At 68.8% G+C, this 55,337-nt stretch carries 61 protein-coding genes, 1 pseudogene and 1 riboswitch; of the genes and pseudogenes, 42 read left to right on the forward strand and 20 right to left on the reverse strand.

Going from position 1 to position 55,337, the window contains the following annotated elements:
- Positions 1-122 precede the first annotated feature (122 nt).
- The gene (locus DFQ14_RS13100; protein ID WP_114453565.1) at positions 123-986 is read left to right on the forward strand and encodes an AraC family transcriptional regulator; all 864 of its coding nucleotides are present in this window, start codon (positions 123-125) and stop codon (positions 984-986) included.
- Positions 987-1,178: 192 nt separating this feature from the next.
- Here DFQ14_RS13100 and DFQ14_RS13105 read toward each other — a convergent pair whose 3' ends face one another.
- From DFQ14_RS13105 to DFQ14_RS13125, 5 genes are all read right to left on the reverse strand, one after another.
- Complete coding sequence (locus tag DFQ14_RS13105; protein ID WP_114453715.1) at positions 1,179-1,826, reverse strand: SHOCT domain-containing protein; 648 nt, start codon at positions 1,824-1,826, stop codon at positions 1,179-1,181.
- Between the two features lie 38 nt (positions 1,827-1,864).
- Positions 1,865-2,494 carry a pyridoxamine 5'-phosphate oxidase family protein gene (locus DFQ14_RS13110; RefSeq protein ID WP_114453566.1) on the reverse strand — a complete coding sequence of 210 codons (630 nt, stop codon included), beginning with the start codon at positions 2,492-2,494 and terminating at the stop codon, positions 1,865-1,867.
- 280 nt (positions 2,495-2,774) lie between these two features.
- Positions 2,775-3,107 carry a hypothetical protein gene (locus DFQ14_RS13115; RefSeq protein WP_114453567.1) on the reverse strand — a complete coding sequence of 111 codons (333 nt, stop codon included), beginning with the start codon at positions 3,105-3,107 and terminating at the stop codon, positions 2,775-2,777.
- A complete protein-coding gene (locus DFQ14_RS13120; protein WP_114453568.1) occupies positions 3,091-3,330 on the reverse strand; it encodes a DUF397 domain-containing protein in 240 nt (79 codons plus the stop codon). The genes DFQ14_RS13115 and DFQ14_RS13120 overlap by 17 nt, the downstream gene beginning before the upstream one ends.
- Before the next feature lie 157 nt (positions 3,331-3,487).
- Positions 3,488-4,387: a helix-turn-helix domain-containing protein gene (locus tag DFQ14_RS13125; protein WP_114453569.1), complete on the reverse strand. Its 900-nt coding sequence runs from the start codon at positions 4,385-4,387 to the stop codon at positions 3,488-3,490.
- Between the two features lie 194 nt (positions 4,388-4,581).
- Here DFQ14_RS13125 and DFQ14_RS13130 point away from each other — a divergent pair, with 194 nt between their 5' ends.
- The 8 genes and pseudogenes from DFQ14_RS13130 to DFQ14_RS13165 all read left to right on the forward strand — a co-directional run bounded on the left by DFQ14_RS13130 (position 4,582) and on the right by DFQ14_RS13165 (position 12,103).
- On the forward strand, positions 4,582-5,421 hold the full coding sequence (locus tag DFQ14_RS13130; RefSeq protein WP_114453570.1) for an SAM-dependent methyltransferase: 840 nt from the start codon (positions 4,582-4,584) through the stop codon (positions 5,419-5,421).
- 151 nt (positions 5,422-5,572) lie between these two features.
- Positions 5,573-5,842, forward strand: a complete 270-nt coding sequence (locus tag DFQ14_RS13135; RefSeq protein ID WP_114453571.1) for a hypothetical protein — start codon at positions 5,573-5,575, stop codon at positions 5,840-5,842.
- A gap of 48 nt (positions 5,843-5,890) precedes the next feature.
- On the forward strand, positions 5,891-7,717 hold the full coding sequence (glmS, locus tag DFQ14_RS13140) for a glutamine--fructose-6-phosphate transaminase (isomerizing) (protein WP_114453572.1): 1,827 nt from the start codon (positions 5,891-5,893) through the stop codon (positions 7,715-7,717).
- Positions 7,718-7,739: 22 nt separating this feature from the next.
- A riboswitch (TPP riboswitch) is annotated at positions 7,740-7,849 on the forward strand.
- A 35-nt stretch (positions 7,850-7,884) separates the two neighbouring features.
- Positions 7,885-8,943: a thiamine ABC transporter substrate-binding protein gene (locus DFQ14_RS13145; RefSeq protein ID WP_246195528.1), complete on the forward strand. Its 1,059-nt coding sequence runs from the start codon at positions 7,885-7,887 to the stop codon at positions 8,941-8,943.
- Positions 8,944-8,945: 2 nt separating this feature from the next.
- Positions 8,946-10,643 carry an ABC transporter permease gene (locus DFQ14_RS13150; RefSeq protein ID WP_114453574.1) on the forward strand — a complete coding sequence of 566 codons (1,698 nt, stop codon included), beginning with the start codon at positions 8,946-8,948 and terminating at the stop codon, positions 10,641-10,643.
- A pseudogene (locus DFQ14_RS13155) lies at positions 10,643-11,344 on the forward strand (ABC transporter ATP-binding protein); the annotation flags it as partial. The gene DFQ14_RS13150 and the pseudogene DFQ14_RS13155, both read left to right, overlap by 1 nt.
- A gap of 220 nt (positions 11,345-11,564) precedes the next feature.
- Entirely contained in the window at positions 11,565-11,873 is a 309-nt protein-coding gene (locus tag DFQ14_RS13160) for a hypothetical protein (RefSeq protein ID WP_114453576.1), read from the forward strand.
- Positions 11,870-12,103, forward strand: a complete 234-nt coding sequence (locus DFQ14_RS13165) for a YlcI/YnfO family protein (protein ID WP_114453577.1) — start codon at positions 11,870-11,872, stop codon at positions 12,101-12,103. Before DFQ14_RS13160 ends, DFQ14_RS13165 begins: the two co-directional genes overlap by 4 nt.
- Positions 12,104-12,190: 87 nt before the next feature.
- Here the strand turns inward: DFQ14_RS13165 and DFQ14_RS13170 are convergent, their stop codons facing one another.
- From DFQ14_RS13170 to DFQ14_RS13185, 4 genes are all read right to left on the reverse strand, one after another.
- A complete protein-coding gene (locus DFQ14_RS13170; protein ID WP_114453578.1) occupies positions 12,191-12,751 on the reverse strand; it encodes a DinB family protein in 561 nt (186 codons plus the stop codon).
- A gap of 74 nt (positions 12,752-12,825) precedes the next feature.
- Positions 12,826-13,692, reverse strand: coding sequence for an ABC transporter permease (locus DFQ14_RS13175; protein WP_114453579.1), 867 nt, complete (start codon positions 13,690-13,692; stop codon positions 12,826-12,828).
- Positions 13,689-14,669, reverse strand: a complete 981-nt coding sequence (locus tag DFQ14_RS13180; RefSeq protein WP_114453580.1) for an ABC transporter ATP-binding protein — start codon at positions 14,667-14,669, stop codon at positions 13,689-13,691. Before DFQ14_RS13180 ends, DFQ14_RS13175 begins: the two co-directional genes overlap by 4 nt.
- Positions 14,669-15,763, reverse strand: a complete 1,095-nt coding sequence (locus tag DFQ14_RS13185) for a LolA family protein (RefSeq protein ID WP_114453581.1) — start codon at positions 15,761-15,763, stop codon at positions 14,669-14,671. Before DFQ14_RS13185 ends, DFQ14_RS13180 begins: the two co-directional genes overlap by 1 nt.
- 201 nt (positions 15,764-15,964) lie before the next feature.
- Between DFQ14_RS13185 and DFQ14_RS22560 the strand changes: the two genes are divergently transcribed.
- The 11 genes from DFQ14_RS22560 (at position 15,965) to dapC (ending at position 27,761) form a co-directional block, all read left to right on the forward strand.
- On the forward strand, positions 15,965-16,813 hold the full coding sequence (locus DFQ14_RS22560; protein WP_338072612.1) for an NUDIX domain-containing protein: 849 nt from the start codon (positions 15,965-15,967) through the stop codon (positions 16,811-16,813).
- A 132-nt stretch (positions 16,814-16,945) separates the two neighbouring features.
- On the forward strand, positions 16,946-17,269 hold the full coding sequence (locus DFQ14_RS13195; protein ID WP_114453582.1) for a YciI family protein: 324 nt from the start codon (positions 16,946-16,948) through the stop codon (positions 17,267-17,269).
- A 79-nt stretch (positions 17,270-17,348) separates the two neighbouring features.
- A complete protein-coding gene (locus DFQ14_RS13200) occupies positions 17,349-18,242 on the forward strand; it encodes a pentapeptide repeat-containing protein (protein ID WP_114453583.1) in 894 nt (297 codons plus the stop codon).
- Positions 18,243-18,735: 493 nt separating this feature from the next.
- Positions 18,736-20,643 (forward strand): translational GTPase TypA, encoded by a 1,908-nt coding sequence (typA, locus tag DFQ14_RS13205; protein ID WP_114453584.1) that lies wholly within the window; start codon positions 18,736-18,738, stop codon positions 20,641-20,643.
- Between the two features lie 224 nt (positions 20,644-20,867).
- Positions 20,868-22,616 carry an ABC transporter family substrate-binding protein gene (locus DFQ14_RS13210; protein ID WP_114453585.1) on the forward strand — a complete coding sequence of 583 codons (1,749 nt, stop codon included), beginning with the start codon at positions 20,868-20,870 and terminating at the stop codon, positions 22,614-22,616.
- A 7-nt stretch (positions 22,617-22,623) separates the two neighbouring features.
- Positions 22,624-23,817: a threonine synthase gene (locus DFQ14_RS13215; RefSeq protein ID WP_246195581.1), complete on the forward strand. Its 1,194-nt coding sequence runs from the start codon at positions 22,624-22,626 to the stop codon at positions 23,815-23,817.
- Between the two features lie 107 nt (positions 23,818-23,924).
- A complete protein-coding gene (gene mshB, locus DFQ14_RS13220; RefSeq protein WP_114453586.1) occupies positions 23,925-24,839 on the forward strand; it encodes an N-acetyl-1-D-myo-inositol-2-amino-2-deoxy-alpha-D-glucopyranoside deacetylase in 915 nt (304 codons plus the stop codon).
- Between the two features lie 2 nt (positions 24,840-24,841).
- Positions 24,842-25,240 (forward strand): hypothetical protein, encoded by a 399-nt coding sequence (locus DFQ14_RS13225; RefSeq protein ID WP_114453587.1) that lies wholly within the window; start codon positions 24,842-24,844, stop codon positions 25,238-25,240.
- Positions 25,241-25,268: 28 nt separating this feature from the next.
- The gene (locus DFQ14_RS13230; RefSeq protein ID WP_114453718.1) at positions 25,269-26,099 is read left to right on the forward strand and encodes a hypothetical protein; all 831 of its coding nucleotides are present in this window, start codon (positions 25,269-25,271) and stop codon (positions 26,097-26,099) included.
- Positions 26,100-26,313: 214 nt separating this feature from the next.
- Positions 26,314-26,634, forward strand: a complete 321-nt coding sequence (gene fdxA / locus DFQ14_RS13235; protein ID WP_114453588.1) for a ferredoxin — start codon at positions 26,314-26,316, stop codon at positions 26,632-26,634.
- Complete coding sequence (gene dapC / locus DFQ14_RS13240) at positions 26,631-27,761, forward strand: succinyldiaminopimelate transaminase (RefSeq protein WP_114453589.1); 1,131 nt, start codon at positions 26,631-26,633, stop codon at positions 27,759-27,761. The genes fdxA and dapC overlap by 4 nt, the downstream gene beginning before the upstream one ends.
- A gap of 82 nt (positions 27,762-27,843) precedes the next feature.
- Here the strand turns inward: dapC and dapD are convergent, their stop codons facing one another.
- Positions 27,844-28,824, reverse strand: coding sequence for a 2,3,4,5-tetrahydropyridine-2,6-dicarboxylate N-succinyltransferase (dapD, locus tag DFQ14_RS13245; RefSeq protein WP_114453590.1), 981 nt, complete (start codon positions 28,822-28,824; stop codon positions 27,844-27,846).
- Positions 28,825-28,983: 159 nt separating this feature from the next.
- Between dapD and dapE the strand changes: the two genes are divergently transcribed.
- Positions 28,984-30,060, forward strand: coding sequence for a succinyl-diaminopimelate desuccinylase (gene dapE / locus DFQ14_RS13250; protein ID WP_114453591.1), 1,077 nt, complete (start codon positions 28,984-28,986; stop codon positions 30,058-30,060).
- A gap of 1 nt (position 30,061) precedes the next feature.
- Here the strand turns inward: dapE and DFQ14_RS13255 are convergent, their stop codons facing one another.
- A complete protein-coding gene (locus DFQ14_RS13255; protein WP_114453592.1) occupies positions 30,062-30,991 on the reverse strand; it encodes a slipin family protein in 930 nt (309 codons plus the stop codon).
- 291 nt (positions 30,992-31,282) lie between these two features.
- On the opposite strand from DFQ14_RS13255, the gene DFQ14_RS13260 reads away from it, so the two are divergent.
- The 8 genes from DFQ14_RS13260 (at position 31,283) to DFQ14_RS13295 (ending at position 35,650) form a co-directional block, all read left to right on the forward strand.
- Positions 31,283-32,113: an LOG family protein gene (locus DFQ14_RS13260; protein ID WP_114453593.1), complete on the forward strand. Its 831-nt coding sequence runs from the start codon at positions 31,283-31,285 to the stop codon at positions 32,111-32,113.
- A 14-nt stretch (positions 32,114-32,127) separates the two neighbouring features.
- Positions 32,128-32,697, forward strand: coding sequence for an LOG family protein (locus DFQ14_RS13265; RefSeq protein WP_114453594.1), 570 nt, complete (start codon positions 32,128-32,130; stop codon positions 32,695-32,697).
- A gap of 59 nt (positions 32,698-32,756) precedes the next feature.
- On the forward strand, positions 32,757-33,005 hold the full coding sequence (locus tag DFQ14_RS13270) for a type II toxin-antitoxin system Phd/YefM family antitoxin (RefSeq protein ID WP_114453719.1): 249 nt from the start codon (positions 32,757-32,759) through the stop codon (positions 33,003-33,005).
- Complete coding sequence (locus DFQ14_RS13275) at positions 33,002-33,418, forward strand: type II toxin-antitoxin system VapC family toxin (protein ID WP_114453595.1); 417 nt, start codon at positions 33,002-33,004, stop codon at positions 33,416-33,418. The genes DFQ14_RS13270 and DFQ14_RS13275 overlap by 4 nt, the downstream gene beginning before the upstream one ends.
- A 240-nt stretch (positions 33,419-33,658) precedes the next feature.
- Positions 33,659-33,988 carry a PadR family transcriptional regulator gene (locus DFQ14_RS13280; RefSeq protein WP_114453596.1) on the forward strand — a complete coding sequence of 110 codons (330 nt, stop codon included), beginning with the start codon at positions 33,659-33,661 and terminating at the stop codon, positions 33,986-33,988.
- 262 nt (positions 33,989-34,250) lie between these two features.
- Positions 34,251-34,589: a DivIVA domain-containing protein gene (locus DFQ14_RS13285; RefSeq protein WP_114453597.1), complete on the forward strand. Its 339-nt coding sequence runs from the start codon at positions 34,251-34,253 to the stop codon at positions 34,587-34,589.
- A gap of 4 nt (positions 34,590-34,593) precedes the next feature.
- Positions 34,594-35,076 (forward strand): SRPBCC family protein, encoded by a 483-nt coding sequence (locus DFQ14_RS13290; protein WP_114453598.1) that lies wholly within the window; start codon positions 34,594-34,596, stop codon positions 35,074-35,076.
- Complete coding sequence (locus DFQ14_RS13295; protein WP_114453599.1) at positions 35,069-35,650, forward strand: DNA-3-methyladenine glycosylase I; 582 nt, start codon at positions 35,069-35,071, stop codon at positions 35,648-35,650. Before DFQ14_RS13290 ends, DFQ14_RS13295 begins: the two co-directional genes overlap by 8 nt.
- 154 nt (positions 35,651-35,804) lie before the next feature.
- Here the strand turns inward: DFQ14_RS13295 and DFQ14_RS13300 are convergent, their stop codons facing one another.
- Entirely contained in the window at positions 35,805-36,596 is a 792-nt protein-coding gene (locus DFQ14_RS13300; RefSeq protein WP_257233690.1) for an enoyl-CoA hydratase-related protein, read from the reverse strand.
- 485 nt (positions 36,597-37,081) lie between these two features.
- On the opposite strand from DFQ14_RS13300, the gene DFQ14_RS13305 reads away from it, so the two are divergent.
- The 3 genes from DFQ14_RS13305 (at position 37,082) to DFQ14_RS13315 (ending at position 40,169) form a co-directional block, all read left to right on the forward strand.
- Positions 37,082-37,249, forward strand: coding sequence for a DUF3117 domain-containing protein (locus DFQ14_RS13305; protein ID WP_114453600.1), 168 nt, complete (start codon positions 37,082-37,084; stop codon positions 37,247-37,249).
- Between the two features lie 153 nt (positions 37,250-37,402).
- The gene (locus DFQ14_RS13310; protein ID WP_246195527.1) at positions 37,403-38,986 is read left to right on the forward strand and encodes a leucyl aminopeptidase; all 1,584 of its coding nucleotides are present in this window, start codon (positions 37,403-37,405) and stop codon (positions 38,984-38,986) included.
- 10 nt (positions 38,987-38,996) lie between these two features.
- Positions 38,997-40,169, forward strand: coding sequence for an MFS transporter (locus DFQ14_RS13315; protein WP_246195526.1), 1,173 nt, complete (start codon positions 38,997-38,999; stop codon positions 40,167-40,169).
- Between the two features lie 146 nt (positions 40,170-40,315).
- On the opposite strand, the gene tatB is transcribed toward DFQ14_RS13315, so the two are convergent.
- The 4 genes from tatB to sigE form a co-directional block, all read right to left on the reverse strand.
- Complete coding sequence (tatB, locus tag DFQ14_RS13320) at positions 40,316-40,732, reverse strand: Sec-independent protein translocase protein TatB (RefSeq protein ID WP_114453602.1); 417 nt, start codon at positions 40,730-40,732, stop codon at positions 40,316-40,318.
- 107 nt (positions 40,733-40,839) lie between these two features.
- On the reverse strand, positions 40,840-42,312 hold the full coding sequence (locus DFQ14_RS13325; RefSeq protein ID WP_114453603.1) for a S1C family serine protease: 1,473 nt from the start codon (positions 42,310-42,312) through the stop codon (positions 40,840-40,842).
- Between the two features lie 167 nt (positions 42,313-42,479).
- The gene (locus DFQ14_RS13330) at positions 42,480-43,256 is read right to left on the reverse strand and encodes a zf-HC2 domain-containing protein (protein WP_114453604.1); all 777 of its coding nucleotides are present in this window, start codon (positions 43,254-43,256) and stop codon (positions 42,480-42,482) included.
- A complete protein-coding gene (gene sigE, locus DFQ14_RS13335; RefSeq protein ID WP_114453605.1) occupies positions 43,253-43,864 on the reverse strand; it encodes an RNA polymerase sigma factor SigE in 612 nt (203 codons plus the stop codon). Before sigE ends, DFQ14_RS13330 begins: the two co-directional genes overlap by 4 nt.
- 221 nt (positions 43,865-44,085) lie before the next feature.
- Here sigE and DFQ14_RS13340 point away from each other — a divergent pair, with 221 nt between their 5' ends.
- Positions 44,086-44,721, forward strand: coding sequence for an O-methyltransferase (locus DFQ14_RS13340; protein ID WP_246195525.1), 636 nt, complete (start codon positions 44,086-44,088; stop codon positions 44,719-44,721).
- Positions 44,722-44,770: 49 nt separating this feature from the next.
- On the opposite strand, the gene DFQ14_RS13345 is transcribed toward DFQ14_RS13340, so the two are convergent.
- Entirely contained in the window at positions 44,771-45,910 is a 1,140-nt protein-coding gene (locus tag DFQ14_RS13345; RefSeq protein ID WP_114453606.1) for an Mrp/NBP35 family ATP-binding protein, read from the reverse strand.
- Positions 45,911-46,168: 258 nt separating this feature from the next.
- Between DFQ14_RS13345 and mgtE the strand changes: the two genes are divergently transcribed.
- From mgtE to DFQ14_RS21880, 4 genes are all read left to right on the forward strand, one after another.
- On the forward strand, positions 46,169-47,500 hold the full coding sequence (gene mgtE / locus DFQ14_RS13350) for a magnesium transporter (protein WP_114453607.1): 1,332 nt from the start codon (positions 46,169-46,171) through the stop codon (positions 47,498-47,500).
- An 86-nt stretch (positions 47,501-47,586) separates the two neighbouring features.
- Positions 47,587-48,546, forward strand: a complete 960-nt coding sequence (locus DFQ14_RS13355; protein ID WP_114453608.1) for an HpcH/HpaI aldolase/citrate lyase family protein — start codon at positions 47,587-47,589, stop codon at positions 48,544-48,546.
- A 416-nt stretch (positions 48,547-48,962) separates the two neighbouring features.
- Positions 48,963-49,487, forward strand: a complete 525-nt coding sequence (locus DFQ14_RS13365; RefSeq protein WP_114453610.1) for a YflT domain-containing protein — start codon at positions 48,963-48,965, stop codon at positions 49,485-49,487.
- Positions 49,484-49,636, forward strand: coding sequence for a hypothetical protein (locus tag DFQ14_RS21880; protein WP_158546699.1), 153 nt, complete (start codon positions 49,484-49,486; stop codon positions 49,634-49,636). Before DFQ14_RS13365 ends, DFQ14_RS21880 begins: the two co-directional genes overlap by 4 nt.
- Before the next feature lie 362 nt (positions 49,637-49,998).
- Here DFQ14_RS21880 and DFQ14_RS13370 read toward each other — a convergent pair whose 3' ends face one another.
- Positions 49,999-50,238, reverse strand: coding sequence for an HC3 family zinc finger protein (locus tag DFQ14_RS13370; RefSeq protein WP_114453611.1), 240 nt, complete (start codon positions 50,236-50,238; stop codon positions 49,999-50,001).
- 141 nt (positions 50,239-50,379) lie between these two features.
- Between DFQ14_RS13370 and DFQ14_RS13375 the strand changes: the two genes are divergently transcribed.
- Both DFQ14_RS13375 and DFQ14_RS13380 read left to right on the forward strand, forming a co-directional pair.
- Entirely contained in the window at positions 50,380-51,231 is an 852-nt protein-coding gene (locus DFQ14_RS13375) for a helix-turn-helix domain-containing protein (protein ID WP_114453612.1), read from the forward strand.
- A complete protein-coding gene (locus DFQ14_RS13380; protein ID WP_114453613.1) occupies positions 51,228-51,431 on the forward strand; it encodes a DUF397 domain-containing protein in 204 nt (67 codons plus the stop codon). The genes DFQ14_RS13375 and DFQ14_RS13380 overlap by 4 nt, the downstream gene beginning before the upstream one ends.
- Positions 51,432-51,490: 59 nt before the next feature.
- Here the strand turns inward: DFQ14_RS13380 and DFQ14_RS13385 are convergent, their stop codons facing one another.
- Complete coding sequence (locus tag DFQ14_RS13385) at positions 51,491-52,000, reverse strand: MarR family winged helix-turn-helix transcriptional regulator (protein ID WP_420810168.1); 510 nt, start codon at positions 51,998-52,000, stop codon at positions 51,491-51,493.
- 221 nt (positions 52,001-52,221) lie between these two features.
- Between DFQ14_RS13385 and wrbA the strand changes: the two genes are divergently transcribed.
- The 3 genes from wrbA (at position 52,222) to DFQ14_RS13400 (ending at position 54,589) form a co-directional block, all read left to right on the forward strand.
- Positions 52,222-52,836 carry an NAD(P)H:quinone oxidoreductase gene (wrbA, locus tag DFQ14_RS13390; protein WP_114453614.1) on the forward strand — a complete coding sequence of 205 codons (615 nt, stop codon included), beginning with the start codon at positions 52,222-52,224 and terminating at the stop codon, positions 52,834-52,836.
- 146 nt (positions 52,837-52,982) lie between these two features.
- Positions 52,983-53,951, forward strand: a complete 969-nt coding sequence (locus DFQ14_RS13395) for a ring-cleaving dioxygenase (protein WP_114453615.1) — start codon at positions 52,983-52,985, stop codon at positions 53,949-53,951.
- Entirely contained in the window at positions 53,948-54,589 is a 642-nt protein-coding gene (locus DFQ14_RS13400) for an alpha/beta hydrolase (protein WP_114453616.1), read from the forward strand. The genes DFQ14_RS13395 and DFQ14_RS13400 overlap by 4 nt, the downstream gene beginning before the upstream one ends.
- A 39-nt stretch (positions 54,590-54,628) precedes the next feature.
- Here the strand turns inward: DFQ14_RS13400 and DFQ14_RS13405 are convergent, their stop codons facing one another.
- Positions 54,629-55,336 (reverse strand): CAP domain-containing protein, encoded by a 708-nt coding sequence (locus tag DFQ14_RS13405; RefSeq protein ID WP_246195524.1) that lies wholly within the window; start codon positions 55,334-55,336, stop codon positions 54,629-54,631.
- Position 55,337: the final 1 nt, after the last annotated feature.

A 55,337-nucleotide genomic window follows, 5' to 3' on the forward strand; every position in this document is an offset into this window, starting at 1 on the left:
GGTGTTCAGGTCTTTCGTCACACATCGATCATGAACACCCTCCACCTATCCCCGTGCCCGGCCCCTTCACGCGACCTTCACGGAATCAACCATCTAGCGTCGAGCGTGGGAAGGAGGCCACCATGTTCGACCGCCTCAACGAGGCCATGGAGCACATCGAACGCCACGTGACCGGCGAGATCGATGTGCGCGTGCTCGCCAGGATCGCGCAGACCTCGGAGTACCACTTCCGGCGGTTGTTCTCCGCCCTGGCGGGCATGCCCCTGTCGGAATACATCCGCAGGCGCCGGTTGACGCTGGCGGGAGGGCGCGTGCTCTCCGGTGAGCAGTCCCTGCTCGATATCGCCGTCACCTACGGGTACGGCTCGGGTGAGGCGTTCGCGCGGGCATTCCGATCCATGCACGGTGTCGGCCCGGCCGACGCGAGACGTTCCGGCATGGTCCTCCGCTCCCAACCACGGATGACATTTCACCTCACCATCGAAGGGAGCACACCGATGGACTACCGAATCGTCGACAAAGACGCCTTCCGCCTCCTCGGTCACAGCACCGTTGTTCCGATCGTCCACCTGGGCCCGAACAGCGCCATCGACGACTTCGTATCGGGGATCGGCGCCGACGAGCTGGCCCGCCTGGAAGCTCTCTCGGACCAGGAACCGCGCGGCATCGTCGCCGCCGTGGAGTCCCTCGACGCCTGCCGGGAAGAAGGTGCCCGGGTGCACTACCTGCACGGAGTCGTCTCCTCGGCGCCGACACCGCAGGGAGCGAGCGAATGGGACATGCCCGCGAGCACGTGGGCCGTGTTCGCCGGAGAGGGCAAGGCACCGGAAGCCATCCAGTACCTGTGGCGGGACGTCTTCACCCAGTGGTTTCCGTCCAATCCCTACCGCAGCGTGCCGGGGCCGGAGATCCTGCGAACCGAGCTTTCCGCGAACAGGGCCGAGATGTCCTACGAGCTCTGGATTCCCGTCGAGCACGTCGAGTAGGGCGGCCACATCGCAGGACAGAGCTGTGGCTCGCCATGGCACACGGAGTGTCATGGCGAGCCCTTCCCCGCTCCCCGGCACGGTATCGGCGAAGAGCGGTACAGCTGAGCCCTTCCGAAGGTCGGACCGTGTCGATGCGGGCTTCACCACTGCATCTGCCGGACACGGCGAAACCGGCTTGCCGGTGGGGCCCTACAGTCGGCGGAGCAGCTTCGCCTTCTGCGTCGCGAACTCCTCCTCGGTGAGCACACCGGTATCTCGGAGCTTGCCGAGACGTTCCAATCCGTCCAGCGGGTCCAACTCCGTTGACGAGTTCGAGCCGTGCTGTGCCGGTGAGGCAGGCCGTGCCGGAGCTTCGGGACCGGGCCGGTTCGGCTTCGGGGAATGCTTCCGCGCGCGGTTCAACTTCTTCCTGGCCGCGTCGACGAAGCGCCTCGCGTCGGTTTCGTTCACGTTCTCGATTTCGGTTCCCGCTTTCTTGCCGCGGGAGACGATTTCGATTTCGGACCGCTCACGGCCCTTGTCCTTCAGATGAACGCCCTCGACCTGGTCGAAGGGGAAATCCTCCGACCTGGAATCGACCCACCCCTCGTAGACGTACAGGATCCGCCGGTCGGTCAGCGCGAGCACTCCGAAACCGCCTCCGTACAAGCCGATCGCGAGTTCCCCGACAGCCTCGTCGGCGTACAGGTACTTGGGCAGCCGGCGGATGTCCCGCTTGCCGCCGAACACGTTTTTCAGACGCGCGGCGGCCTGGGCCAATCCCGGATGTGCCGGATACTTCTCCTCGCCCACCGGCCCTCCCGGAGCTCTCGCCGTCGACGCCGTCAGCGTAGCCATTCGCTCCGAAGATGTGTGCGGCCTCGTGGAGACGTTACTCAGCCGTAAAGGCGCTTGGTGTACTCGGGGCCGTAGTAGCGTTCCAGTTCTTCCAGGCTGTCGTCGGGACGGTCGAGGGCCTTGGCGATCCGTGCGCGCGAGGGGAGTGCTTCGGGATTCCACGTTTCCGGCTTCCACAGCGCCGATCGCAGGAATGCCTTGGCGCAGTGGTGGAAGATCTGCTCGATGTCCACGACGAGGGCGACGGGAGGCCGGTGGCCCTGGACGGTCATCTCGTCGAAGAACGGCGCATCGCGCACCAGGCGGGCGCGGCCGTTGATGCGCAGCGTGTCACCACGACCGGGCACCATGTGGAGCAAACCGACATGGGGATTCGCCAGCACGTTGCGGAATCCGTCGGCCCGCCGGTTGCCGGGGCGGTCCGGAAGCGCGATCGTGGTGTCGTCGAGCACGAGAGTGAAGCCGGCTGGATCTCCCTTCGGGGAGACGTCGCACCGGCCTGCCGCATCCGCCGTGGCGACCAGGCAGAACGGCGACTCCGCCAGCCACTGCCTGTCGAGCTCGTGCAAGGCCGTCCGTTCCTTGGCGACGGTCGACGGGCGGGGTGAGCCCACCAGTTCCCGCAGCTCCTCCTCGGAGGTCACCTCGAACAGCTCCGCGGCGTTCATCAGCGTGCCCTTCTCCAGCGGGGGCCGGCACGTTGATCGGTCACCGGCCGGGCTGGTCACTCGTGATCAGCGATCCGCACCGTATCAGCATCAGCGATGCCGGTGTGCCGAATCATCCGCACGGCTCGGCAGGATCTGCAGCAGCACCAGTGGGCCGAGAAGCAGCGCGGCGGTGAGGAACCACGGCATCAGCACGATCGAATCGTTCATACTCACACCATCGGACGCCACGGGGATTCCGTTGAGGGTCGATGCGTCCCCGTTTCGAGGGACAGCGTGGTTACGTCCCGCTCGGCGTGATCAGAGAGCCGGGGGTGCGGTCGTCGGGCAGATCGAGCAGGTCGTCGATCACCTCGCACACGGAGCCGGTGGACTGCCACGACACTCTGGTCGGGGCCAGGATGTTCTCCTCGTCGCCGGGCATCCTGGTGGCCACGACATCGTTTTCGTCCTGCAGCCGGATCACGTCGATGACGTTGTCGTGGGCGCGGACGCCGATGACGGCCAGGATCTCGCCCTGCTCGTCACGGGGATGCATGAACTGGAAACCGCGCGCGGCGAGCCGGCGCAGCCGCTCGTCCGTGGCGGAGGTGGTGTCAGTGGAGGACGTCATCGAACTCACCGTCCTTGGCGCCGGCCAGGAAAGCGGACATCTCGGCGCGGGTGTAGATCAGCGCGGGACCGTCGGGATGGCGCGAGTTGCGCATCGCGATCTCGTCGTCGCCGAGGGAGGCGATCTCCACGCAGTTGCCGATTGCGCCGCTGCGAGTGCTCTTCCGCCACACGGCCCCGGCGAGTTGTGACGCCGGTGCGCTGCTACGAACCTCGTTCGCCATGGGTCCCCTTCCGACCATCTGCCTGAGTGCATCTGCATGTGCATTTGATCGTGCGCATGAATGTAACACAAGTAACAGCAAATGCACGTGCAGATGCACGGAATGAACCCATCAGTGGGACAGCGTCGACCGGTGGTCGCCCGGGGACGGTGCTCGTCTAGAGCTCGGCCCGCATCTTGCTGAGCACCTGTCGGGTGTTGTCGGGAGTCTCCGCGTCCACCGCCAGCCGGTCCAGCACCCTGCCGTACAGCTCGACCTCCTCCAGCTTCTCCAGATAGAGGGCACCGGAGAGGTGTTCGATGTAGACCAGGTCCGGCAGTTCGGGTTCGGCGAACCGCAACATGCTGAACGCGCCCTCGGCCGCGTAGCCGCTGAGCCGGTACGGCACGACCTGAAGCGTGACATGGGGGAGCTTGGTGATCTCCAGCAGATGATCGATCTGAGCCCGCATGACCCGATTTCCCCCGATCGGGCGGTGCAGCACCGATTCGTCGATCACCGCCCACAGGCGGGGCGCATCCGGACGGGAAAGCAGCTTCTGCCGCTGCATGCGCAGGGTCACGCGGCGCTCGACGTCCTCATCGGCGAACTCCGGGCGGCCGTGGCTGGCGACCGCCCGCGCGTAGTCCTGCGTTTGCATCAGACCGGGAACGAACTGCAGCTCGTAGGTCTGAATCCGCGAGACCGACTCCTCCAGGCCGACGTAGTCCTGGAACCACTCGGGCATCAGGTCGGTGTAGCGGTGCCACCAGCCGGGTTCGTTGGAGCGCTGGACCATGTCGAGGAACCTCTCGCGCTCACCGGCGTCGGTCACCCCGTACATGGTGAGCAGGTCGCTGACGTCGCGCTCCTTGAAGCTCACCCGACCGAGTTCGAGGCGGCTGATCTTCGACCCCGACGCCCGGATGGAGTACCCGGCGTCGGCGCGGGAGATCTCCGCGGCCTCGCGCAACCGGCGCAACTGGGCGCCGAGCACGATGCGCCGGGCGGTCGGGCCACCGCTGTGCGCGGCGGCGCGGCCGTCGCAGACCGAGTCGGAGGGACCGTCCGTGGCCATTGCCGTTCCTCTCGTGCGTGGTGCTCTCGCGGGGCCCGCACCGTGCTGATCCGGCACCGGGCCGGGGCCGTTCTCGTGGCCTACCGCGGTAGTCCACGATGGAAATTCACGATCGCATTTACCGTTCGCACCCGGATCTCTACGCTGAGTGCGTCGTGATCGATACCCGTACCTTAACGCCTTGAGAGGCCCCGATGCCCGCCAGCAACTCTCCGACCGAAGACGCAGTCCCTTTCCACATCGACACCACCAAGCCGAGTATCGCCCGGGCCTACGATGCGGCTCTCAATGGCAAGGACAACTACGAGGTCGATCGCGAGGTCCTGCGCCAACTCAACGAGGTTTCCCCTGAAGTCAAGCAGATAGCATGGGACAACCGGGACTTCCTGATCCGGGCGGTCCGCTTCCTCGCCGGTCAGGCGGGGATCACGCAGTTCCTCGACTGCGGGTCGGGACTGCCGACGGCCGAGAACACGCACCAGGTGGCACAGCGGATCCAGCCGGATGCGCGCGTGGTCTACGTCGACAACGATCCCGTGGTGCTCGCGCACGGCCGGGCGCTGCTGGAGGAGAACGACCAGACCCACTTCATGGCGGCCGACATCTTCGAACCCCGCCAGATCCTCGACGACGAGATCGTGCGCAAGCATCTCGACTTCGCGGAACCGATCGCCCTGCTTCAGGTCGCTACGATGCACCACTGCACCGATGGTGAACGCAACCCGAGCGACATCATGCGCGAGTACGTCGATGCCCTGCCGTCTGGGTCCTATGTGGCTTTCACACACTTCTTCGACCCCGAGGTCCCCGAGCACAGCGAGTTGGCTCGTGGTGTGGAGAACATTCTCATGAACAGTCCGATGGGAATCGGCTTGTTCCGCACCCGCGCCGAGATCGAGGCGATGCTGCCCGGCCTCGACCTCGTCGATCCCGGCCTGGTGCTGTGTGCCGACTGGTGGCCGGACGGCCCGCGGATCAAGCCGCTCGATCAGGTCTCGCACTGCATCGTCGGTGCGGTGGGCCGCAAGCCCTGACCTCACCGCAAGCCCTGACCTCGCTCGGGGTCCTACGAAGCGAAGGCCCGCACTCTCGACACCCTCGGTGAAGACCACTACCGGCCGGCTCCTGCCCGATATCGGGCAGGAATATTGCCTTCGAACGAGGCCGCTGCCAGTCTTCGAAGCCATGAACCAGTGGGTCCCGGCCGAGTTGGTCCGCCACGTGGCCGAGTCCACCGGACTGCCACCGTCCACTGCGGCCCGCGTCGCCGCCGACGTCATCGCGTACTTCCACGAGACCACCGAGCAGTACGTGCGGCGCAGGCACACCGAGCTGCAGCGGCGCGGTCACAAGAACGCCGAGGTGTGGACGGTGATCATCGCGGAGCTCGCGCAACGCCCGGTTGCTCCGCCGGAGCTGTCCGAGCGTCGCCTCCGGCGCATCGTCTACGGCTGAGCTGAGCGGCAAGGGCTGAGCGGCAAGGGCTGAGCGGAAAGGTATGCCATGTGCGGAATCGTCGGCTATGTCGGCAGCCGGGAAAGCACCCCGATCCTCATCGAGGGTTTGCACCGATTGGAGTATCGAGGCTACGACTCGGCCGGATTGGCAGTAGCCCGGCGAGGCCGCCTGCGGGTGACCAAAACCGCCGGATGTGTGCAGGACCTGCGGGACCGACTCGGTAAGGGCACCACGGGGACGATCGGTCTCGCGCACACGAGGTGGGCCACACACGGTGAGCCGAGCGATCTCAATGCTCACCCTCATGTGGACGCAGGCGGACACATCGCCGTCGTGCACAACGGGGTCCTCGAGAACGCGGAACCACTGCGGAACAGGCTGCTCGCCGAGGGTGTGCGGTTCGCTTCGGACACCGACACCGAAATCCTGGCGCATCTGATCGCTGCGGCGGTGGAGGCCGGGAGCGAATCACTGGAGGATGCGGTCCGCGCCGTTCTGCACCGGGTCGAGGGCACCTACGGGTTGCTCGTGCTCGATGCCCGCAACCCGCGGGAACTGGTGGTGGCCCGCAACGGGAGTCCGATCGTGCTCGGCATCGGCGACGGCGAGATGTTCGCCGCCTCCGATGTGGCCGCCCTGGTACGGCACACCAAGCATGTGATCCACCTGGATGACGGTGAGCTCGCCACCATCAGCGCCGACGCCTACCGGACCAGCACCATGCAGGCCGACCGCACGGACAAGACCCCGGCGGCCGTCGACCTGGTCGACGAGGACTACCAGCTGAACGGCTTCTCCGACTTCATGCGCAAGGAGATCCACGACCAGCCACGGGCCGGCCGGCGTGTACTGCGCGGGCGACTCGACGAGCGGTTCGCCACGGCACGCCTCGACGGTCTCGGCCTGGATGCTCGACAGCTGCGTGCTGTCCGGCGAGTCAAGTTCCTCGGCTGCGGGTCGGCCTACTACGCGGGGCAGCTCGGCGCCAACCTCGTCGAGGAACTGGCCCGGTTGCCCGCCGACGCCGAGCCGGCCTCGGAGTTCCGCTACCGCAATCCCGTCATCGACGAGGACACGCTCTACGTCGCCGTCAGTCAGTCCGGCGAAACTCTGGACACGCTCGCGGCCGTCCAGGAGCTCAAGCGCAAGGGTGGTCAGGTGGTCGGCCTGGTCAACGCGGTCGGCAGTGCCATCGCCAGGGAGTGTGGCAGCGGGGTCTTCCTCCATGCGGGACCGGAGGTGTCCGTGGCCTCGACCAAGGCCGTCATGAACATGTCTCTGTCCTTCGCGCTGCTGGCGTTGCTGCTCGGCCGGGTACGCGACCTGTCGATGGCGCACGGCCGGCGGCTCGTGACCGCTCTCGCGGCGATCCCCGACCGAATCACGGATGTCCTCGCGGACGAAAAACAGGTGATCGCCGCCGCCGAGCGCTATGCGAACACCGAGCACATGTTCTTCGTGGGACGGGTCCGTGGCTGGCCGGTCGCTCGTGAAGGGGCGCAGAAACTCAAGGAGATCTCCTACGTCCACGCCGAAGCCTACGAGGCGGCCGAGCTCAAGCACGGGCCGCTGGCGCTGATCGATCACACCATGCCCTCGGTGGTGATCGTCCCCGACGACGAGTTGCTCGCCAAGAACATCGGCACGATCGAGCAGATCAGGGCCAGGGGAGGCCCGGTCATCGCGATCACGAACGCGGACCTGCCGGACGGTCTCGCCGAGACGGTGATCCGGCTGCCGCGCGGCGAGCCGGAACTCGACCCGATCCTGTTCACGATCCCGCTCCAGCTGTTCGCGTACCACCTGGCCACCACTCTGGGCCGGAATGTCGACAAGCCTCGCAATCTGGCCAAGAGCGTGACCGTCGAATGAACGGTCGGTGGTGCATTACACTCGTCCTCGCCACGGGAGTCCAGTGCGCTGGGCTGAGAGGAGGGCGCAGCAGCCCTCGACCGTCCACCTGAACCGGATCATGCCGGCGCAGGGAGGCGATGCGATCAGCTCGGTGGCGCACGCGTGGCGTGACCTCGGGAGGATCGTTGAACCGTTTCCTGCGCCGCTCGGCACGGATCGCGAGTGCGGCCGCCGTAACCGTGCTCACCGCCGGCTGCTCCTTCATCGGAGCACAGGGCGACGAGCAGAACAAGCGCACGGTCACCCTGGTGACCCACGCCTCGTTCGCGGTCGCCGACAAGACGCTGGCGAACTTCGAGCGCCGTTCCGCGATCGACGTGACGATCCGGCGCCACGGCGACGCGGGCGAGCTGACCAACAAACTGGTTCTGACCAAGGCCAACCCGATCGGCGACGTCGCCTACGGCGTCGACTCGACGTTCGCCTCGCGGGCGCTGGGCGAGGGCGTTTTCGTGCCCTACCGCCCCGAGGGGGCCGACAGGATCCCGCAGCGCTACTCGATCGAGGGAAGCAACCGGCTGACCGCCATCGACGTCGGCGACGTGTGCGTCAACATCGACACCCGGTGGTTCGCCGAGCACGGGATACCCGCGCCGACGAACCTGCGGGACCTGACCGACCCGCGCTACCGCGGACTGTTCGCCGTTCCGAGCCCGGCGACCTCCTCTCCGGGGTTGGCGTTCCTGCTCAACACCATCGTCACGTTCGGCGAGCCCGGCTGGAAGGAGTACTGGCGCGGCTTGCTCGCCAACGACGTCCGGATCTCGTCCGGCTGGCAGCAGGCGTACAACCAGGACTTCTCCGGCTCTTCCGGGCAGGGTCCGCGCCCGATCGTGCTGTCCTATGCCTCCTCGCCCGCCGCCGAAGTGGGACCGGACGGATCCTCGCGTACCCGGGCGCTGCTGAACACCTGTTACCGGCAGGTCGAGTACGCCGGAGTGCTCAAGGGAGCGGATCATCCCGATGCGGCGCGCCGGGTGATGGATTTCCTGGTTTCGCAGCGGTTCCAGGCGCAGGTCTCCGAGCAGATGTACGTCTATCCCGCGGTGCGGACAGTGGCGCTGCCGGAGAGCTGGCAGCAGGTGGCTCCCCGGCCGCAGCGACCGGCCGGGATGGCCCCCGATCGGGTCGAGCAGAACCGGCAGCGCTGGGTGCAGCAGTGGCGCGCCCTGGCTCACGGGTGAGAATGGCGATCTTCGGCAGAGCCGTTCCCTCGTCGGCAGACACTCCCCGTCCCGGGGAGCCGAGAAACCGGTGGGCGGGAAAACGGCGAACCGCACGGTGGGGCCGCAGCGCCGCGACGGTCGCCGCCGCGACCATCGTGCTGGGCTTTCTGGGACTGTTCTTCGCCTGGCCGGTTGCCGCGATCATCGGCCTCGGCCTCGGCGGCGGTGTGTCGGAGACCCTCACCAATGTCCGAACCTGGGACCTCGTCGCCTTCACCCTGGGTCAGGCCGCCGCCTCCACCGCTCTGGCGCTGGTGGCCGGTATGCCGCTGGCCTACGTGCTGGCACGGGTGGCTGTGCCCGGCAAGGCGCTGCTGCGTGCCGTGATCACGGTCCCGTTCGTGCTGCCCACACTCGTGGTGGGCATGGCGTTCCGGACGCTGCTGGGTACCGGCGACGGCGGCAGCACGTCCGCTCTGTTCGGAATCGTGCTGGCCAACGCGTTCTTCAACGTCTCGGTGGTGGCCCGGACGGTGGGCGGATTGTGGACACACCTCGATCGCCGCACCGAGGACGCCGCCCGATCGTTGGGAGCCTGCGGCCTGCGAGTGTTCACCGCGGTGACCCTGCCCGCGCTGCGGCCCGCCCTGGGATCGGCCGTGGCGGTGGTGTTCCTGTTCTGCTCCACCAGCTTCGGTGTCGTACTCGTCCTCGGTGGTGGCACGTACCGGACGCTGGAGACCGAGATCTACCTGCGCACCGTGCGACTGCTCGATCTGTCCGGCGCGGCGGCGCTGTCGTTGCTGCAGCTCGCGGCGGTGGTGGCTGCGCTGGTGATCGCCGCGGTGGCGCGGCGGCGCCGGGAGACGGCGCTGCAGCTGCGCAGCGCCGACGACACCGCGCGGCGACCTCGGGGAGCGGAATGGTTCGTGGTGAGTGCCGCCGGAATGGTCGTGCTGGGACTGCTGGTCCCGATCGCGGGGCTGCTCATCCGCTCGGTGTCCACCCGTGACGGGTGGAGCCTGGCGGGCTATCGGGCCCTGTCGGGAACCGGGAGCGGGGCGGTGCTGGAGGTGTCCGGCTGGGAGGCGGCCTGGAACTCCCTGCGCACGGCGGCCGATGCGACGTGGATGTCGTTGCTGCTGGGTTTGCTGGCCATCGCCGTGCTGGTCGGTATCCGGCGGCGTGCTGCCGCGGAGGTGGTGGACGCGGCCCTCATGCTGCCTCTGGGGGTCTCGGCGGTGACGGTCGGGTTCGGATACCTGGTCACCCTGCAGTTCCTGCCCGGTGACGTGCGGACCTCGCCGTTGCTGGTGCCGTTCGCCCAGGCCCTGGTCGTGACCCCGCTGGTCGTGCGCATGGTGCTGCCGGTGGTGCGCGCGATCGACGACCGGCTCCGCCAGGCCGCGGCGACGCTCGGCGCGAGCCCGTGGCGGGTCCGGTGGGAGATCGATGTCCCGCTGGCCGCCCGTTCCGTGCTGGCTGCCGCCGGATTCGGATTCGTGGTCGCGCTCGGTGAGTTCGGCGCCACCAGCTTCCTGGCCAGGCCCGAGGCACCGACCCTGCCGGTGGCGATCGCCCGGCTGCTGGCGCGCCCCGGGGAGTTGAACCTTCAGATGGCCTACGCGGCCTGTGCCCTGTTGATGCTGGTCACCGCGCTTGCCGTGCTCGCCGTCGAACGCCTGCGGGTGCGGACCGAGACGGTAGGGGAGTTCTAGTGGGGCTACAAGTGCGCGGTCTGTCCGTCCGGTTCGGGCAGACCACGGCCGTGTCCGGTGTGGATTTCTCGGTTGCCGACGGCGAGGTGCTCGGCTTGCTGGGGCCGTCCGGCTGCGGCAAGTCGACGCTGCTGCGTGCGATCGCGGGGCTGGAGCGACCGCAGGCGGGCACGATCACCTGGAACGGTGCCGACCTCGATCGTGTTCCGGTGCACCGGCGCGGGTTCGGCATGGTCTTCCAGGACGGCCAGCTGTTTCCCCACCGGGATGTGGCGGGCAATGTCGAATTCGCCCTGCGCATGCAGGGGATGGGACGGGCTCGTCGCACCGGGCGGGTCGCCGAGCTGCTGGACCTCGTGGGACTCGCCGGGCAGCAGCGGCGGCGGGTGACGCACCTGTCCGGCGGTGAAGCACAGCGCGTCGCGCTGGCCCGGGCGTTGGCGGCCGATCCCCGCCTGCTGTTGCTGGACGAGCCGCTTACGGCACTGGACCGGATGCTGCGCGAGCAGCTCGTGGTGGAGCTGGCCGAGTGGCTGGCCGGGCAGAGCACCACCGCGATCGTGGTGACCCACGACCACGAGGAGGCGTTCACCCTGGCCGATCGGGTGGCGGTGATGGCACGTGGGCAGGTGCTGCAGGTCGACACCCCCGAACGGCTCCGGCAGTGCCCCGCCGACGACGAGGTCGCGGCTTTTCTCGGACACAAGGCGGGGTCGAGGAGATCCGGCTGAGCCCACTCCGGACGGCCCCGCTCACCGCCGGGGCCGGGAGCGGCATCGTGCGGGGATGGGTGTACCGGCACACCATGTGCGCCTGGCCGTCACGGCCGCAGACCCCGGAAGTCGGGCGCGTGGAGGTCGGGCGTAAAGCCTTTCCCAGGCATCAGCTGACTTCTGTATCCGTTCGTAATACACTTTAAGAGTGGCAGGTGAGCGATTCAACCCGGATCTTCTGGACGACGAGGACCCTTTTGAAATCGACTCGCAGGCCGTGCACCTGTTCAAGCATCCACATCTTGGACTCGAAGATGTTGACGACGTGTGGTTCAGCGACCCGCTGTTTTACCCGGCCAAGCCCCCGGCGCATTGGTTGATGTGTGGCGAGGTCTCAGGTCGGGTGCTGGTGGTTCCGCTGGCGCCTGCCCGTACCGGCGATCCTCGTCGGTGCCGTCCTATCGGTTGCTACGAGGCCACTTCGGGTCTCGCATCCCAGTACCGGAGGGATCGATGAACACACCCATGACACCAGAGCAGGAATACGACTACTACGCCCAACCCGAGAATCAGACACCACAAGGCCCGGCGCGCCGTCGGCGCCCGTCACGGCTCACCGCGCTGGTCCCCGTCCGATTCCCTCCTGAACTATTGGAGGAAGTCCGCCGAGCTGCCGATGCCGATGACCGTTCGTTGTCGGCTTGGATCCGCCGTGCGGTCGAACACGAGCTGCGCGACTCGGCCTGATACCAACGGTTGACACAGGCACTGTTGAGGAATACTGCCATGCGCGCGGCAAGGCGCGGTTTCGACGTCAAGGAGCCGTGCCGTCGGTCAGGAGGGATGCGTCTCGCCCAGCGATGCCTCCGCGGCTTGCATCAGGGAAGGAGCGTTCGCTCCGTCCAGCGACTCGCGGATGATGTCGGCGTGTCCGGCATGCCGTGCGGTTTCCTCGATCAGGTGGAACAGCACCCACCGTGCCGACCACTGGTCGGAGCCGGGCACGGGTGGCGCGTCCGGGGGGAGCGGCAGTGGTGCCCCGAGATCGGCGACCTCGTGCACGATCGACTCGGTCTCCGCGTCCACCGACGCGTACTCCTCGAGCAGGTTCGCCGTGCTCTCCCCCTCGCCGAGCCGGAAATCGGCGCCCGGATCCCGCATCGGCCACAGCTCGGGCAGCTCGCGCCGGCCGATCATGACGACCACCCACCGCCGCTCCGTGCGCATGGCGTGTTTGATCAGCGTCGCCAGGCTCAGGGAACTCGCGGCCGGGGTGCTGGTCGCCTGCTCCTCGGTGAGGCCGTGCACGGCGACGCGCAGCGCGTGGCGTTGCTTGTCCAGGTACGCGAGCAAGGCATCGCGCTCGTCGGTGACGGGCCGGACCAGTAGAGGCATGGCGGGGCTCCTCCCTCGGACTTTCCTTCCGTGTGCCGACGGCACGAGGGGAGTGTGACACCGCCCACCGACACTCAGATGTCCCTGGTGGTCATGCGGGCGATGGTGGCCGAGATACCGATCAGGACGTAGCACCCCGCCCGCCACAGGCCGGTGAGCAGGTTTTCCGCGAGTATCGGATCGCGGAGCACGTCCACGACCGACGACCACCCGGTGGTGATGAGCACCGGCTGCAACCACTCCAGAGCCGGGATCGCGCCCAGCACCCCGAACACGATCAGCGACCCCAGAATCACGGCGAGCACGACCAGCGGATGCTCGGTCGTGGACGAGATCGCCAGGGCGACCGCGCCGACGGCGAGCATCTGGATCGCACTCCAGCCCGCCGCGAGCGCCACCCGCCCGAGAGCCTCCCCGAGCGGGAGAGTGGTGCCGGACAGGGTCACCAACCCGTCGCCACCGAAGGCCACCAACCCGGTGATGGTGCCGCTGACGACGATCACGGCGACGGCGAGCACCGTCATTGCCAGCACACCGAACGCCTTGACCCACACCAGCCGGACTCGCCCGACCGGTGCGAGCAGCAGTCCGCGCAGCGTGCCGTGTGACGACTCCCCGGCCAACGCATCGGCGGCGACCATCGCGGCGATCAGCGGCAGCAGCAGGTTCTGGGCCAGCACCAGCGTGGCGACCGGAAGCATCAGCCCGTTGCCCGCCACCGAAGACAGCACGGGCGGCCCGTGGCCGGGAGGTGGGCTGCCCCCGAGCACGATGGCGGTGCCGATCAGCACCGGCAAGGCGGCCACCAGCAGCAGGGCCAGCAGGTTGCGGGGGCGCCGCAGCACCCAGCGCAGCTCGGCCGACAGGACCCGCACGAGCGGTGCCGCACTCCGGTGGGGCGGCGAGGATGCCCGCTCGGCTTCTGCCGGCGTCGTGGTCACGACTCCTCCTCGGTCAGTCGGGCGAAGATGTCCTCGAGCCCGGCCCGGCCGCGGCGTGCCTCGTGCACCCCGACGCCGGCCCGCACCAGCGTGGCGATCACGTCCGGTGCCTCCACGTCGGTGAGCTCCACGCGCAGGTTCTCACCCTCCTGCCGGGTGGTGATGCCGTTGTCGCGAAGCGCCGCCATCCCGGCCGAGTTGTCCGAGACGGACACGGAGAGGCTCGTCCCACCGGATTCCAGCAGTGAGGTGAGCTCTCCCTGGGTGAGCAGGGAACCGCGCTGCAACACCGCCACGTGCGTGCAGGTCGCCTCGACCTCCGCCAGCAGGTGGGAGGAGAGCAGGACGGTCGTCCCGGCGGCGTGGAGATCGGCGATGATGCGGCGGATCTCCCGCGTGCCCGCCGGGTCCAGCCCGTTGGTCGGTTCGTCCAGCACGACCAGGTCGCGCGGGGTCAACAGCGCCGCTGCCAGACCCAGCCGTTGCTTCATCCCGAGCGAGTAACCCCGGTATCCGCGGCGGGCGGCACCGGTGAGCCCGACCCGCTCCAGCGCCTCCTCGACGGCACCGCGCCTGGCCGCGCCCGCCAGCTCCGGTTCCACGGCCGCGCAGCGCAGCAGGTTCTCCCGGCCGGACAGGAACGGGTGAAAGCCCGGCCCCTCCACCAGGGCACCGACTCGCGGCAAGGCACGGCCCGCGTGTTCCGGCATGGCGTGCCCGAGCAGTTCGGCCGATCCCGAGGTGGGCTGGGTCAGGCCCAGCAACATCCGGATCGTGGTCGTCTTGCCGGAGCCGTTCGGTCCGAGCACGCCGAGCACGGCGCCGCGCGGCACATCGAGGTCGACATCGGCGACCGCCGTGGTGCGGCCGTAGGTCTTGCGGAGTCCGCGAGTGCGGGCGGCGAGCGCACCGTCGTCCTCCGGCGCGGAGGCGGTATCGGCGGTTCCCCGCTCGGAGAGGTCGGCAGTGCCGGCCATCACCGGCCTCGCAGAGCCTCGGTCAGTACCGGCTGGGGGACGGCGCCGGCGGCGAGGCGCCCGTCTGAGGTCAGCAACGCCGAGCCTGCCCCGGTGCTGATGAACCAGCCCTCGCCCCAGGGGCCACTGACCCGCTGTCCTGCCTGCTCGGCGGCCTCACGCAGACCGGGGAGCCGCTCTTCGGAATCCTGCCCGGACTCCCGTCCCTGCAGGGTCTGCTGCGGAACCCGGGTCACCAGGACGCTGTCCCAGCCCTCACCGACCGTGCGGACCTGCGGGTGCGTGCCCGATTCGGTGTCCCGGCGATCGTGCTTGTCGGCCTGCTGCACCTGCGCCCCGGCCGGCGGGGAGAACCGGAACAGTTCCGCGTCCTGCGGCGCTGTCTCCAGTTTCGAGAAGCCCACCCTCAGCGCAGGGTCCTCGGAGTTCTCGGTGCTCACGACCACCCGCAGCGGCAGGCGTTTCTCGGCTCCCACCGCGATGCGCACCTCACGCAGCACGGTGCGCTCGGTGGGTTTGGGGGTCAGTACCAGTTCGTAGGCGTCCCTCCCGGCTACGCCGGCCGTTCCGTCCACGGAGATCCTGCTGCTCTGCCGCAGCGTGTCGATCATGCGTTGCGCGGTGGCCACCGGATCCTCGGGTTCCTCGTGCGGGGAGGAAGCGGAACCTTCCTGCCCGGCGGATTCCTGCCGGGCCTCCGCCCGGTACTTGGTCACGGTGCGTTCGGAGGCGTTCCACTTCCACACGGTGGTGCCGTCGTCGACCACCGTTGTCCCCCCGCCCTCGGAAGGCAGGGAGATGCGGTGGCGGCCCTGGCCGTCGGCCCAGAGCCGTACCGTGCTCGAGCCGTTCGACAGGAGCTCTCCCGAGCTTTCCGTGCTCGGGATCGCGGGAATCCCGAGGTTGTTGTTCACCCGGACCGTTCCGGCCATGGCCGGGGGCTGCGCCGTCATGACCGAGGCCACCAGCTTCTCCGGTGCGATCGCGGGCAGGTCCGGGTCCTCCGCGCCTGCGGGCAGGGTCAGTGCCGTGAGCCCCAGAACACCTGCCGTGGCTCCGGCGATCGCCGTGGCAGCGACGCTGTTGCGCCTCATGTGATCCTCCGCTGTTGTGCGTCTCGGGCCGGATCGTCTCCGAGTGTGCTCCCGACGCTACCGGAACGACGGGCCGGTGTTTCGGCCTTCGGGGAACAAGGTGAAGGCCACCACGGCCGCATCCGGTCACCAGGCCCGGCCTGTCACGGGAAGCGGACGAGGTTCCCCGCCCGTATCCCGTCGGTGGCAGGATGGATACCCGTGTCGGTGTTGCGCGATACGGAATGGATCGATGCTCCGGTGGCCACGGTCGCGGCCGCGCTCCGGCACGCCCGCACCGCGGAGCGGGGGCTCGGCGCTTCGAGGATGGTGCGCGGGCACGCTGCTGCCGGTGTCGGTGAACTGTTCGTGCCCGGAGACGAGATCACGTTCCGGCTACCGCCCACGAGGCTCTCCGTGGGACTGCGGACGCGGCTGGAGCGTGCGGACGCGCAGGCACTGAGTTCGGTCCTGGTGCGGGGGCCGCTGCGGCAACTCCGGCACGAATCGACACTCACCGAGGTGGACCGCGGTACGCTGCTCACCGAGTCGCTGCAGTGGACCGCTCCGCTCGGAGCGCTCGGTCGCCTCATCGGCACCGCACTCCTCCGGCGGTGGATACTGCGCCTGCTTGCCCGGCGCATCGACACGGTGCGTGCTCTCGCGCAGGAATGGGCCACGAGACCGGTCGTCGTCGGCACCGCGATCGTGCGGCGAGGCCGATTGCTCGCGCAGCAACGGCACTATCCGGCGAAGCATGCGGGCCGGTGGGAGTTGCCGGGAGGCCGCGTCGAGCCCGGGGAGTCCGAACGCGATGCCGTGGTCCGGGAATGCAAGGAGGAACTGGGGATGGATGTCGTGCCGACCGGCCGGATCGGCACGGACGTCCCGCTCGACGGCGGGATGCTCCTGCGCCTGTACACCGCCGAGCCGACCCCGTCGTCCCCGGAACCGAGGGCCGTGGAACATCGCGCGGTGCGGTGGGTCGACACCTCCGAGATGACCGGGCTGGACTGGCTGGAAACCGACCGCCTGCTGGTGCATTCGCTGCGGTCGCTGCTGCGCGAGTGACCCGCGGTCCGAACCGGCCCGGCCGGAATCCGAGAGGCTCCGCAAATGGCAGAGGGAACGGGAAGCGTCGCTTCGCGGATCGACGTTGTGTGGTTCTCGTCACAACTGGGGGTGTGGCGCTAGGCTGAAAGAATGTACGTGGTACTGCAGCACTACACGGCACCCTTGGCCGATGTCGATGCGTTGCTGGCGGACCACTCCGAGTGGATCTCCCACCATTACGACTCCGGTGACTTCATCGCCGCCGGGCGCCGCCATCCCCGCACCGGCGGAGTCATCATCGCGCGTGCCATGTCGCGCGGCAGGCTCGACGCGATCCTGGCCACCGACCCGCTCGCGGTGCACCGAGTGGCCAGGTCGGACGTGATCGAGTTCCAGGCACTGAAGACGATCCCGGAACTGGCGTACTACGCCGATCACCTGGAACCCTCCGGGAGCGGTTCCTCGGCGGAGTAGCTTTCGCGCCCCGATAAGGTGTGGTTTTCGGCCTTGCACGACGCTGGGCCGTGGACCACATGTCGACGGGGAGCCGCCGATGTCCGACCGAACCGACGATCCGGCGCACCTTGTCGGCGAGCGTCCCGACTTGCGGGCCGACTGCGGTCGCTGCGCCGGGCTGTGTTGCGTTGCACCGGCCTTTACGGCCTCGGCCGATTTCGCCATGGACAAGCCTGCAGGACAACCGTGTCGGAATCTGCTCGCGGACTTCCGCTGCAGTATCCACGACAGTCTCCGTGAACGCGGTTTTGCGGGGTGCGCCGTGTTCGACTGCTTCGGTGCCGGTCAACAGGTCACCCAGGTGACCTTCGGTGGACGGGACTGGCGAGAGAGCCCGGAGATCGCGACATCGATGTTCACGGTGTTCGCGGTGATGCGGCAGCTCCGGGAGCTGCTCTGGCATCTGACCGAGGCGAGGACGCTTCTGCCTGCCTGCCCGCTGTCCGACGAGCTCGACCGCGCCCGAGAACGGACCGAACGTCTTACCGGCGCCGACCCCGACGAACTCGCTGCCTTCGACGCCACAGCGTATCGGCAGGAGATCGGCCCGCTGTTGACCCGGGTCAGCGAGGTGGTGCGCGCCGAGGTTCGTGATTCCGCGCCCGATCGCAAGGGTGCCGACTTGATCGAGGCGAACCTGCAGGGAGCGGACCTGCGCGGCACCGGCTTACGCGGTGCCTACCTTCTCGGTGCCGACCTCCGGGGTGCGAACCTGTGCAAGGCCGATCTTCTCGGGGCCGATCTGCGGGTCGCCGACCTGCGCGGGGCGTTTCTCGCCGAGAGCATCTTCCTCACCCAACCCCAGCTCGACGCGGCCAACGGTGACGCGGCGACGACCATCCCGTCGTCGTTGACCCGCCCCCGGCACTGGTCCGCTTCGGTCACGCCCGCCGGTTCGGCCACCGCCCGACGCCGGCGTCGCCGCCGCTAACGGATCCACAGCGGCGGCCGAGGCGAAGCCGCAGCCGACTTCCTCGGCCGGCACCGTCAACGCGGCGGAGCTCGGACGCTTTCGTGCGTGGCGGTTTCGGTGCCGATGATCCGGTCGCCACCGGAGGCCGTTTCTCCGGTGTTCGGGGGCGTACGCAACGTGACAGGTCGATGTTGTGCTGAACACGTGCCTGCGGGAGTCGCGTGCCTCGTGCACTAGAATGGGTGGTGCCGCGTGTCGATACCGCCCACCAGGTCGAATCCGTCGGTCCCATCCCGGTCGGCCTGAAGCAGCAGGGCTCAACAGCGGTGGGTCCGGCAACAGCAGGCCCGACAAGAAGTAGGGTGCCGCGCCCCACGTGAACCGCCACGGAGTCGGGGCAGCGGCATCAGCTCCGTAGCGGCGGCCGCAACGAAGCCGCAGCCGATCTCGTCGATCGGCACCGTCGCCTCGCAGCTTGCCACGACATCCATACGACAGCAGGAGTATTCGCGTGCCCGCCATCAGCGTCGCCCCGAACCAGCGCACCCGTACGGACCTGCGCAATGTCGCGATCGTCGCGCACGTCGACCACGGCAAGACCACCCTGGTGGATGCCATGCTCCAGCAGTCGGGGGCCTTCTCCGAGCGCGCCGACCCCGTCGACCGGGTCATGGACTCCAATGACCTGGAGCGGGAAAAGGGCATCACCATCCTGTCGAAGAACACCGCGATCCGGCGGATGACCCCGGACGGCCCGGTCACCATCAACGTGGTCGACACCCCGGGCCACGCCGACTTCGGTGGTGAGGTCGAGCGTGGGCTGTCCATGGTCGACGGCGTGGTGCTGCTGGTCGACGCCAGCGAGGGACCGCTGCCGCAGACGCGTTTCGTGCTGCGCAAGACCCTCGCGGCCGGGCTGCCGGTGATCCTGGTGGTGAACAAGGTGGACCGGCCGGACGCCCGCGTGGCCGAGGTCGTCGAAGAGGTCCACGATCTGCTGCTCGACCTGGCCGCCGACGTCGGCGCGGACGAGTCCGCGCTCGACATCCCCATCGTCTACGCCTCGGCACGCGCAGGCCGGGCGAGCCTGACCGCTCCGGAGCAGGGAGAGCTGCCTGCCGACGGCGACATGACCGCCATGTTCGACACCCTCCTGGAGCACGTGCCCGCGCCGGTCGGTGACTGGGAAGCGCCGCTGCAGGCACTGGTGACCAACCTCGACGCCTCCTCGTACCTCGGCCGCATCGCCCTGTGCCGGATCTACTCCGGCAAGCTGCGCAAGGGACAGACCGTCGGCTGGTGCCGCGAGGACGGGTCGGTCGAGAAGGTGCGGTTGAGCGAGCTGTTCGTCACCGAAAACCTCGATCGGGTGCCCGCCGAGGAGGCCTCGGCGGGAGACATCGTGGCGATCGCGGGCATTCCCGACATCACCATCGGCGACACTCTCGCCGATCCCGAGAATCCGGAACCGCTGCCTCGGATCACCGTCGACGCCCCGGCGATCTCCATGACCATCGGGACGAACACCTCGCCGCACGCCGGCCGCAACGGCGGCACCAAGGTGACCGCGCGACTGGTCAAGAACCGGCTGGACAGCGAGCTGATCGGCAACGTCAGCATGCGGGTCGTGCCCACCGAGCGCCCGGACACCTGGGAGGTGCAGGGGCGTGGTGAGCTGGCCCTGGCCGTGCTGGTGGAGACCATGCGCCGCGAGGGCTTCGAGATCACCGCGGGCAAGCCGCAGGTGGTCACCAAAACCATCGACGGCAAGCTGTGCGAGCCGTTCGAGCGACTGAGCCTCGATGTGCCCGAGGAACATCTCGGCGGGGTCACCCAGCTGCTGGCCGCCCGCAAGGGACGTATGGAGACGATGGACGGCCACGGCACCGGCCGGATCAAGCTGGAATACATCATCCCGGCGCGCGGACTGATCGGTTTCCGCACCGACTTCCTCACCGAGACGCGCGGTGGCGGCATCGCCAACCACGTCTTCGAGGGCTACTTCGGCTGGGCAGGTGAGCTGCGCACGCGCGGCAGCGGATCATTGGTGGCCGACCGCTCCGGCCCGGTGACCACGTATGCGCTGCTGCAGCTGGCCGACCGCGGCACCTTCTTCGTCGAGCCGGGCGCCGAGGTCTACGAGGGCATGGTCGTCGGGGAAACCCAGCGGCACGAGGACCTCGACGTCAACGTGACCAAGGAGAAGAAGCTCACGAACATGCGCTCCGCCGCCGGTGAGGAGCTGGAGCGGCTGGCCCGCCCGCGCACCTTGGGGTTGGAGGAAGCGCTGGAGTTCTGCTCCGCCGACGAGTGTGTCGAGGTCGGCCCTTCTGTGGTCCGGGTGCGCAAGATGACTCTCGACGGCAACCAGCGCGCTCGCGAGCGTTCCCGCGCCAAGGCTCGCGACAACCAGGCGTGAGACCGCTTTTCGTCCGCACGTCCGTGGCGGGTGGCGGCACGGCCGATCGGTTCCTGAGCATCGAGACTTCCGGATGCGCACCCCCGCGCGCTCTCGCGTGGCGGCACGCGCAACCATGAGGGGGTGGAAACCGTTGCTCGCAGGGGGACCGGATTCCGGCGCTGCCGTGCCGCCCCGTGGACGGCAGGTCGGCCTGTGATGTCGCAAGGGGAGGTTCGCCCAGCGTGTACCAGCGTCGGTGCCACCCGTTCGCCGCGGTATTCCTGCTGCTGCTGACACTGAGCGTGGCAGCGGGGTGCACGAGCGCACCCCCGCCCCCGCTGGTGGAGACGACCGCGCCGCCCCCCTCGACGAGCGTGCCGCCGAAACCACCGAAGCCGCGGGTGGTCGTGGCCGCTGTCGGGGACCTGCGGGACGGCTTCAACCCGCATGCGCTGTCCGATGTGTCCCCGGCGACGGCGGCGCTGTCCAACCTGATGCTGCCCTCGGTGTTCGAACCGGGGCCGAACGGGAAACCGCGGCTCAACACCACTCTCATGGAATCCGCCGAGGTGGTGGACGAGGCAGAGAAGTTCACCGTTCGCTACCGGATCCGTACCGAGGCGGACTGGTCGGACGGCGCTCCGATCGCGGCCGAGGATTTCGTCTACCTCTGGCAGCAGATGCGTTCGAGGCCCGGCGTGGTCAACCCGGCCGGGTACCGGCTGATCACCGATGTCGCCTCTCGGCAGGGCGGCAAGACCGTCGAGGTGACCTTCTCCGAGCCGTACCCCGGTTGGAAGACCCTTTTCGACGATCTGCTGCCCGCGCACCTGGTCAAGGACGCGCCCGGGGGGTGGGCCGATGCACTCGACAAGGGATACCCCGCCTCCGGTGGCCCGTTCGCGATCCGGCAGGTCGATCTGGATCGCGGTGAGATCATCCTGATGCGCAACGAGGGGTACTTCGGGCCGCCCGCCGCCTCCGAACGAATCGTGTTGCGCACCGGTAACCAGCAGAAACAGGTCTCGGCGCTGCGCAGCGGAGACAGCGATGTGGCCCTGCTCGACGCGGACACGGCCACGATGGAGGCCCTGCGCGGGCTCGGTGACTCGGTGCGGATCGAGACCGTGCCGCGGCCGGCTACCACGCAGCTGCTGTTGCGTCCCAACACCGAGCAACTGGCCGATCCCCGGGTGCGCAAGGCGATCCTGGCGGCACTGGACCGGCAAGCACTGATCGAGGCCGGAACCGGCGGTGGGCCCGCCGGGCGGATGCAGGCTCGGGCCCAGGTGCTCGCGCCGTCCGAACCGGGATACACGCCGACCGAGCCGCCCCGGGCCGTTGCGAAGAAACCCCGGCCCGGGCGGGTCGACAAGCTGCTCAGCGAGGCGGGTTTCCGGCGTAGTGGTGACACCTGGATGCGGGACGGGCGCCCGCTGGATCTCGTCATCGCCGCGCAGTTCCGCGACGAGGAATACGTCCGGATCGCCGAGGCAGCCGCCGAGCAGCTCCGCGAGCAGGGAATCCGGGCACGGGTGATCACACCGACCGGCGATGAGCTGTTCACCACGATGCTGTCGAGCAATCCCCGGGCGGGCAAGCCCGGCGCGGCCGCCGATGTCGACATGGCGGTGGTACCGAGACCCGCGGGGGGTGAGCCGGCCTCCATGATGGCGTCCCGGTGGGGATGTCCCCGCGTGGACGCGAGCAGCGAGCAAGCGTTGCCGTACAACATGGCGGGTTTCTGCGATCGATTGCTCCAGCCGACGATCGAGGCGGCACTGACCGGGCGGATGACGTTCGAGCGGGCATCCGCCCGGGTGGAGCCGGTGCTGTGGTCGCAGGCGGTGGCGCTGCCGTTGTACCAGCAGGCGCAGGTGCTGGCGGTACGCAGCGAGATCAAGGGCGTCGGACCGGGGCACGGTTTCGCGGGCCCGTTCTCCTCGGCGGGCAAGTGGGTCGGAACTCCCGGAGAGACCTACGACTGGTGAGGTGAGCATGGCGCAGGCGGTGTTGCGCGGACTGCGATGCGTGCGCTGCGGTGAGCGTGCCCCGTTGCGTTACGACACCTCGGGATGCCCGGCCTGCCGCGAGCAGGGCGTTCCTTCGGCGCTGCTGGCCGACTACGACCTGAGTGACGTGGATGGTTCGGCGCTGTGGGACGAGTGGGCACGGCGGAGGCCGGCCCTGTGGTCACACCGCGAGCTGCTGCCGGTCGATGCGGACAAGGCGATCAGTCTCGCGGAAGGTGGCACACCGCTGGTGGAACTACCCGAACGCGTGACCGGCGCCGCGAACCGGACACTGGTCAAGGACGAGCGCCGCAACCCGACCGGCAGCTTCAAGGATCGCTTCTACAGCATCGCCGTGTCCTGGGCGGCAGCGTCCGGGGCGAGCACCGTGGCGGTCGCCTCCAGCGGCAACGCGGGCGTGTCGGTCGCCGCCTACGCGGCTGCGGCGGGTCTGGACTGCGTGGTCGTCACCACCGAGACGATCGAGCGGACCTGGCGAGGACGGATCGAACGCCACGGTGCTCGACCGGTGTTCGCACGCGATGCCGCCGACCGCTGGCGCATCCTGCGGGAACGGGCGGCAGAGCAGGACTGGACGGTGCTGACCAACACCTCCGCGACCCCGGTGAGCAGCCTGTGGGCCGGCATCGACGGCTACAAGACGATGGCCTACGAGATCGTGCGCGATCTCGGCGATGTCCCCGAGGTGGTGACCGTGCCCGTCTCCCGGGGTGACGGGCTCGCCGGGATGTGGGCCGGTTTCCGCGAGCTCCACGAGCTCGGGATCGTCGAGCGGCTCCCCCGTATGGTCGCGGCCGAGCGTTACCCGTCCCTGTCGCGCGCCCTGGCCGCGGGCGCCGACCTGCCCCCCGAGGAGGAGGCCGACCTGCGCAGCATCGCCACCTCCATCGGCGATCCCCGGGCCACGGTGATGTCGCTGCGGGTCCTGCGGGAATCCGGAGGGGCGGCGGTGCCGTGCGGAGACGAGGACCTGCAGGCGGCGGTCCGCAGGCTCGGGAGCGCGGGCGTCGGTGCCGAACCGAGTTCCGCGGCGGGCCTGGTGGCGATCGACGAGCTGCGCCGACGCGAGTGGCTCCGGCCCGACGATCGCGTCGTCACGCTGGTGACATCCCGGGCGGCGAACCAGCCGAGTACGCTCCCGGATCCTGCACGGCACTGATCGAGGCGTCCGAAGGGTTTCTCGTCGCCGATGTTCTCGCCGCCTGCAGCGGGTGCCTTCACGTGACCGTTGATCCGGCCCAGGGCTGCTCGGATTACGCTGGACCGGTGACGTTGACGGCTCCACCGCGGTTACTGCTGGTACACGCACACCCCGATGACGAAGCGCTGTGGACGGGCGGGACGATCGCCCGCCATGCCGCCCACGGCGTGCAGGTGACGGTGGTGACCTGCACCCTCGGCGAGGAAGGCGAGGTCATTCCCGAGCACCTGCGCGGGCTCGCTTCCGACCGGGCCGACCAGCTCGGCGGTTACCGTCTCGGTGAGCTGCGATCCGCCTGCTCGGCCCTGGGCGTGGCCGAGCACCGCTTCTTGGGCGGGCTCGGGCGATGGCGCGACTCCGGGATGGTGTGGCAGGAACCGGGCAGGGCAGCGGGCACGGTCCCCGACGCCCACCCGCGTGCCCTCGTCAACGGTGACTTCCCGGAGCAGTGCGAGGCACTGGAAACCGTGCTGCGGGAGGTGAAACCGCAGGTGGTCGTCACCTACGCCGCCGACGGCGGTTACGGCCATCCCGACCACATCCGCGCACACGACGTGACCATGGCCGCCACCGCGAAGGTGCCCGACGTGCAGCGCGTGTTCCATGTGGTGCCGTCGCGAGAAGCGATCCGCACCGGCCTGGAGCGGTTGTCCCGGGCCGAGGGGATGCCGTTCCGGCTGCCACAGCTGGCCGAGCTGCCCCATGTCGATGATGCGTCGATCACCACGACCGTCGACATCGGCGAGCATCTTCCCGCCAAAATCGGCGGACTGCGTGCTCATGGCACACAGGTGCGGGTGTGGCTCGACCAGTGGGACAGTGGCGCCGGGATCGCCGGATACGCCCTGTCCAACGACGTCGCCCAGCCCGTGGTGCCCACGGAGCACTACGTGCTGGCACGGGGAGAGCAGCAGGGCGCCTCGACCGGCCTCTTCGGGGGCTTGGGAGGCGACGAGACCGGCCCGGCGGACGGGCGCTGACGATGCCCGATGAGGTGAGACTCGACCGGGTGGTGCTCGGCGCGTTGTTGCTCGATGCCGTGCTGTTGGCGATGCTCGAGCTGTTGTTCCTGCCCTCCTACCTCGGTGGCGTGCCGTTCCCCATCACCGCGGCGGTGGCTGCGGTGACCACACCGCTGCTGGTCTCGGAGGCCGGTCGGCTGTCTCCCCGTCGAGGTGTGGCCGCCGCACCACTGATCGTGTGGTTCGGGACGGTGTTCGTCTTCGGGCTCTTCGGGCCGGGCGGGGACGTGCTGCTCCTCGCCGGTGACTGGCGCACGTACCTGTTCCTCGCCGGCGGTGCGCTCCCCGGCGCGTTGATGCTCGGGATCGTGCAGGCACGCCAGGGTGCCGGGGCTTCGGGACGCCGCGACACCGGGTGAGGGCCGGACACGGGACGAGGTGGACGCAGTGGCCGAGATACTGACCGACGAGCGGGTTGCCGCGGCGCTGCGGCCGTTCGTGCGCGCTGCCGTCCCCGTTCTGCAGATCCTGCGGGAAGCCGATCCGCTACGGTTGCGCCGCCGGTTCCGCGGCGAGCCGAAGAGTGCCACGGAGCTCTCCGGCGAGCAGCCGACGGGTGGTGGGGGCACCGGTGAGCGTGCCGGCCTGGACACGCTGATGAGCCGGCTCGATTCGATGCGGCTGCCCGGCAGTTCCGCCTGGGACGCGATGACCCTCGATCAGCGCTGTGACTGGTGGGCCAAGCGGGTCGGCCGGTTTCTCGCTCTCCTGGCAGGCCTGCCGAACTTCGGCGGTGTGATCACCTCGCGGCTGCCGATCCGCAATGCCCTCGGAACCCTGGGGCAGTCACTGGTGCTGTCGGCGATCGCGGCCGAGCACGGGGTGGACGACCGGGCTCATCAGGTCCGCATGATCGCCAAGGTCGTCCTCGATCGTGACCTTCCGCGCGCTGTCGCGGAGGGAGCGGACGGGGGTACGCGGCACCGGGACGACGAGCGCACCGCCGAGCTCACCGAGGAGCTGGAGGAGTCCCGCCGCCGGTACGGACGGCCGAGAACCCGTGCCGTGGCGAGCACGGTGTGGCGAATGGCACGCCTGCTGTGGGAGATCGATTCCGAACTCGACAAGCGGCCGCAGGGGCGCTTGCATCACGAGGCTCTCGGTTCGCTGCCCGTCGTCGGTGTGGTGGGCGGTTACCTGGGAGAACGTTCGGCGCTGCGCCGGGTGGCACGGCGCGGGGCGAGGTGGATCCGCCGGAATCCGCCTCCACACACGTGAGGGTGTGCGCACCCACGTCGGCGGCATCACGCGTTTCCTCCCCCCGTGTTCCGAAGTAGGGTCGCGGGAGTACCCGGCTACGGGAGTTCCAGCCGGGAACCACGCGAAGTGGGAGCCACTTACGTATCCGGGTGGGTAACGAGGGATACTGTCAGCAGCCGCGCCAGGCAGACTTGCGCGCGGATGAAGGAACGTTTCTAGCAGGAGAGCAACCGTGACCTACGTGATCGCCGAGCCCTGCGTCGACGTGCTCGACAAGGGATGCATCGAGGAATGCCCTGTCGACTGCATCTACGAGGGCGGGCGGATGCTCTACATCCACCCCGATGAGTGCGTCGACTGCGGTGCCTGCGAGCCGGTTTGCCCGGTCGAGGCCATCTACTACGAGGACGACGTGCCGGAGGAGTGGGCTGCTTACACGCAGGCCAATGTGGATTTCTTCGACGACCTCGGCTCGCCCGGCGGAGCTGCCAAGGTGGGGCGGATCAACAAGGACGTCGAGCCCGTCACCAGTCTGCCTCCGCAGGGCGAATGAGTGTCGCCGAGTACCCGGGCGGTACGGGGCCGTCCGGGAGGCGCGGCCCCGACCTGCCGGAGTTCCCGTGGGACTCCCTGAGGGAGTACGCGTCGGTGGCACGGGCGCATGCCGGAGGTGTCGTCGACCTTTCCGTCGGTACACCGGTCGACCCCGTGCCGCCGGTCCTGCAGAGCGCGCTGTCCTCCGCGGCCAACTCTCCGGGGTATCCCGCGACGCACGGCACGGAGCAGCTCCGCGGAGCTGCGGTGGAGGCACTGCATCGCCGCCACGGTATTCGGGACCTTCCCGCCGAGGCGGTGTTGCCGACGGTCGGCTCGAAGGAACTCGTGGCCTGGTTGCCGACACTGCTCGGAATCCAGCCGGGCCAACTCGTGGCGATCCCCGACCTGGCTTACCCGACCTACGAGGTCGGTGCCCGGCTCGCGGGAGCCGATGTCGTCCGGCTCGCTCCCGGTCAGCGTCCCCCCGACGGGACCGCGCTGGTGTGGTTGAACTCCCCGTCGAACCCGACCGGCCGCGTCCTGGATTCCGAGCAGCTCGCCGCAGCGGTGCGCGCGGCTCGGGAGGTCGGCGCTGTCGTGGCCTCCGACGAGTGCTACCTGGAGCTGGGCTGGGAGTCCGAACCCGTCTCCGTGCTGCATCCGTCCGTGTGTGGCGGGTCCTTCGACGGTCTGCTCGCGGTGCACTCGCTGTCGAAGTCGGCGAACTTCGCCGGGTACCGCGCGGGCCTCGTCACCGGGGATCCCGGGATCGTGCGCGAGCTGCTGGCGCTGCGCAAGCACGCCGGGATGATCGTCCCGCGCCCGGTCCAGGAGGCGATGACCGCAGCGTTCCGCGACGACGACCACGTGCGTGTGCAGCGAGACCTGTATGCCGCTCGCCGGGCGGTGCTGTGGCCGCAGCTGGAACAGGCGGGGTTCACGATCGAGCATTCGCGGGGCGGTCTCTACCTGTGGGCCTCCCGCGGTGAGGACGCATGGCAGACCGTGGACTGGCTGGCCCGCCGCGGAATCCTCGTCGCCCCCGGCACCTTCTACGGGCCGGGCGGCAGCGCGCACGTGCGCATCGCGCTCACCGCTTCCGACGAGCGGATCGACGCCGCCGCGAAGCGTCTGGCGGACTGACGTTTCGGCGGGTGCCCTGCGGCCGGGATGGGCCGGACGCAAGAGCACCCGCCGAAACGCGCGTGGTCGGACTGCGAACCGCTCAGTCGTTGGCGTGCAGCGCGGCGTTGAGTTCGACCTTGCCGCCGGTGCGCGGCATGGCCTCGACAGCGCCTGTGCCGGAGTTGCGGCGCAGCAGCAGGCCGTCGTTGCCGGAGAGCTCGGCGGCCTTGACCACGGTGCCGTCGGGCAGCGTGACCTTGGTGCCCGCGGTGACGTACAGCCCTGCCTCCACGACGCAGTCGTCACCGAGGGAGATCCCCACGCCGCCGTTGGAGCCGATCAGGCAGCGCTCACCCACCGAGATGACTTCCTTGCCACCTCCGGAGAGGGTTCCCATGATCGAGGCGCCGCCGCCGATGTCGGATCCGTCTCCGATGACGACCCCGGCCGAGATGCGCCCCTCGACCATCGAGGCTCCCAGGGTCCCCGCGTTGAAGTTGACGAACCCCTCGTGCATGACGGTGGTTCCGCCGGCGAGGTGAGCACCGAGGCGGGCCCGGTCGGCATCGCCGATACGTACCCCGGAAGGGATCACGTAGTCGACCATCCGGGGGAACTTGTCGATGCTGTAGACGGTCACCGCACCCCGTGCCCGGAGCCGCAGGCGGGTCGCCTCGAAACCCTCCACGGGACAGGGCCCGTGATTGGTCCACACCACGTTGGACAGCAGGCCGAAAATCCCTTCGAGATTCTGGCCGTGCGGGCGCACCATCCGGTGCGACAGCAGGTGCAAGCGCAGGTAGACGTCGTGCGTGTCGGCCGGCGCGTCGGACAGGCGAGCCACGCCGGTGCGCACCGCGACCACGTCGACACCGCGGGCGTCGTCCCTGCCGAGCAGGTCGGCGCCGGCGGAACCGAGAGTCTCGGAGGCCTCCTGCGGGGTAAGCCGGGTACTGCCGACCTGGCCGGGCTCACCCAGCTTGACGATGGGAAACCAGGTGTCCAGCACGGTGCCGTCGTCGGTGACGGTGGCCAGGCCCACGCCGTGGGCACCCGTGGACTGCGGATCGGGAGTGCTCATGAGGCAAACGGTAATCGGCGCAGGGCTGCAGGCAGGTGCAGGGGTGGTGCGAGGTGCTGTTGCCGGGGAAGCCGCCCTCCGGAGGAGGGATGGGCCCGCCCGTGTCTGCTGCGACCACGCGCTCTCGTGTCCGGCGGCTTGTCGGTAGGGTACGCAACCGTGACCGCGCGTTTGGATCTCACCGCCGACCCTGTCGAGTTGACTGCCGCGCTGGTGGACATTCCCAGCGTTTCCGAGGCGGAGGCCGACCTCGCCGATTCGGTGGAGCAGGCCCTGCGCAGGCAGGCTCCGCATCTGGAGGTGGTGCGCAACGGCGACGCGGTGCTGGCACGCACCAACCTGGGGCGTGGCTCGCGTGTCGTGCTCGCCGGGCACCTGGACACCGTGCCGATCAACGACAACCTCCCGCTGCGCCGTACCGGCTCCGGCGACGACGAGGTGCTGCACGGCTGCGGCACGGTGGACATGAAGGGCGGCGACGCGGTGATGCTGCACGTCGCAGCGGCATTGACCGAGCCACGTCACGACCTGACCTTCGTGTTCTACGACTGTGAGGAGATCGCCGCCGAACGCAACGGGCTCAACCGCATCGAGCGGGAACTGCCCGACTGGCTGGCGGGCGATCTGGCCGTGGTGGGCGAGCCGTCGAATGCCTCGATCGAGGCGGGCTGCCAGGGCACCCTCCGGGTCGAGGTGCGCACGCGGGGGCGCCGCGCGCACACGGCCCGCGCGTGGATGGGCGACAACGCCATCCACGCGGCCGAGCCGGTGCTGCGGCGGCTCACCGAGTACACGCCCCGGCAGCCCGAGATCGACGGGCTGCGGTTCCACGAGGGGCTGCAGGCGGTGCGCGTGGAAGGCGGTGTCGCGGGCAACGTCGTTCCGGACTCCTGCGTGGTGACGGTCAATCACCGGTTCGCCCCGGACACCTCGCTCGCCGAGGCCGAGACACACGTGCGGGAGGTGTTCGACGGGTTCGACGTCACCGTCGTGGACGCCTCCCAGGGCGCGCTGCCGGGGCTGAGCGAGCCCGCCACGGCCGAGCTGGTGCGCGCCGCCGGGGGCGACCCGGTGGCCAAGCTGGGCTGGACCGATGTGGCCCGCTTCGCCGCGCGGGGGCTGCCCGCGGTGAACTTCGGCCCCGGCTCGCCGACTCTGGCGCACACCCGGGAGGAGAACGTCGCGACCGGTGACATCCGGCACTGTGCGGATGTGCTGCGGCGCTTCCTCGGTTGAGTCAAGCCGTCCCGTGCACGGTCGCCGAGGGCGGCACCACCGGATCGAGGGGAGCGCCGGTGTGGAGGGGGTTTCCGGCTTCCTCTCCGTCCGTGCGGTGCCCGCCCGCATCGGGGGATGGCCGTGCCTGCTGCTCCCGGTCTTCCTGCTGCCCGCTGCGGGTACTCCCGTTCCGGGCGGGCACGTTCTGGTCGACGAAGCGCAGCAGTTCGACGGGGAACGGCAGCACCAGGGTGGAATTCCGCTCCGCGGCAACCTCCACCACGGTTTCCAGCAGTCGCAGTTGCAGGGCGGCCGGAGTGTCGGCCATGACGCCTGCCGCCTCGGACAGTTTCTGCGACGCCTGGAATTCGCCGTCGGCGGAGATGATGCGTGAGCGCCGTTCCCGTTCCGCCTCGGCCTGCCGGGCGATCGAGCGCTTCATCGTCTCCGGCAGCGAGACGTCCTTGATCTCCACCCGGTCGATGTGCACGCCCCAGTTCAGGGCCGGGCTGTCGATCATGACCTCCAGGCCCTGGTTGAGCTTTTCCCGGTCCGACAGCAGGTCGTCGAGATCGCTCTTTCCGATGATGGAGCGCAGCGAGGACTGCGCGACCTGTCCCATGGCGAACAGGTAGTCCTCGACGTTGATCACGGCACGGGCGGGGTCGACCACGTTGAAGTAGACGACGGCGTCGACGCGCACGGTCACGTTGTCCCGGGTGATGCCTTCCTGCGCGGGCACCGGCATCGTGACGATCTGCATGGTGACTTTGCGGAGGTGGTCGATGCCGGGGACGATCATCGTCAGTCCCGGACCCCGCACGTGCTGCTGGAGGCGGCCGAATCGCAGGACGACTCCACGCTCATACTGCTTGATGACCTTCACGCTCGCGGCGAGGGCGAGCACACCGAGAACGAGAACCACGATCAGTACGTTGATGAGGATCATGTCGGCCTCCGGGCCGAGGGTTGTCCGACGACCGGTCGCCGACTGCAAGCCACTGCGTGGACCGTGGCGTGGACGCATGCGATCCGCGGGGTGGGCCCTGCCGTGATTGTCGGCAACACCCGATCTTTTCTCGTATGGTACGCCGCAAACGCCCCGAGTGAAGTCCTTTCGGCCGGTATTGTCGCCACCTCGACGTTCGGATGGGAGGCTGGTCGACTCGTCGACGGCTGGGCACCGCGCTGAGGCGGGCGGCTCATTGCGGGTTCACCCGGGCTGCCTACGCTCACCAGCATGACGATCGAAGGTCCCGGGGATCACCTGTACGGCACGGAGACCGACAGCGACGAGGAAGTCGGCGGTGCCGTGAGCGGCGGTGACCATCCGAACGAGAAGCGGCGCGGACCGGTGGTCCTGCGCCGGTCACGACTGCAGGAACCGAGCACGACCGACCAGCGACTGCTCGATTCGCGCGGGCCCTCCGACTGGGTGCACACCGATCCGTGGCGGGTGCTGCGCATCCAGGCGGAGTTCGTCGAGGGATTCGGCGCGTTGGCCGAAGTGCCCCGCGCGACCACGGTGTTCGGTTCCGCGCGCACCCCGCGGGAGCATCCCGAGTACCAGGCGGGTCTGGAACTGGGGGCGGCGCTGGCCGGGATCGGCTGTGCCGCGATCACCGGTGGTGGCCCGGGTACGATGGAAGCGGTCAATCGAGGCGCATCCGAGGCGGGGGGCCTGTCGATCGGACTGGGTATCGAACTGCCGTTCGAGCAGGGGCTCAATCCCTGGGTCGATCTCGGCGTCAACTTTCGCTACTTCTTCACGCGCAAGACGATGTTCGTCAAGTACGCGCAGGCGTTCGTGTGCTTGCCGGGCGGCTTCGGGACCATGGACGAGCTGTTCGAGTCGCTCACCCTCGTGCAGACCAAGAAGGTCACGAAGTTCCCCGTGGTGATGTTCGGGCGTTCCTACTGGCAGGGCCTGTACGACTGGATCCGGGACACGATGCACGGCTCGGGCAAGATCGGGGACAAGGACCTGGCGCTGCTGCATCTGACCGACGATGTGGAGGACGCCGTGCGCGTCGTGGAGGAGGCATATCAGGCATGGGAGGACACACACTGAGCAGTCGAGAGGCAATGGGCCCGGACGCGGTGAATCCGGATTCCGAGCAACAGGTTTCGGTCTGCGTCTACTGCGCGTCGCGTCCCGTCGACGAGCGCTACATTCACCTGGCCGCCGAGGTCGGTACGGGTATCGCCAAGCGAGGCTGGACACTGGTCTCCGGCGGTGGTCGGGTGTCGATGATGGGGGAGGTCGCCCGGTCGGCCCGGTCCGGTGGTGCGCGCACGGTGGGAGTCATGCCCCGCCAACTCGTCGCTCGCGAGGTCGCCGACACCGAAGCGGACGAGCTGCTGGTCGTGGACACCATGCGCGAGCGCAAGGGTCTGATGGACGCCCATGCCACGGCATTCCTGGCGCTGCCCGGAGGGATCGGAACCTGCGAGGAGCTGTTCGAGGTGTGGACCTCGCGCTACATCGGCATGCACGGCAAACCGGTGGTGGTGCTCGATCCGGACGGTCACTACCGGCAGCTGCTGGACTGGGTGCGCCGGATGGTCGGCAGCGGGTTCGCTTCCCAGGGCAGCCTCGATGCGCTGACCGTGGTCACCGATGTCGAGGAGGCCCTCGACGCCTGCGCGGGATGAGCTTGCCGGTTCGACCTATTTCTGTCTAGACTGTCTAGATGTAGCCGGAGGAGATGATGATGCACTGGCAGGTTCAGGAAGCCAAGCAGCGCTTCAGTGAAGTACTCCGCTGTGCTCGAGGCAGTGGAGCCCAGTTCGTCAGTCGTCACGGCGAGGATGTCGCCGTCGTTCTCGACATAGCGGAGTACCGGCGGCTCAGCGGTGACGACTTCAAGAGTTTTCTGAGGTCGGGCCCTTGCTTCGACGATCTGGAAATCACCCGCTCTGCTGAGTTGCCGAGGGATATCGACCACCTGACTGAGACATGAGCTATCTTCTCGACACCAATGTCGTTTCCGAGTTGCGTCGGCGGTCACCGGATCCCGCTGTGCTGTCCTGGCTCGAATCGGTGGCGGCCGATCAGCTCTACCTGAGCGTGCTCACGGTGGGTGAGATCAGTCAGGGGATCGCTCGATTGCAGCGCCGTGATCCTTCGCAGGCCGCACAGTTGCAGCACTGGCTGAGTGAACTCAGGTCCTTCTACCACGATCGGATCGTGCCGATCACTGCCGAAGTCGCCGATCGATGGGGGCGACTCGGCGCTCCCGACCCGGTTCCCGTGGTGGATGGGCTGTTGGCTGCTACTGCGATGGTGCACGGTTGGACCCTGGTAACCCGCAATGTTGCCGATGTGCGCAAGATCGACGTGGCAGTGCTGAATCCGTTCGAACCGGCCGGGTGAGAAAGGGTTCCGGAGGAACACAAGGCAAAGATCATCCCATCGAGGGTCGGTGTGCCGGATCTTCCGGATGCGGTTGCGCGCGCAGTGGCGATGATCCCTCGTCCGTGGGGATCCGAGCGTCGATCGTGCCCCCGAAAGGATCAGTGATGCAGCGCACACTGATTGCGCACCGAATGAGGCCCCGAGGTCCTTGCGAGACGGCCGTGACAGTGACTGCCGCTACCCGTAGAGTCGCTACCCGTGAAAGCTGACGCCCTGCGAGGTCACCTGGACGGGCTGCTGCTGGCCACCCTCGATGGCAGGCAGCTCCACGGCTACGCGATCATCGAGGCGCTGCAGCAACGCAGCGGTGGTGCCGTCGACCTGCCCACCGGCACCGTCTACCCGGCATTGCGCCGACTGGAGCGAGCAGGCTATGTGCGCAGCGAATGGAGCACCGTCGGAGGGCGCCAGCGGCGCACCTACCGCCTGACGGAGTCCGGTGCGGGCACTCTCGATGCCGAACGGCGTGCCTGGCGGGAGTTCACCACCGCGATCGGCGGCGTGCTCGGCGTGGCCGCCGCAGTCTGAGTGCCTGTCTTTGATTTGGCTCTTTCGCTCGGGTGATCAGCCTGGGCAGGGTGACCCGCTCCGGCGTTTCAGGCGGATGCATTGCAAGGCAGTAGGCCACGTGGCGTAGGTGGCTACTCGATGTGGCCTGCAACGCCGCAAGGCGCCGCCTGAGACGGCGGTTCAGCAACCACCTGACCAAGTTCCAAGATGGGCTCTGAGCAACGCCCGGAGCGCCGCGGTGGTATCCGTACCCCCGACGGTCCGTGCCAGGATCTGACACGTGGCTAGTGCGCTGATCTACCTCGTCGTCATACTCGCGGTGGCCGCGGTGGTCTACCTGCTCGCCTCCCTGGTCTTCGGCCGCGGTGAGGAACTGGAGCCGTTGCCGCCGGGAGCGACCCCGACACGGCTGCCTGCCTCGGACATCGAGGGTGCCGATGTGCGCGCGCTGCGGTTCCAGCAGGTCTTTCGCGGGTACAAGGCTTCCGAGGTGGACTGGGCCCTGAACCGGTTGGCCGGAGAGCTGGACGAGCTGCGCGGCAGGGTCGCGATTCTCGAACGCCAGCTGGACGCGGCGGACGAACAGCACCTGCGACCACCCGCCGACGGAAAGGACTGACGACATGGGCACTGCCGAGGTGCGGCGGAGCGTACAGGTCCCGGAAGCGGCCGAGGTGGTGTGGGCCGCCGCGACCGACTGGCCCGGACAGAGCGAGTGGATGTTCGGCACCGAGGTGCATGTGATCCGCGGTCACGGTGCGGGCCCGGGGTCGGAGCTGGCCGCATTCACCGGGCTCGGCGGCATCGGTTTCCTGGACAGGATGGAGATCACCGAATGGGAACCGCCGCTGCGCTGCGTCGTTCGCCACACCGGTCCCCTGGTGCGCGGGACGGGGGGTTTCCGGGTCGTGCGCAGTACCGAGGCCGGCTCCACCTTCCTGTGGTGGGAGCGGTTCGAGTTGCCCACGGTCGGTTCCCTTGCCTGGCCGCTGGTGCGCCCCGGTTTCGAATGGGGCCTGCAGAAGTCGCTGGAGCGGTTCGCGGCCGTGTGCTCCCGATACCGACACGGCCACCACGGCAGTGCGGAGGACCACGGTGGTGAGTGACGCCGACCGCGTCGTGCTCGGTACCGACGGCCGGGCGCGATGCCCTTGGGGATCGGGACCTGCCGACTACAGCACGTACCACGACACCGAGTGGGGCGTGCCGTTGCGTGGCGAGCAGGAGCTGTTCGAACGGATCAGCCTGGAGTCGTTCCAGTCCGGGCTGTCCTGGCTGACGATCCTGCGCAAGCGGGAAGCATTCCGGCAGGCCTTCGCCGGATTCGATCCCGGCCGGGTGGCGGGCTTCGGCGATGAGGACCGCGAGCGGCTCCTGTCCGATGCCACGATCGTGCGCAACCGCGCCAAGATCGACGCGACGATCCGCAATGCCCGGGCGCTGCTCGAACTGGATCGGTCACTGGACGAGTTGCTCTGGTCGTTCGCCCCGGACGCCGGCAACCGGAAGCGGCCGGTGACGATCGCCGACGTGCCCGCCACGACACCGGAGTCGGAAGCCATGGCCAAGGAGCTCAAGCGCCGAGGATTCGTCTTCGTGGGGCCCACGACCTGCTACGCGCTGATGCAGGCCACCGGCATGGTCGATGACCACCTCACCGACTGCTGGCGCGCGGAGTAAGGGCTCGCGCGATGGGCTTGCGCCGTGGTGCGGTGCCGGAGACTCGGACCCACCGATGGGCGGCGGTGCCGGACGCTCGGGGGGAAGGCGAGCGGCATGCACCGCTTGCTCGGAGGTCGGCACGATCGCGGCGGGTGCTTGCGCACCCGCCGCGTCACCGGCCGGTGAACTCGGGGGTGCGCTTGTCGATGAAGGCGGAGACCGCTTCCCGGTGGTCGGCAGTGTTTCCCGCTTCGGCCTGTGCCCCCGCTTCGACGGCAAGCGTCTCGTCGAGCCCTTCGGCCGCCGCGGCCAGCATCGTCTCCTTGATCCGTGCGTATGCGCTCGTGGGACCGGTCGCCATGCGCGTGGCCAGCTCGGTGGCGGCGCCGGCGGCTTCCCCGGCGGGCACGACACGGTTGACCATACCGATGCGCAGGGCTTCGTCGGCGGCCACCGGCTCGGCCAGCAACAGCATCTCCATCGCACGGCCATACCCGATCAACCGGGGAAGCGTCCACGACGCGCCGGAGTCCGTGGACAGGCCGACATTGGCGAAAGCCATCAGGAACTTCGCATCCTCCGAAGCCACCCGCAGGTCGCAGGCATAGGACAGCGATGCTCCGGCTCCGGCCGCGGTGCCGTTGACCGCGGCGATCGTCGGTTTGGGCATGGTGGTGACAGCACGGATGAGCGGGTTGTAGTGCTCCTCCACCGTCCGAAGCGGGGCGGGGTCACCGGACTCCAGCTGGGCGACGTGCTCCTTGAGATCCTGCCCGCCGCAGAAGGCCTTCCCCGCCCCGGTGATCACCACGGCGCGCACCGAGTCGTCGGCTGCCGTGTCCCGCAGGGCCTCGATGAGCCGCTGCTTGAGTTCGACGGTCAGCGAGTTGAACGCCTCCGGGCGGTTCATCGTGATCCGCCGAACACCGTTGGCATCTTCGATCAGCAGTACATCGTCGGACACGGGCAGCCCTTTCGTCGATGGTGGCGAGCGCGGCCGGGGTCGGCAGCGCGTCGTCGGCACCGGATACCGTGGTGTGCGTCACGACCGTGGTGGCCGAGATGCCCCCACGGTAGCCGGATTTCCTCGCTGAGCGGAACGTGTGGCGGGATACTCCAGAGTGGACGAGGTGTTCGCGTCGTGCGAGATTCGTAGCGTGGCACGGGTGTGACGGCGTGTGCGGGCTGTTCGCCGTCGGCGAGGGACGGTTCCGTGTCCGGTGATCGAGTGCCGGCCACACTCGCGCACCGGCTTGCTCACACGACCGAAAATTCCGAGCGAGCTCGTACGGCGGCCGAGTTCGCCCCACTGCCGATATCGGACCAGCGCAACCCGGACACGTGTTGATCGGCTCGGTTTCGCGGCCGCATCCGGATGGGGGAGAATGGTCCGGGACCAACTGGTTGTGGCGACCAGTTGGTGGGAAGAGTTCACGGAGGGAGCACGCTATGGCGGCCATGAAGCCCCGGACCGGTGACGGTCCCCTCGAGGTCACGAAGGAGGGACGCGGAGTCGTGATGCGCGTCCCACTCGAGGGCGGTGGGCGCCTCGTCGTCGAAATGACGATGGAGGAGGCCACGAATCTGGGTGAAGCCCTGGACTCGGTCACTGGCTGAGGTCGCCGCGAAGCGGTCACCGACCACGTCCGATCGGCTGAAGTGTTCGGGCCCGGCACTCGACGGTGGTGCCGGCGTCCTCGTCCGTCGGCAAGCACGGACGTGTGCCGCAGCGCAGTCGTAGGTATTCGCAATGAACAGAAAGGTGACGTGGTGCCCGGTTCTTCAGTGTCGGCGTCGGCCGAGGACTCGGTCCTGCCCGTGATTCCGACATCCCTGGTCGAGGTGGATGTGGTCGAACAGCGGCGCGAGGGCGTGCCCACGGCGGTGTCGGTACCGGATGTGGACGGTGCGGCCGACCTCGCTGCCGCCGCAGCAGCCTTCGGTGTGGACACCGCCCTGCTGGAAGCGGTGGGCGCGAAGAGTTCGGCCGGTGAGGTCTGCACCGTGCCGCTGGCCGACGGGGCATTCGGCTGGACGGTCGGCTCGGGCTCCGGTGAGCCGGTGCGTTGGCGCCAGGTCGGTGCCGGACTTGCCCGGGCGATCCGCGAGCGTCTCGGTGAGGGCGGGGGCGGCGGCTCCGCACCGGAGGACCTCGGAGACGCGCTGGATTCGGAGTATGTGCAGGTTCGGTTGCCCGACGGCGTCGATGCGGACACGGTCGCGGCGCTGACACTCGGCCTGTCCCTGGGTGGCTACCGGTTCCGCGTGACCGCCACGCCGACGCCGCCCCGGCTGCGCAAGGCGCTGCTGGTCGCTCCGGAAGGGGCCGACGTCGCGGCACTGCGCGAAGCGGTGGGACGCGCCCGTCAGTGGGCTTCGGCCACCGCGCTGGCCCGGGACCTGGCCAACGCGCCGTCCAACGTCAAAGATCCGGAATGGTTCACCACCACGGCCGCGCAGCTCGCGCGTGCCGTACCGGGCCTGGAGGCGGTCGTCCGGGACGAGAAGTGGCTTGCCGATCGCGGATTCGGCGGGATCCTGGCGGTCGGTGGCGGCTCCGCGCGGCCACCGCGCTTGCTGGAACTGTCCTGGAACCCGGATCCGCAGGACTCCGGTGCGGACCCCTCATCGCCGCACATCGTGCTGGTCGGCAAGGGCATCACCTTCGACACCGGAGGCATCTCGATCAAGCCCGCCGAGGGTATGGAACTCATGCGCACCGACATGGCCGGCGGCGGCGCGGTGATCGGGGCGATGCTGTCGATCGCACGGAGCGGGCTGCCGGTCCGGGTGACCGCCCTGGTGCCCTCGGCGGAGAACCACGTGTCGGGTTCGGCCTACCGGCCCGGGGACATCGTGCGTCATTACGGCGGCACCACCACCGAGGTCGGCAACACCGACGCCGAGGGACGCATGGTGATGGCCGACGCCCTGGCCTACGCCGTGCGCAGGCACGAGCCGGACATGCTCGTGGACGTGGCGACGCTGACCGGCGCGATGAAGGTCGCTCTCGGTCTGCGGACCGGCGGCGTGCTCAGTACGGATGCGCGGCTCGGCGAGCGGGTGCGCGCGGCGGGCGACCGCGCGGGTGAGGCATGGTGGCCGATGCCGTTGCTCGACGACCATGCCGAGGATGTGCGCAGCGACATCGCCGACGTGCGGCAGACCCCGCCGGGGCCGGGCGGGGTGACGGCGGGGCTGTTCCTGCGGGAGTTCACCTCGGGGCTGCCGTGGGCGCATCTGGACATCGCCGGGCCCGCCCGTGCCGACAAGCCCCATGCCGAGGTCGTCGCCGGCGCCACCGGGTTCGCCGCGCGCACCCTTGTCGAGTTCGTGGCGGGCTTCGCCGAGTAGTCGCAGCATCGTGGACAGTGACGCGGGCCGGATACGCAGGATCAGGTTCGCGTCGCTGACCGGTGCTCTGGCCCTGTTCGCACTGCTCTACGCACCGCAGGCGGTGTTGCCGCAACTCGCCACGGAGTTTTCGGTTCCGCCCGGGACCGTGGCGTTGCTGATCTCGGCGAGCACGCTCGGGCTGGCGCTGGCCGCCGTCCCGCTGGGAACCCTGTCCGAAGCGCTCGGGCGCCGCCGGACCATGATCGCGTCCCTGCTGATCGCCGAGGGGATCGGTCTGCTCCTGCCGTGGGTGCACCACTTCGCCCTGATGGTCGGTGCGCGCCTGGTGCAGGGTGCGGCTGTGGCCGGCCTCGCCACCGTTGCCGTCGCCTATCTGGCCGACGAGGCCGGGGGCAGGCATCTCGGCAGCACGATGGGGCTCTACGTGGCGGGGACCACGATCGGCGGGATGTCCGGCCGCATCGTGTGCGGAGTGGTCGCCGACTTCGCCGGGTGGTCCGGCGGGATGCTGGCCGTGGCGCTGCTGGCCGGTGTGTGCACGGTCGCGTTCGTGATGTTGCTGCCCGCCGACAGCCGCCGCAGCAGACAGCCGTGGAAGTGGCGCCCGCTGGTCGAGGGGCTGCGCAGTGCCGCGAGCACCCCGGTGCTGTACGCGCCGTACCTGGTGGCCGCACTGGGGATGGGTGCCTTCGTCACGGTCTACAACGTGCTCGGTTTCCGGCTGATCGGGCCTCCGCTGATGGTGCCACCGGCGTTGGCTGCGCTGGCTTTTCTCGCTTATGCGGCGGGTACGGTGACTTCGGCGGTCGCCGGTCGGGTGGCCGACCGTCGGGGACGTTCCCCGGTGCTGCTGTGCGGGTTGTCGATCACCGTTGTCGGGCTGCTGGCGATGCTGAGTGAGCAGTTGGTGCTGATCCTGCTGGGCCTGGTCGTGTTCACCGGCGGGTTCTTCATGGCTCATTCGGTGGCCAGTACCTGGGTCGGCGCTCGGGCGCCGGAGTCGGCGCGAGGTCAGGCGTCCTCGCTGTACCAGTTCTGCTACTACTCGGGGAGCAGTGTCGGTGGCGTGGCCGGTGGCACGGCCTTCGCCGCCTGGGGATGGACGGGGATGACGGCGCTGCTGTGCTGCTGGCTCGCCGTCGCCGCCGGGGGTGTGGTCCTCGCGCGCGGCGCCACGTGAGGGAGAGATTGTCTTGCACCTTGGTCGGGTGGTTGCTGAAGCGCCGGAGCCGGTTGCTTTGCCCGGACTGATCCCTCGAGCGAAAAACCGATCAAAGGCAGGGAACTGAGCAAGTTCCCCTGTCCGTGCCGGCGAGGCAAGTCGTACTACGTGGTGTCGGCGTCGAAGGGAGGCCGTTCTCCGGGGTTCAGCGATTGCCGGCCGGTGTTGTCGGAACTCGGGGGATCGGACGGGCGGCTGTGCCCGTTGCCGTGGTGGCGGGACGGCCTGTCGTTCGTGATGCCGTCGAGAGGGTTCTCCCCGTCGAGCAGGTGTTTGCTGACCGCCCTGCGGGGATCGAAGTCGCGGATGCCGCGCAGGTCCTCCAGCGGCTTGCGCAGGTCGTCGAATTCCGGCCCGAGTTCGGAACGCAGTTGCTCGCGGGCGCCCGTGGCGTAGTCCCTGACCTGCCGTACGGTCCTGCCCAGCCACGCTGCCGCCGAGGGCAGTCGTTCCGGCCCGAGAATGAACAGACCGGCGATGACGAGGACGAGGATCTCCCCCCAGCCGATGCTATCGAGCACCTCGACTCCTCCCGGGTCGTATCCGGCCGCAGAACCACGGTGGATCCAGCGTACCCACCGCACGAGGACGCACGGAAACGAATCGTGCTCGGGTGTCCCCGGCGGTGCTACCGGAGTTCGGCGTCGAGTACGAGTTCACGGCCGCCGCGGACCACCGTGATCGGCACGGTCGTGCCGAGTCGGTGCTTGTGCACGGCCACGACCAGCTCGTTGGCGCTGTTGACCTGCCGGTCCCCGACCTTGATGATGACGTCGCCCTCCGCGATCCCCGCCGCTTCGGCGGCGCTGCCCTGCTGCACGTTCTGAACCTGGGCACCGCTGACCGTCCCGTCGGTGACCGATTTGGCATTCACACCCAGCTCGGGGTGCCGGACCTGACCGGTGCGGATGAGCTGCTCGGCCACCCGGCGCACCTGGTCGATGGGGATGGCGAAGCCGAGACCGATCGACCCGCCCTGGCCGTCCGTCCCGAGAGTGCGGATCGCGCTGTTGATCCCCACCACGGCGCCGTTGCCGTCGACGAGGGCTCCGCCCGAGTTCCCCGGGTTGATGGCGGCGTCGGTCTGGATGGCATCGATGACCGCGTTGGTGTCGGTACCCTCCCCGGCCAGCCGCATCGGGCGGTGCGTCGAACTGACGATGCCACTGGTGACCGTACTCTCCAGCCCGAGCGGCGAGCCGACGGCGATGACCTTGTCGCCGACGGCGAGGTCGGCGGAGGAACCGAGTTGGGCCACGGTGGGATTGGCCACCTCGACCTTCAACACGGCCAGGTCGGTCTGCGGGTCGCGCCCGACGATCCGTGCGGGCACACGCGTGCCGTCGGAGAAGACGGTGAAGACCTGCGCGTCCGGCGTGCCCACCGCCATGGAGATCACGTGGTTGTTGGTGACGATGTAGCCGTTGCCGTCGATGACCACTCCCGAACCGGTACCGCCCTGAGCCCCCAACCGGACCTCCACCGACACCACGGAGGGAAGGATGCGCGAGGCGACGGCGGCGACGGTCCCGGACGGGCGATCCACTCCCGGTTCGACCTTGGCCAGGGTCACATCGGGGTTGGTCAGCGGGTTGCCCTCCTCGGCGGTGATGCGCCCGATGAAGCCGCCGACGACGGAGACGAGGAGCGCCACGGCTGCCAGCGCAGCCAGGGCACGCGGACGCACCCTCCGACCGAACAGCACTTCTCGTGTGCTCAGCAGGGGGCCGGGCACCGGCTCGCGATGCTGCTCGGAGCCCTCCCGGGCCAGAGCCGGGGCTCCGACGACCGCCTCGGCAGTCGGATTTCGCCAGGGGTCCCGATCGCCGCTGTGGCTCCAGAAGAGGTCCTCGTCCGGCGAGGCCTGCTCGGACGGTTCCCGGTCGCCGGGTGCCCGCTGCAGTACCTCACTGCTGCCCGGGGGGCGGCTGAAGGCCTTCTCCAGTGCTTCCGGTGGAGGCGGGGTGTATTCGAAACCCTGCTGTGGAGGTGTGTCGCGCCCGCGTGGATCGAAACTGCCCTCGACGCCTTCGGGACGGCGGAACGCCGCCGACTGTTCCGGATCGTGTCCCTGCGCGGACGTCCTCGGCTGCTCGCTCATCGCTCCCCGGGCATGTGCGCGTATCGACCTTGGTCACTGCCATGTGAGTGGACCACACGAACGGGCGTCGGTGTGCGGCGGCGTGTACCGGTGTCATGGCCCACTTCGTCCCATTTTGCCGGTAGTGGCGTGAAGTTCCCGTTGGAGCTGCTGTGTCCGTCAGGAGATCAAGGGGCCGGTGGCGGCACCGGGGCGGAAGCGGAGCTCGGCTCGACGTCGGGGCCTGCCGATACGTGCACGGCCCCGGTGGGCGGCGGGGATGTGGCCGACGGCCCGCTCGGGGTGACGGCTTGTGTGGAAACGGGGACGACGGCGTCGTCGTGCGGGGTGTCCCCACGGGGAAAAGGCCGGGGCACCGTGGTCATGGTGCCGTGGGAGTCCTCTGCGGGAACGTTCATGAAGGTCAGGGCCCCGAGCACGAGACCGGAGAACACGACGCTCGCACCCTGCTTGGTCCGGCGCCCGTGCCCTTTGGCTTGGGGTGGATGCTCCGAAACTCGATCGCCGCCGTCGCCACCGATCGGAGTGCCTCCTCCGAGCGGCGATCTGCCACTGCCCAGTCGGGTGCTCGATCCCCGTGCGGGATCGGCGGGTCCGCTGTTCTGCGCCGCATCGGTGCGTTCGGCGCCACGGCTGTCCCGGGTCACCAGCCGGCCGCCTTCGGTGAGGGCGAGCTCGTCCGGTTGCTCGGGCAGTTCGGTTTCCGAGGGGATGGACTGCAGTGTTCGCAGGAACTGCGGCGACATCGACGGTGTGTCCGCCGCGCGAATCGCCGAGCGCGCCTGCCGCTGAGCGGCCGCGTCCGCCCTGCAGGTCGCACATCCCGCGATGTGCGCGGCCGCACGATCGTAGGCGTTCGGGGTCAGCTCGCCGTCGACGAAGGCGACGAGCGCGTCCAGCGCAAGGTGCTGTTCGGATAGCCCCCACCTACGCAGTGCGCTCATGTGGACTCCTCCCGTGCGTTCTCTCGGCGGGCTGCCAGGCCCGCCTTGAGCAACTGCCGCCCACGATGGATCCTGCTGCGTACGGTACCCAGCTTCACGCCGAGGGTGGCACCGATCTCCTCGTAGGACAGGCCCTCCACGTCACAGAGTACGATCGCCGCCCGGAACTCGGGAGCCAGATCGTCGAGTGCCGCCTGCAGGTCCGGATCCAGATGGGTCTCGTGGAACACCTGCTCCGGACTCGGTCCCCGCCCGGGAATGCGGTCGGTGTCCTCGGGAAGACCCTCCATGCGCAGCCGCGACCTGCGGCGGGCCATGTCGAGGAACAGGTTCGTGGTGATGCGGTGCAGCCAGCCCTCGAAAGTGCCGGGTCTGTACGAAGCCAGGGACCGGAACACGCGGATGAACGTCTCCTGGGTCAGATCCTCGGCATCGTGCTTGTTGCCCGCGAGCCGGTAGGCCAATCGGTACACCCGGTCGGCATGGTCGCGGACGACTTCCTCCCAGGTCGGAGGTGTCCACGCGGTCTCCTGCGCGGGGACGGTGGTGTGCTGGTCGGTGTCGGCCGTCGAAGTCGTCGGCTCCGTCGCGGGTGTGTGGGTGGCCATGTGACGAGAAGGCACCTCCCGTGGGGCTTTACCCCGGAGAACGTTGTGCCGGCTGCTTGTGTTCCCGGCGCTCCACGAGACGCCGTTGGGGGCCGGTCCCTGACACGCTCAGTGTGCTTCGTGTTCGTGAGGCAATCGTGAAAGCGGGCTGAGAGCAACCTGAGAATCGATTTCGCCGTGGATCTCCCCGTACGAACCCCGTGACGATAGTCTGTCGCACCGTGTTACCCGAGATACCGACCCACAACGATCCCGCAGGCCGGGAGCACGCCGGGGATCACGGCGCCGACAGCGGTGAGGCTGCGGTCGGCGGCGAGTACTCGGGTGGTATCGGCCCAGAATCCCTGCCCGTTTCCATCGGGGCGGCGCTGCGGTTCCTGGCGGCGGTACTGCAAGCCAAGGCGGTGGTCGAGATCGGCACGGGATCCGGCACCACTGCCCTGGCCATGTTGGAGGGGATGGCCCCCGACGGGGTTCTGACCTCCATCGACCTCGATCCCGATGCGCAACGCGTGGCACGGGCCACGCTCGCCGAGGCAGGGGTGGCCGGGAGCCGGACCAGGCTCATCACGGGAGTGGCCCGCGACGTGCTGCCCCGGCTCACCGAAGAGGCCTACGATCTGGTGTTCGTCGATGCCGTGAAGCAGGAGTATCCCCACTACCTGGAAGTCGGGACGCGGCTGCTGCGGCCCGGGGGAGCACTGGTGTTCCGTGGCGTCGTACCGGACCGTGACCCCGGCGACCCGGAGCGGTGCCATGCCGCACGCGAGCTCACCCGGGCCGTGCACGCGGACACGAACCTGGTCCCGCTCGTACTGCCCATCGGCGAGGGGCTGCTGACCATCGCCCGGACGTGAAGAGTGCTGTGCGGGCCGCGGTTCACCGACCGTCGCCCGTGGAGAGCGCTCAGGCCGGCGACACCGACAGCAGTTGCCCGGCGAGCCCGCGGGCACGGGTGGAGAGCTTCTTCGCGACGTCGCCGAGCACCGCTCCCGCCGGGGACTCGGGGGCCTCCAACACCAGTGGCAGGCCGCTGTCGCCGGCCTCCCGCAGGCGCGGATCGAGCGGAACCTGACCGAGCAGCGGCACGTCGGCACCGACGGAACGGGTCAGTGAATCGGCGACGATCTGACCGCCGCCGGAGCCGAACACGTCCATCCGTTGCCCGTCGGGCAACTCCATCCAGGACATGTTCTCCACGACACCGGCGATCCGCTGGCGGGTCTGCATCGCGATCGCGCCTGCCCGCTCGGCGACCTCGGCGGCTGCCTGCTGCGGCGTGGTCACGACCAGGATCTCGGCATTGGGCATGAGCTGTGCGGTGGACAGCGCCACGTCACCGGTGCCGGGAGGCAGGTCCAGCAGCAGCACGTCCAGATCGCCCCAGAAAACATCGGACAGGAACTGCTGCAGCGCCCGGTGCAGCATGGGACCGCGCCACACCACGGGGGTGTTGCCCGGGGTGAACATGCCGATGGAGATCAGCTTCACGCCGTGCGCCTGCGGCGGCATGATCATGTTCTCGACCTGGGTGGGCTTGTTCTCCGTACCGAGCATCCGGGGCACGGAGTGCCCGTAGATGTCGGCGTCGACGACACCGACCGACAGGCCTCGCTGAGCCATCGACACGGCCAGGTTGACCGTCACGCTGGACTTGCCGACACCGCCCTTGCCGGATGCGACGCAGTACACCCGCGTCATCGAGCCCGGCTCGGCGAACGGGATGCGGGGCTCCTCGGCGTTGCCCTTCAGCTGCTTGCGCAGTTCGGTGCGCTGCTCGTCGCTCATCACGTCGAGCTCGACGGAAACCGAGCGCACACCCTCGAGCTGCGAGACGGCGGAGTCGACCCGCTGGGTGATGGTGTCCTTCATCGGGCACCCCTGCACCGTGAGGTACACGCCGATCTCGACGTCACCGGCATCGCCGATGGATACGCCCTTGACCATGCCCAGCTCGGTGATCGGTTTGTGGATCTCGGGATCCTCGACCTGGCTGAGGGCCTGACGAACGGCCTCTTCGGTGGGGGCGGGCTGCGTAGTGGTCACGGTTGTGGGACACCGACCTTTCCTGCGCTTGCGGTCTCCTCACCATGCTACGGACATCAGGGGCACGCTCACATCGTGCCTCGCGGCGTGGTGGCCTTCGCTTCGGTGAGATGGCGGGTGACGGACGGTGCGGACGGCGCTGTCGGGCCGTGCCCACATCTGCGTACGTGGAACTCCCGCGGATCGGAAGCGGGGCTCCCGATCTCCTCGTAGGCTCGCCGTCACAGCACCGCAGTGCGCAACTTGTGAGGAGCCTTCATGGGAGCCGACGCGCTCAGTGAGTTGCTGGATCGCAACGACGTCGCCGGTATGCAGGCCTGGCTGGCCGAGCACCAACCCCATGTGATCGCCGATGAGCTGGGTCGCCAGGACGCGGTGACGGCGGGGCTGCTGTTCCGGTTGCTGGACAAGGACCGGGCGCTGACGGTGTTCGAGGAGCTTGATCCGGTCGATCAGCAGAACGTGCTCTCCGGGCTGCGTGACCGGTCTTTTCACGAACTGGTCGAGGCGATGAATCCCGACGACCGGGCACGGTTGCTCGGGGAAGCTCCCGCGAAGTTCGCCCAGCGCGTGCTGGCCGGTCTGAGCGTGCGGGAACGGGCGCTGACCGCCGACCTGCTCGGCTACCCGGAAGGCTCGGTCGGCCGGTACATGAGCCCCGAGGTCGTGCCGCTGCGCCACCACCTCACGGCGGGCCGGGCGCTGGATACGGTACGCGTCAAGGGAGAGGGCGCCGAGACCGTGTACACCCTTCCGGTGGTGGACGACCAGCGCAAGCTCTTCGGCGTGGTCACCCTGCGGCATCTCGTGCTCAGCCCGCCCGACCGGCCGATCATCGAACTGGTCGACACGGAGGTCCCCTACGTTCAGGCCGTCGACGACGCCGAGGCCGGGGCCCGGCTGATGCAGCAGGCCAACCTGCTCGCGCTGCCCGTGGTCGACAGCGAGGACAGGGTGGTCGGGTTGTTGACCATCGATGACGCCGTCGAGCTGATCGAGGCCGCCGATACCGAGGACATCGCGCGCCAGTCGGCCACCACGCCGTGGAGCGGCCACTACATGGCCGCCGGTGTCCTGCAGCTCGCGCGCTCCCGTGTCGTGTGGCTGCTGCTGCTCATCGTCGCCGCGACCCTGACCGTCAACGTGCTGCAGGCTTTCGAGGCCGCCCTGGACCAGGTCACCGCGCTGGCGCTGTTCATCCCGCTGCTCATCGGCACCGGCGGCAACGCCGGTTCCCAGGCGGCCACCGCCGCGGTCCGGGCGCTGGCCGTCGGGGAAGTCCGCACCACCGATGTGTTGCGCATCGCCGGGCGCGAGTGCCGGGTCGGGCTTCTGCTCGGTGCCATGCTCGCCGTCGTCGGGTTCGCCGTCGGCGCCCTCCTGGTCGACATCCCGGTCGCAGGCACCGTCGCGCTGTCCATCATCGCCATCTGCGCGTGGGCGACGATGGTCGGATCCACCATGCCTCTGCTGGCCAAACGCGTCGGCATCGACCCTGCCGCGGTGTCCGCACCCCTGGTGACCACTCTGGTCGACGCCACGGGACTGATCATCTACTTCCTCATCGCCCGCGTGATCCTCGGCGTCTGAACCGCCGCACGCGAGCGGCCCCGCTCGGGTAAGGCCGGGCTCGTGGTAAACACAACGGCAGTCGCCGTCCCGAGGAGGAGCTCGCCGTGGTCGACCGTCACCGTCCCCGCCGTACGTGTCTGGCAGTGCCGGGATCCAGCCCGAAGATGATCGACAAGGCGCGGGGGTTGGACGTCGACCAGTTCTTCCTCGATCTGGAGGACGCGGTCGCGCCGCTGGCCAAAGCACCGGCACGGGAGACCGTCGTCGCCGCGCTCAACGAGGGTGGCTGGGAGGGCAAGACCCGTACCGTGCGGGTCAACGATCCGACCAGCGAGTGGGCCTACCGGGATGTGCTGGAGGTCGTGGAGGGAGCGGGGTCGGCGCTCGACACGATCATGCTGCCCAAGGTCGGCAGTCCCGACCAGGTGCACTGGCTGGACCTGAGTCTGGGCCAGATCGAGAAGGCGATCGGTCTCGAAGCGGGAACGATCGGTATCGAGGCACAGATCGAGGACGCGCGGGGTCTGGTCGACGTCGACGCGATCGCGGCCGCCTCGCCGAGGCTGGAGACGTTGGTCTTCGGTCCCGCCGACTTCATGGCCTCGATCAACATGCGTTCGCTGACGGTGGGTGAGCAACCACCCGGCTACGACGTCGGTGATGCCTACCACTACATCCTGATGCGCCTGCTCATGGCCGCTCGCGCCCGGGACCTGCAGGTTCTCGACGGGCCGTACCTGCAGATCAAGGACATCGACGGGCTCAGGAGGGTCGCCGGTCGTTCGGCCGCGCTCGGTTTGGACGGCAAGTGGGTGCTGCATCCCGATCAGGTGGATGCGGTCAACGAGATCTTCTCGCCGCGGCAGGAGGACTACGACCACGCCGAGAACATCCTGGACGCCTACGAGTGGCACACCTCCGAGGCGGGAGGCAAGCGCGGTGCGGCGATGCTCGGTGACGAGATGATCGACGAAGCCTCGCGCAAGATGGCGCTGGTCGTCGCCGGGAAGGGCCGTGCCGCCGGGATGCGGCGCGCCGACCGCTGGACTCCGCCCCGGGACTGAGAGCTGCCCCGCTTTCCGGGCGGATACGAGGGCTCGCCGCGCTGATCTCGGTGCCGACGCGCTGACGTTGATGCTCATCGTGATGCTGCTCAACCTCGTCGCCCGCCTGATCACCCTGCTGTTCTCCCCCGAGAACTCCCGCTGAAGCGCTCCGGCACCGAGCAGGACGCGACAGGGGCAGGGCACGTCATCGGACGCGAGAAACCGAGAATGTTGCCAGCGGCCGAGCCCGTGGGAGATGATCTCGCAAAGGCGAGCGGGAGTAGCCTGGAGGAAACAGGACAACCGGCAGGTTTCGGACCTGCTCCCGGTGAGCAGCCCCGAGGTGAGCAGCACAGGTGCTCGCTGCGGGAACGAAGAGCACAGCACAGCGAGCCGCCCGGACCCGGGCAGCGAGTGTCACGGAGGTGTCAACGGTGTCCAGCCCGTTTTCCGGCTCCGCCCGGCCGGGGCCGGGCGCTCCGAGCCTGCCCACTCCACCGTCCGGTTGGCCGATCGGCTCGTACGCCACCTACGAGGAGGCGCAGCGCGCCGTCGATCATCTCGCCGACAACGATTTCCCGGTGCAGGAGGTCACGATCGTCGGGGTGGACCTCATGCTCGTGGAGCGCGTCACGGGCCGGTTGAACTGGGCGCGCGTCCTCGGTGGGGGTGCTGCTTCGGGCGCCTGGTTCGGTCTGTTCGTCGGCTTCATCATGGGCTTGTTCTCCGCGCAGGGTGCGTGGTTCGGGCCGGTGCTGGTCGGTCTCGGGGCCGGTGTGGTGTTCGGCATGATCTTCGCGGCCGTCGGCTATGCCTCCACGCGGGGGCGCCGTGACTTCTCGTCGGCCAGTCAGCTCGTCGCGGGCCGTTATGACGTGCTGGCCCAACCCAGCCATGCCGAGCAGGGACGCGACCTGCTCGCCCGCCTCGCCATGCGCCCGCCACCGTCGCAGCAGTGACGGCCACGTACTGCTGCGGTCACCATGGGACCGTTCCGGGCGACGTGGCGGCCACGGAACGGATTCCGGCCTTGATGGTCCCGATGGTGCTCGGCTTCGAGATGCTGTTGCCGGCAGCGATCCCGTTCACCACGGGTTCGTTCGCCTGACTCGGGCGAGGACATCCTCCGACGGCACGTCGGTGATCATCGAGCGCCCGCACGAGACATTCGCCGCGCAACTGACCGGCGCGGCAGAGGAGCACGCGCGTAGTGCTCGGCCATTCACGTCTCTCCGGCGAAGGTGACGAGTGCCCACACGGGAGGTAGCCACTTTCCCGGTCGAGTCGGCCGGGGGTGGATCCGGTGGCCGGGCGGGGGGAGGACGCGTTGCCCGGCCACCGGGCGGTCCTGTGCGGGTCGGGGGTCACCGCGCAGGACCGGGTCTCAGGTGCTGCTGATCGCAGGTGATGCCGTCCGATGGGGAGCCGAGCCGGTGACGTGCTGCCCCGACTCCGGCCCGAGCGCGCTGCTCACGAGGACGAGGACCGCTGCTGTTGCTCCTTCAGGAGACGCCAGCAGTCCATGCAGGTCTGCTTCATGATCCAGTCGATGTCCTCGGCCACCCGCTGCAACTCGTCGGTGCTGACCTCGACCCCGCACATCGCCTCGACCGTCTCGCCCGGCTCGGCCCGACGTGCCCGCACCTCGAACGCGTGCCGCCCACTCGACACCGGCTGCCACAACCCCACCCGCGTCCCGTCACTGCGCATGCCTACCTCCTCGGTTGGTTCCTACATCACAAAATATTTCTAGATATTCTGAGGATCCACAAGACGCCCGATCGGGTGGTTGCCTTGGCCGGAGAGGACAGGGAAGGGAAGATCAACGAGTTCTGTTGAGGAGGCCCGCATATGGCAATGAGTCCGACCGTGCGTAGTCGCCGCTTGGGTGCCCAGCTGCGTGACCTGCGGACGAACGCCAATATTCGCGGTATTGAGCTCGCCAAGGCTGCGGGCGTTTCACAGTCGCACCTGTCGCAGTGCGAAAACGGACGTGCGGTCCTCGCCGCGAAGCAGCTTGACGCGGCGCTTGCCCATCTCGGCGTTGCCGACGACCAGGCAGAGCACATGCAAGAACTACGTCGCGACGCCGCGAAGAAAGGCTGGTGGCACGACTTCGTCGATGTGCTCCCGGAGCAGGTCGAAGTGCTGATAGGCCTCGAAACAGAGGCCAGTTGGCTACGCACCTATGAGGGTGGGGTCATTCCTGGATTGCTCCAGACCAGGGACTACGCGGAAGCCGTGATCAGCGCTGCGACACCGTATGTGCGTCCCGAGGACATCGAACGGCGGGTGGACCTCCGGATGCGGCGCCAGGAACGTCTGGCCGAGCCCGACTGCCAACTCACGGCTGTGATCGGGGAGGAGGCCATCCGTTACCAGGTAGGCGGTGCCGCAGTGTTGCGTGAGCAGCTGTACCACCTGATCAACGTGGTTGCCAGGTACAACGTCACGGTGCAGGTCGTGCCGTTCACTGCAGGGGCGCACCCGGGGCGTGGCGAGAACTACATGATCTTGAGCTTCCCCGAGCCCACCGATCCCGAAGCTGTGTACTTGGAGACATTGACATCCTGGGCGTTCCGCGAGAAGCCTCACGAGATACGCGCGTACACCTACACGTTCAACGCCATCACAGCCTTGGCATTATCTCCCAAGGAGAGCATGGAGCTGATCAACGTAGCTGCTGAGGAGCTGACAGGATGAAGGCCAATTCCGAGCCGCAGCCACTGACCGGGGACTGGCGCAAGTCCAGCAGGAGCAACGGGACCGGTAACTGCGTCGAGGTGTCGGTGGGTCCTGTGGTGGGGGTGCGCGACACCAAGAACCGCCACGGCGGGGTGCTGGTGTTCGGTGAGCGCGCGTGGGCGGATTTCCTCGCGCACCTCAAGGCCGATCGGTCCTGATCCCAGGACACGGGGCAACACCTTCAGCATCGGCGACGAACGCCTGCCGCCGGATGCGTTCACCGAGGAGAGTTCGCGTCGCCGTTGCTTTCCCGCAGGGTGCGCATGGCTTCGGCCAGCGATGCCGACATCTCCGTGCCGAGCGGGGCGAGCACACGCTTGCGGAGGATGTCGGCGCAGGCCTTCCGCGCCTGTTCGGCGGTCTCGCGACCGTGCTCGGTGAGCACGGCGTAGGTGACCCGTCGGTCGGTTTCGCAGGGTTCGCGCTCGATCAGGTCGGCCGCGGCCAGCCGGTCGGCGACCTTGGTGAACCCCCCGCTGCTGAGCGCGGCCTCGTGCGCCAGCCGCGTCATCGGCAGCCGGTGATCCGGCGAGCGGATCAGACGCACCAGGATGTCGAACGAGGCGGGGGAGAGGGCGAAACGCTCGGCGATCTCGGCCATCAGCCGCTCCTGGGTGACGTGATAGCCCTCGATGACCAGGCCCCACCAGGTGACGATCTCGTCGTCGTCGGTGCACGGGTCGGCCCCACCCGGTTCCTTGTGCTCCGGCACGCCCTGGTCCGGCAGCGCCGTCGCCGCGTCGTCGGAGTTCACGATGCCCCCTCGTTCACTGTTGCCTCGCCACCGGCCAGGTTACCGGCCGGTCTGTGTCCGGAAACATCTTCCCTGCAAAGGAAATATCTTTCGCGCGAGAAGTGTTGTGGGTAGTGTCCGAGTCGGGTGGAGGTGACCACCCGCAGCGATCCGGCAGGGATCGCAGCACAGACACGACGACAGGAGCGTTACCCATGAGCGAGCCCGTCAAGCTCAGCATCGTCTACTACTCGTCCACCGGCACGATCGCCGAGATCGCGAACACGCTGGTGGCCGAGGCCGAGGCCGCCGGTGCGCAGGTGCGGCTGCGCAAGGCTCCCGAGCTCGCCCCCGACGCCGCGATCGACTCGAACCCGGCCTGGCGGGCCAACCTCGAGGCCACCAGCTCGGTACCCGAGGTCACCGCCGACGACGTGGTGTGGGCCGACGCGGTGATCTTCGGTTCGCCGACCCGCTACGGCAACATCGCCGCCCAGCTCAAGCAGTTCATCGACAGCCTCGGCGGCGAGTGGCAGCAGGGCCTGCTGGCCGACAAGATCTACAGCGGCTTCACCTCGAGCGCGACCCAGCACGGCGGTCAGGAGTCCACGCTGCTGGCGCTGTACAACACGATCCACCACTTCGGCGGGATCATCGTCAGCCCGGGCTACACCGACGGCTCGAAGTTCGTCGACGGCAACCCCTACGGCACCAGCCACGTGGACGCCCAGGGTGAGATCAAGGTCGGCGACGTCACCCGCACGGCCGCGGCCGTGCAGGCCAAGCGCGTGGTCTCGGTCGCCAAGGCGCTCAAGGACGGCGCCGCCTGAGAGGCTGCCAGTCCGAAGACAGGCATTGAGGCCGCCCGCATCCCTGCCCGAGCCGGTCCGGCCTCCCCGGCCCGGCTCGGGTTTCACCACCCGCCGAGGGTCGCGCGCCGCGTGTCCCCCGGTGGCTTCTCAGACCAGGAGCACTCATGTCCATCGCCACTTCCGGCCTGCACCACGTGACGGCGATCGCGGGCAACCCGCAGCGCAACGCGGACTTCTACCTGAAGACGCTGGGGCTGCGGATGGTCAAGACCACCGTGAACTTCGACGACCCCGGTACCTACCACCTCTACTACGGTGACGAGTCCGGTCGACCCGGCTCGTTGATGACCTTCTTCCCGTTCGACGGCGCGCCCAGCGGGCGCCAGGGCACCGGGCAGGCCACCACGACCGCGTTCTCGGTGCCGGAGCACTCGATCGGCTGGTGGAAGCAGCACCTCGAAAGCGTCGGTGTCGACGCCGGCCGGGTCCACAACCGCGACGGCGAGGACGCGTTGACCTTCCGCGACCCCGACGGGCTCGGGCTGTCGCTGGTCGCACACCCCCAGGGCGATCCGCGCGCGCCGTGGGACAACGGCGTGGTTCCGGCCGAGCACGGCATCCGCGGCCTGCACTCCGTGACGCTGTCGGTCACGCAGGAGGAAGCCACCGCCGGGATGCTGGACGGGCTGGGTTTGCGCCTGGTCTCCGAGGAAGGCAATCGATTCCGGTTCGCCGCGGGCGACGGCGGCCCGGGAGCCTTCGCCGACGTGCTCGTCACCCCGGGCGCCCCCCAGGGCATGGTCGCCGCGGGCACCGTGCACCACGTCGCCTGGCGTGCTCCCGACCAGCAGACCCAGGCGAACTGGCGCCAGGAACTCGTGGGCAGCGGCGTGAACGTCACATCCATCTTGGACCGCCAGTACTTCCGGTCCATCTACTTCCGCGAACCCGGCGGAACGCTGCTGGAGATCGCCAGCGACGACCCCGGCTTCACCGCCGACGAACCGTTGCTGGAGCTCGGGCGTGCGCTCAAGCTCCCGCCGTGGCTGGAACCGAGCCGCGAGCAGATCGAGGCCGCACTGCCCTCGCTGAACCTGCCCAGTGAGAACAACCCGGAGACGATGTCGGCATGAGTACGACGGACCTGTCCCTGAACCACGGTTTCCGGGAAGGATCGGCGGAGTCCCCCGTCCTGCTGCTGTTGCACGGCACCGGCGGCAGCCCGCAGGACCTGGTCGGACTGGGCCAGGAGATCAGCCCGGAATCCACGTTGCTGGCACCGGCGGGCCCGGTCTCGGAGAACGGGGCCGCCCGGTGGTTCCGGCGGCGGGCCGAGGGTGTCTTCGACACCGAGGACGTCATCGCCCGCACGCACCAACTCGCCGACTTCCTCGAAGAGGCCCGGCAACACTACGGGCTGGGTACCCGGCGGCTCGTGGCCGTCGGATTCTCCAACGGAGCCAACATCGCCGCGGCGCTGACCCTGCTGCGGCCGCAAGCGCTCCAGGAGGCCATCCTGTTCGCCGCGATGCTGCCCGTGCCCGAGCCCCCGGCGCACGACCTGGCGGGGACGCGCGTGTTCCTGTCCAACGGGGAACGCGATCCGATGGCGCCCATGCAGCCTGTCGGTGAACTCGTCACGGCACTCGAACAGCGCGGTGCCCGAGTACGGTCCCACCGGCATCCCGGTGGTCACCAGATCACCCGTGAAGGTCTGCAGGAGGCCGTGCAGTGGTTCCGGCACGGCTCCGCCGGGGCCGGAACGCGGTGACGTGACCGTCGCGAATCCTGCCGCCGGCGGGCCGTGGGATCACTTCTCGCGCGGCCGTCCGAGGTTCTGGGTCCAGTAGTGCTCCCACTCGCCGGAGGAATCGCGGACGTAGCCGACACCGAGTTCGGTGAACGAGCAGTCCATGATGTTCGCGCGATGCTCCGGACTGGTCATCCACTGCCGGAAGGTTTCCTCGGCGGTGTTGTTGCCCACCGCGACGTTTTCGCCGACGTAGTTGCTCCGGTACCCGGCGTCCTTGGCTCTCTCGATGTGCCCGAGCCCGGCGCTGCTGCGGTGTGCCAGGAAGTCGTGCCGAGCCATGTCCCGGCTGTGTGCGCGGGCGGATCGGCTGAGCGCCGGATCGAGCCGCAGAGGTGGGCAGCCGGCGCGGGCTCTGGCCCGGTTGGTCAGTTCGAGGATGCGATGCTCGGCTCGGGACTGCCGCCCGGCTTCCGCCGACGGATCGGAAGAGCTCACCGAGGACTCCACGGGTGGTCCGGAGGAGCGTATCGGCGATTCCTCGGGATGTTGCGAGGAATGCGTCGGGGACTCCTCGGGATGCTCTGAAGAGCGCACCGTGGAGGTCACGGTCGGTACCGGTGACTGCTGCGTGGACTCCACGGGAACCCGGTCCGACTGATGGGCGGGCTCTCCGGAGGGTTCGTGCATGCCGACCAGGACGGCGGCCGTGACCAGTACGGCAGGTACGGCAACGAGGCTCGTCCGGGCGGGCGGATTCCATCCCATA

Source organism: Halopolyspora algeriensis (assembly GCF_003337235.1).
Lineage (GTDB): Bacteria > Actinomycetota > Actinomycetes > Mycobacteriales > Pseudonocardiaceae > Haloactinomyces > Haloactinomyces algeriensis.

Bases quoted from the DNA above. Each gene is read 5' to 3' on its own strand.
- DFQ14_RS13100 (WP_114453565.1), top strand. From the start codon at position 123: ATGTTCGACCGCCTCAACGAGGCCATGGAGCACATCGAACGCCACGTG.
- DFQ14_RS13105 (WP_114453715.1), bottom strand. From the start codon at position 1,826: ATGGCTACGCTGACGGCGTCGACGGCGAGAGCTCCGGGAGGGCCGGTG.
- DFQ14_RS13110 (WP_114453566.1), bottom strand. From the start codon at position 2,494: ATGAACGCCGCGGAGCTGTTCGAGGTGACCTCCGAGGAGGAGCTGCGG.
- DFQ14_RS13115 (WP_114453567.1), bottom strand. From the start codon at position 3,107: ATGACGTCCTCCACTGACACCACCTCCGCCACGGACGAGCGGCTGCGC.
- DFQ14_RS13120 (WP_114453568.1), bottom strand. From the start codon at position 3,330: ATGGCGAACGAGGTTCGTAGCAGCGCACCGGCGTCACAACTCGCCGGG.
- DFQ14_RS13125 (WP_114453569.1), bottom strand. From the start codon at position 4,387: ATGGCCACGGACGGTCCCTCCGACTCGGTCTGCGACGGCCGCGCCGCC.
- DFQ14_RS13130 (WP_114453570.1), top strand. From the start codon at position 4,582: ATGCCCGCCAGCAACTCTCCGACCGAAGACGCAGTCCCTTTCCACATC.
- DFQ14_RS13135 (WP_114453571.1), top strand. From the start codon at position 5,573: ATGAACCAGTGGGTCCCGGCCGAGTTGGTCCGCCACGTGGCCGAGTCC.
- glmS (WP_114453572.1), top strand. From the start codon at position 5,891: ATGTGCGGAATCGTCGGCTATGTCGGCAGCCGGGAAAGCACCCCGATC.
- DFQ14_RS13150 (WP_114453574.1), top strand. From the start codon at position 8,946: ATGGCGATCTTCGGCAGAGCCGTTCCCTCGTCGGCAGACACTCCCCGT.
- DFQ14_RS13165 (WP_114453577.1), top strand. From the start codon at position 11,870: ATGAACACACCCATGACACCAGAGCAGGAATACGACTACTACGCCCAA.
- DFQ14_RS13170 (WP_114453578.1), bottom strand. From the start codon at position 12,751: ATGCCTCTACTGGTCCGGCCCGTCACCGACGAGCGCGATGCCTTGCTC.
- DFQ14_RS13180 (WP_114453580.1), bottom strand. From the start codon at position 14,669: ATGGCCGGCACTGCCGACCTCTCCGAGCGGGGAACCGCCGATACCGCC.
- DFQ14_RS13185 (WP_114453581.1), bottom strand. From the start codon at position 15,763: ATGAGGCGCAACAGCGTCGCTGCCACGGCGATCGCCGGAGCCACGGCA.
- DFQ14_RS13195 (WP_114453582.1), top strand. From the start codon at position 16,946: ATGTACGTGGTACTGCAGCACTACACGGCACCCTTGGCCGATGTCGAT.
- DFQ14_RS13200 (WP_114453583.1), top strand. From the start codon at position 17,349: ATGTCCGACCGAACCGACGATCCGGCGCACCTTGTCGGCGAGCGTCCC.
- DFQ14_RS13215 (WP_246195581.1), top strand. From the start codon at position 22,624: ATGGCGCAGGCGGTGTTGCGCGGACTGCGATGCGTGCGCTGCGGTGAG.
- DFQ14_RS13225 (WP_114453587.1), top strand. From the start codon at position 24,842: ATGCCCGATGAGGTGAGACTCGACCGGGTGGTGCTCGGCGCGTTGTTG.
- dapC (WP_114453589.1), top strand. From the start codon at position 26,631: ATGAGTGTCGCCGAGTACCCGGGCGGTACGGGGCCGTCCGGGAGGCGC.
- dapD (WP_114453590.1), bottom strand. From the start codon at position 28,824: ATGAGCACTCCCGATCCGCAGTCCACGGGTGCCCACGGCGTGGGCCTG.
- DFQ14_RS13255 (WP_114453592.1), bottom strand. From the start codon at position 30,991: ATGATCCTCATCAACGTACTGATCGTGGTTCTCGTTCTCGGTGTGCTC.
- DFQ14_RS13260 (WP_114453593.1), top strand. From the start codon at position 31,283: ATGACGATCGAAGGTCCCGGGGATCACCTGTACGGCACGGAGACCGAC.
- DFQ14_RS13265 (WP_114453594.1), top strand. From the start codon at position 32,128: ATGGGCCCGGACGCGGTGAATCCGGATTCCGAGCAACAGGTTTCGGTC.
- DFQ14_RS13270 (WP_114453719.1), top strand. From the start codon at position 32,757: ATGCACTGGCAGGTTCAGGAAGCCAAGCAGCGCTTCAGTGAAGTACTC.
- DFQ14_RS13275 (WP_114453595.1), top strand. From the start codon at position 33,002: ATGAGCTATCTTCTCGACACCAATGTCGTTTCCGAGTTGCGTCGGCGG.
- DFQ14_RS13290 (WP_114453598.1), top strand. From the start codon at position 34,594: ATGGGCACTGCCGAGGTGCGGCGGAGCGTACAGGTCCCGGAAGCGGCC.
- DFQ14_RS13305 (WP_114453600.1), top strand. From the start codon at position 37,082: ATGGCGGCCATGAAGCCCCGGACCGGTGACGGTCCCCTCGAGGTCACG.
- DFQ14_RS13325 (WP_114453603.1), bottom strand. From the start codon at position 42,312: ATGAGCGAGCAGCCGAGGACGTCCGCGCAGGGACACGATCCGGAACAG.
- DFQ14_RS13330 (WP_114453604.1), bottom strand. From the start codon at position 43,256: ATGAGCGCACTGCGTAGGTGGGGGCTATCCGAACAGCACCTTGCGCTG.
- sigE (WP_114453605.1), bottom strand. From the start codon at position 43,864: ATGGCCACCCACACACCCGCGACGGAGCCGACGACTTCGACGGCCGAC.
- mgtE (WP_114453607.1), top strand. From the start codon at position 46,169: ATGGGAGCCGACGCGCTCAGTGAGTTGCTGGATCGCAACGACGTCGCC.
- DFQ14_RS13370 (WP_114453611.1), bottom strand. From the start codon at position 50,238: ATGCGCAGTGACGGGACGCGGGTGGGGTTGTGGCAGCCGGTGTCGAGT.
- DFQ14_RS13375 (WP_114453612.1), top strand. From the start codon at position 50,380: ATGGCAATGAGTCCGACCGTGCGTAGTCGCCGCTTGGGTGCCCAGCTG.
- DFQ14_RS13380 (WP_114453613.1), top strand. From the start codon at position 51,228: ATGAAGGCCAATTCCGAGCCGCAGCCACTGACCGGGGACTGGCGCAAG.
- wrbA (WP_114453614.1), top strand. From the start codon at position 52,222: ATGAGCGAGCCCGTCAAGCTCAGCATCGTCTACTACTCGTCCACCGGC.
- DFQ14_RS13395 (WP_114453615.1), top strand. From the start codon at position 52,983: ATGTCCATCGCCACTTCCGGCCTGCACCACGTGACGGCGATCGCGGGC.
- DFQ14_RS13400 (WP_114453616.1), top strand. From the start codon at position 53,948: ATGAGTACGACGGACCTGTCCCTGAACCACGGTTTCCGGGAAGGATCG.
- DFQ14_RS13405 (WP_246195524.1), bottom strand. From the start codon at position 55,336: ATGGGATGGAATCCGCCCGCCCGGACGAGCCTCGTTGCCGTACCTGCC.